At 43.2% G+C, this 57,671-nt stretch carries 49 protein-coding genes and 3 tRNA genes (1 of these 52 running past the window's edge); 33 read left to right on the top strand and 19 right to left on the bottom strand.

The features are described from left to right. From ABLA85_RS02365 to ABLA85_RS02380, 4 genes are all read right to left on the bottom strand, one after another. Window positions 1-3,886: PAAR domain-containing protein (locus ABLA85_RS02365; protein ID WP_367961020.1), on the bottom strand; the 3,886-nt coding region annotated here is incomplete at its 3' end. A 13-nt stretch (window positions 3,887-3,899) separates the two neighbouring features. Continuing rightward, window positions 3,900-4,319 (bottom strand): DUF1795 domain-containing protein, encoded by a 420-nt coding sequence (locus tag ABLA85_RS02370; RefSeq protein WP_340622090.1) that lies wholly within the window; start codon window positions 4,317-4,319, stop codon window positions 3,900-3,902. 72 nt (window positions 4,320-4,391) lie between these two features. Continuing rightward, window positions 4,392-6,296 carry a type VI secretion system tip protein VgrG gene (locus tag ABLA85_RS02375; RefSeq protein ID WP_367961022.1) on the bottom strand — a complete coding sequence of 635 codons (1,905 nt, stop codon included), beginning with the start codon at window positions 6,294-6,296 and terminating at the stop codon, window positions 4,392-4,394. Window positions 6,297-6,752: 456 nt separating this feature from the next. Next, window positions 6,753-7,238 carry a thioesterase family protein gene (locus tag ABLA85_RS02380; RefSeq protein ID WP_367961023.1) on the bottom strand — a complete coding sequence of 162 codons (486 nt, stop codon included), beginning with the start codon at window positions 7,236-7,238 and terminating at the stop codon, window positions 6,753-6,755. 404 nt (window positions 7,239-7,642) lie between these two features. On the opposite strand from ABLA85_RS02380, the gene recQ reads away from it, so the two are divergent. From recQ to ABLA85_RS02410, 6 genes are all read left to right on the top strand, one after another. Next, window positions 7,643-9,469, top strand: coding sequence for an ATP-dependent DNA helicase RecQ (recQ, locus tag ABLA85_RS02385; RefSeq protein WP_367961024.1), 1,827 nt, complete (start codon window positions 7,643-7,645; stop codon window positions 9,467-9,469). 62 nt (window positions 9,470-9,531) lie between these two features. After that, the gene (pldB, locus tag ABLA85_RS02390; RefSeq protein ID WP_367961025.1) at window positions 9,532-10,527 is read left to right on the top strand and encodes a lysophospholipase L2; all 996 of its coding nucleotides are present in this window, start codon (window positions 9,532-9,534) and stop codon (window positions 10,525-10,527) included. A gap of 54 nt (window positions 10,528-10,581) precedes the next feature. After that, window positions 10,582-11,382, top strand: a complete 801-nt coding sequence (yigL, locus tag ABLA85_RS02395) for a sugar/pyridoxal phosphate phosphatase YigL (protein WP_367961026.1) — start codon at window positions 10,582-10,584, stop codon at window positions 11,380-11,382. Between the two features lie 471 nt (window positions 11,383-11,853). Further along, window positions 11,854-12,480 carry an MFS transporter gene (locus tag ABLA85_RS02400; RefSeq protein WP_367961027.1) on the top strand — a complete coding sequence of 209 codons (627 nt, stop codon included), beginning with the start codon at window positions 11,854-11,856 and terminating at the stop codon, window positions 12,478-12,480. 69 nt (window positions 12,481-12,549) lie between these two features. Beyond that, window positions 12,550-13,560 (top strand): LacI family DNA-binding transcriptional regulator, encoded by a 1,011-nt coding sequence (locus ABLA85_RS02405; protein ID WP_367961029.1) that lies wholly within the window; start codon window positions 12,550-12,552, stop codon window positions 13,558-13,560. A gap of 579 nt (window positions 13,561-14,139) precedes the next feature. Then, window positions 14,140-14,496: a DUF805 domain-containing protein gene (locus tag ABLA85_RS02410; protein WP_367961031.1), complete on the top strand. Its 357-nt coding sequence runs from the start codon at window positions 14,140-14,142 to the stop codon at window positions 14,494-14,496. Window positions 14,497-14,599: 103 nt separating this feature from the next. Here ABLA85_RS02410 and ABLA85_RS02415 read toward each other — a convergent pair whose 3' ends face one another. The 6 genes from ABLA85_RS02415 to rsgA all read right to left on the bottom strand — a co-directional run bounded on the left by ABLA85_RS02415 (window position 14,600) and on the right by rsgA (window position 21,357). After that, window positions 14,600-15,454 carry an MFS transporter gene (locus tag ABLA85_RS02415; RefSeq protein WP_367961233.1) on the bottom strand — a complete coding sequence of 285 codons (855 nt, stop codon included), beginning with the start codon at window positions 15,452-15,454 and terminating at the stop codon, window positions 14,600-14,602. Continuing rightward, on the bottom strand, window positions 15,382-15,552 hold the full coding sequence (locus ABLA85_RS02420; RefSeq protein WP_367961033.1) for a hypothetical protein: 171 nt from the start codon (window positions 15,550-15,552) through the stop codon (window positions 15,382-15,384). Before ABLA85_RS02420 ends, ABLA85_RS02415 begins: the two co-directional genes overlap by 73 nt. Window positions 15,553-15,574: 22 nt before the next feature. Continuing rightward, window positions 15,575-15,784 carry a hypothetical protein gene (locus tag ABLA85_RS02425; protein ID WP_367961035.1) on the bottom strand — a complete coding sequence of 70 codons (210 nt, stop codon included), beginning with the start codon at window positions 15,782-15,784 and terminating at the stop codon, window positions 15,575-15,577. Between the two features lie 41 nt (window positions 15,785-15,825). Beyond that, complete coding sequence (mscM, locus tag ABLA85_RS02430) at window positions 15,826-19,200, bottom strand: miniconductance mechanosensitive channel MscM (protein WP_367961037.1); 3,375 nt, start codon at window positions 19,198-19,200, stop codon at window positions 15,826-15,828. A gap of 23 nt (window positions 19,201-19,223) precedes the next feature. Then, the gene (asd, locus tag ABLA85_RS02435) at window positions 19,224-20,144 is read right to left on the bottom strand and encodes an archaetidylserine decarboxylase (RefSeq protein ID WP_367961039.1); all 921 of its coding nucleotides are present in this window, start codon (window positions 20,142-20,144) and stop codon (window positions 19,224-19,226) included. Between the two features lie 142 nt (window positions 20,145-20,286). Next, on the bottom strand, window positions 20,287-21,357 hold the full coding sequence (gene rsgA, locus ABLA85_RS02440; RefSeq protein ID WP_367961041.1) for a small ribosomal subunit biogenesis GTPase RsgA: 1,071 nt from the start codon (window positions 21,355-21,357) through the stop codon (window positions 20,287-20,289). A gap of 110 nt (window positions 21,358-21,467) precedes the next feature. On the opposite strand from rsgA, the gene orn reads away from it, so the two are divergent. The 4 genes from orn to ABLA85_RS02460 all read left to right on the top strand — a co-directional run bounded on the left by orn (window position 21,468) and on the right by ABLA85_RS02460 (window position 24,471). Then, the gene (gene orn, locus ABLA85_RS02445) at window positions 21,468-22,013 is read left to right on the top strand and encodes an oligoribonuclease (RefSeq protein ID WP_367961043.1); all 546 of its coding nucleotides are present in this window, start codon (window positions 21,468-21,470) and stop codon (window positions 22,011-22,013) included. Window positions 22,014-22,214: 201 nt separating this feature from the next. After that, a tRNA-Gly gene (locus tag ABLA85_RS02450) sits at window positions 22,215-22,290 on the top strand. A gap of 362 nt (window positions 22,291-22,652) precedes the next feature. Beyond that, a tRNA-Gly gene (locus tag ABLA85_RS02455) sits at window positions 22,653-22,727 on the top strand. A gap of 310 nt (window positions 22,728-23,037) precedes the next feature. Beyond that, window positions 23,038-24,471, top strand: coding sequence for an NAD(P)/FAD-dependent oxidoreductase (locus ABLA85_RS02460; protein WP_367961045.1), 1,434 nt, complete (start codon window positions 23,038-23,040; stop codon window positions 24,469-24,471). 46 nt (window positions 24,472-24,517) lie between these two features. On the opposite strand, the gene ABLA85_RS02465 is transcribed toward ABLA85_RS02460, so the two are convergent. After that, on the bottom strand, window positions 24,518-27,910 hold the full coding sequence (locus ABLA85_RS02465) for an indolepyruvate ferredoxin oxidoreductase family protein (RefSeq protein ID WP_367961047.1): 3,393 nt from the start codon (window positions 27,908-27,910) through the stop codon (window positions 24,518-24,520). Window positions 27,911-28,169: 259 nt separating this feature from the next. Between ABLA85_RS02465 and ABLA85_RS02470 the strand changes: the two genes are divergently transcribed. After that, window positions 28,170-28,245: transfer RNA gene (locus ABLA85_RS02470), tRNA-Gly, on the top strand. Between the two features lie 46 nt (window positions 28,246-28,291). Here the strand turns inward: ABLA85_RS02470 and ABLA85_RS02475 are convergent. The 3 genes from ABLA85_RS02475 to ABLA85_RS02485 all read right to left on the bottom strand — a co-directional run bounded on the left by ABLA85_RS02475 (window position 28,292) and on the right by ABLA85_RS02485 (window position 31,468). Next, window positions 28,292-29,203, bottom strand: a complete 912-nt coding sequence (locus ABLA85_RS02475) for an AEC family transporter (protein ID WP_367961048.1) — start codon at window positions 29,201-29,203, stop codon at window positions 28,292-28,294. A gap of 42 nt (window positions 29,204-29,245) precedes the next feature. Then, complete coding sequence (locus tag ABLA85_RS02480; RefSeq protein ID WP_367961049.1) at window positions 29,246-30,154, bottom strand: DMT family transporter; 909 nt, start codon at window positions 30,152-30,154, stop codon at window positions 29,246-29,248. A gap of 498 nt (window positions 30,155-30,652) precedes the next feature. Then, window positions 30,653-31,468: a hypothetical protein gene (locus ABLA85_RS02485; RefSeq protein WP_367961051.1), complete on the bottom strand. Its 816-nt coding sequence runs from the start codon at window positions 31,466-31,468 to the stop codon at window positions 30,653-30,655. Between the two features lie 449 nt (window positions 31,469-31,917). Between ABLA85_RS02485 and ABLA85_RS02490 the strand changes: the two genes are divergently transcribed. Then, on the top strand, window positions 31,918-33,351 hold the full coding sequence (locus ABLA85_RS02490; RefSeq protein ID WP_367961053.1) for a 4-hydroxyphenylacetate 3-hydroxylase family protein: 1,434 nt from the start codon (window positions 31,918-31,920) through the stop codon (window positions 33,349-33,351). 617 nt (window positions 33,352-33,968) lie between these two features. On the opposite strand, the gene queG is transcribed toward ABLA85_RS02490, so the two are convergent. Beyond that, a complete protein-coding gene (gene queG, locus ABLA85_RS02495; protein WP_367961055.1) occupies window positions 33,969-35,126 on the bottom strand; it encodes a tRNA epoxyqueuosine(34) reductase QueG in 1,158 nt (385 codons plus the stop codon). Between the two features lie 266 nt (window positions 35,127-35,392). Here queG and tsaE point away from each other — a divergent pair, with 266 nt between their 5' ends. The 10 genes from tsaE to ABLA85_RS02545 all read left to right on the top strand — a co-directional run bounded on the left by tsaE (window position 35,393) and on the right by ABLA85_RS02545 (window position 46,170). Then, on the top strand, window positions 35,393-35,857 hold the full coding sequence (tsaE, locus tag ABLA85_RS02500; protein ID WP_367961056.1) for a tRNA (adenosine(37)-N6)-threonylcarbamoyltransferase complex ATPase subunit type 1 TsaE: 465 nt from the start codon (window positions 35,393-35,395) through the stop codon (window positions 35,855-35,857). Beyond that, entirely contained in the window at window positions 35,854-37,248 is a 1,395-nt protein-coding gene (gene amiB / locus ABLA85_RS02505) for an N-acetylmuramoyl-L-alanine amidase AmiB (RefSeq protein WP_367961057.1), read from the top strand. Before tsaE ends, amiB begins: the two co-directional genes overlap by 4 nt. 81 nt (window positions 37,249-37,329) lie before the next feature. Continuing rightward, complete coding sequence (gene mutL, locus ABLA85_RS02510) at window positions 37,330-39,330, top strand: DNA mismatch repair endonuclease MutL (protein ID WP_367961236.1); 2,001 nt, start codon at window positions 37,330-37,332, stop codon at window positions 39,328-39,330. Further along, window positions 39,323-40,264 (top strand): tRNA (adenosine(37)-N6)-dimethylallyltransferase MiaA, encoded by a 942-nt coding sequence (gene miaA, locus ABLA85_RS02515; RefSeq protein WP_367961058.1) that lies wholly within the window; start codon window positions 39,323-39,325, stop codon window positions 40,262-40,264. The genes mutL and miaA overlap by 8 nt, the downstream gene beginning before the upstream one ends. 108 nt (window positions 40,265-40,372) lie before the next feature. Beyond that, window positions 40,373-40,675, top strand: coding sequence for an RNA chaperone Hfq (gene hfq, locus ABLA85_RS02520; RefSeq protein ID WP_367961060.1), 303 nt, complete (start codon window positions 40,373-40,375; stop codon window positions 40,673-40,675). Window positions 40,676-40,770: 95 nt separating this feature from the next. After that, window positions 40,771-42,051: a ribosome rescue GTPase HflX gene (gene hflX, locus ABLA85_RS02525; protein WP_367961062.1), complete on the top strand. Its 1,281-nt coding sequence runs from the start codon at window positions 40,771-40,773 to the stop codon at window positions 42,049-42,051. 174 nt (window positions 42,052-42,225) lie between these two features. Beyond that, the gene (locus ABLA85_RS02530) at window positions 42,226-42,348 is read left to right on the top strand and encodes a hypothetical protein (RefSeq protein ID WP_367961064.1); all 123 of its coding nucleotides are present in this window, start codon (window positions 42,226-42,228) and stop codon (window positions 42,346-42,348) included. 23 nt (window positions 42,349-42,371) lie between these two features. Then, complete coding sequence (gene hflK, locus ABLA85_RS02535; RefSeq protein ID WP_367961065.1) at window positions 42,372-43,616, top strand: FtsH protease activity modulator HflK; 1,245 nt, start codon at window positions 42,372-42,374, stop codon at window positions 43,614-43,616. A 2-nt stretch (window positions 43,617-43,618) separates the two neighbouring features. Next, window positions 43,619-44,629, top strand: coding sequence for a protease modulator HflC (gene hflC, locus ABLA85_RS02540; protein WP_367961067.1), 1,011 nt, complete (start codon window positions 43,619-43,621; stop codon window positions 44,627-44,629). A 242-nt stretch (window positions 44,630-44,871) separates the two neighbouring features. After that, window positions 44,872-46,170: an adenylosuccinate synthase gene (locus tag ABLA85_RS02545; protein ID WP_367961068.1), complete on the top strand. Its 1,299-nt coding sequence runs from the start codon at window positions 44,872-44,874 to the stop codon at window positions 46,168-46,170. Between the two features lie 435 nt (window positions 46,171-46,605). Here the strand turns inward: ABLA85_RS02545 and ABLA85_RS02550 are convergent, their stop codons facing one another. Further along, a complete protein-coding gene (locus ABLA85_RS02550; protein ID WP_367961070.1) occupies window positions 46,606-46,731 on the bottom strand; it encodes a hypothetical protein in 126 nt (41 codons plus the stop codon). 321 nt (window positions 46,732-47,052) lie between these two features. On the opposite strand from ABLA85_RS02550, the gene nsrR reads away from it, so the two are divergent. From nsrR to cysQ, 9 genes are all read left to right on the top strand, one after another. Further along, window positions 47,053-47,472, top strand: a complete 420-nt coding sequence (gene nsrR, locus ABLA85_RS02555; RefSeq protein ID WP_367961072.1) for a nitric oxide-sensing transcriptional repressor NsrR — start codon at window positions 47,053-47,055, stop codon at window positions 47,470-47,472. A gap of 56 nt (window positions 47,473-47,528) precedes the next feature. Next, on the top strand, window positions 47,529-49,994 hold the full coding sequence (rnr, locus tag ABLA85_RS02560; RefSeq protein WP_367961238.1) for a ribonuclease R: 2,466 nt from the start codon (window positions 47,529-47,531) through the stop codon (window positions 49,992-49,994). A gap of 82 nt (window positions 49,995-50,076) precedes the next feature. Beyond that, a complete protein-coding gene (gene rlmB, locus ABLA85_RS02565; protein ID WP_367961074.1) occupies window positions 50,077-50,814 on the top strand; it encodes a 23S rRNA (guanosine(2251)-2'-O)-methyltransferase RlmB in 738 nt (245 codons plus the stop codon). Window positions 50,815-50,946: 132 nt separating this feature from the next. Further along, complete coding sequence (rpsF, locus tag ABLA85_RS02570) at window positions 50,947-51,345, top strand: 30S ribosomal protein S6 (RefSeq protein ID WP_038261402.1); 399 nt, start codon at window positions 50,947-50,949, stop codon at window positions 51,343-51,345. Window positions 51,346-51,350: 5 nt separating this feature from the next. Continuing rightward, window positions 51,351-51,668: a primosomal replication protein N gene (priB, locus tag ABLA85_RS02575; RefSeq protein WP_367961076.1), complete on the top strand. Its 318-nt coding sequence runs from the start codon at window positions 51,351-51,353 to the stop codon at window positions 51,666-51,668. Window positions 51,669-51,672: 4 nt separating this feature from the next. After that, window positions 51,673-51,900, top strand: coding sequence for a 30S ribosomal protein S18 (gene rpsR / locus ABLA85_RS02580; RefSeq protein WP_000135199.1), 228 nt, complete (start codon window positions 51,673-51,675; stop codon window positions 51,898-51,900). Between the two features lie 38 nt (window positions 51,901-51,938). Further along, a complete protein-coding gene (gene rplI / locus ABLA85_RS02585) occupies window positions 51,939-52,391 on the top strand; it encodes a 50S ribosomal protein L9 (protein WP_367961078.1) in 453 nt (150 codons plus the stop codon). A gap of 183 nt (window positions 52,392-52,574) precedes the next feature. Then, window positions 52,575-53,195 carry a peptidylprolyl isomerase gene (locus ABLA85_RS02590; RefSeq protein WP_367961080.1) on the top strand — a complete coding sequence of 207 codons (621 nt, stop codon included), beginning with the start codon at window positions 52,575-52,577 and terminating at the stop codon, window positions 53,193-53,195. Window positions 53,196-53,257: 62 nt separating this feature from the next. Next, a complete protein-coding gene (cysQ, locus tag ABLA85_RS02595) occupies window positions 53,258-53,998 on the top strand; it encodes a 3'(2'),5'-bisphosphate nucleotidase CysQ (protein WP_367961239.1) in 741 nt (246 codons plus the stop codon). A gap of 148 nt (window positions 53,999-54,146) precedes the next feature. On the opposite strand, the gene ABLA85_RS02600 is transcribed toward cysQ, so the two are convergent. After that, entirely contained in the window at window positions 54,147-54,704 is a 558-nt protein-coding gene (locus ABLA85_RS02600) for a YtfJ family protein (protein ID WP_367961082.1), read from the bottom strand. 314 nt (window positions 54,705-55,018) lie between these two features. On the opposite strand from ABLA85_RS02600, the gene ABLA85_RS02605 reads away from it, so the two are divergent. Then, window positions 55,019-55,225, top strand: coding sequence for a DUF1107 domain-containing protein (locus ABLA85_RS02605; RefSeq protein ID WP_367961084.1), 207 nt, complete (start codon window positions 55,019-55,021; stop codon window positions 55,223-55,225). 143 nt (window positions 55,226-55,368) lie between these two features. Here the strand turns inward: ABLA85_RS02605 and ABLA85_RS02610 are convergent, their stop codons facing one another. Together ABLA85_RS02610 and msrA are read right to left on the bottom strand one after the other, a co-directional pair. Beyond that, window positions 55,369-56,700, bottom strand: a complete 1,332-nt coding sequence (locus ABLA85_RS02610) for a hemolysin family protein (RefSeq protein ID WP_367961087.1) — start codon at window positions 56,698-56,700, stop codon at window positions 55,369-55,371. Between the two features lie 157 nt (window positions 56,701-56,857). Beyond that, on the bottom strand, window positions 56,858-57,505 hold the full coding sequence (gene msrA / locus ABLA85_RS02615; RefSeq protein ID WP_367961089.1) for a peptide-methionine (S)-S-oxide reductase MsrA: 648 nt from the start codon (window positions 57,503-57,505) through the stop codon (window positions 56,858-56,860). A 132-nt stretch (window positions 57,506-57,637) separates the two neighbouring features. Between msrA and ABLA85_RS02620 the strand changes: the two genes are divergently transcribed. Beyond that, a protein-coding gene (locus ABLA85_RS02620) for an autotransporter assembly complex family protein (RefSeq protein ID WP_367961091.1) crosses the window boundary here: on the top strand, window positions 57,638-57,671 show its 5' portion. It continues 1,709 nt past the right edge of the window; 34 of the gene's 1,743 nt are visible here — the first part of the coding sequence; its start codon is at window positions 57,638-57,640; its stop codon lies beyond the right edge, outside the window.

Here is a 57,671-nt window from a genome sequence, read left to right on the forward strand (position 1 = left end):
GCCACTGGCCGGCGAATTGTAGTCCTGGATCAAATTGTGAATTTTCTCCCGCTACTCCAAGACGCATTCCATACAGAGAATGCACAGGTTGGCGCCAGACTCGATGCCCTTGCGAATCAAACAACGCCAGTGGCTCCCCGGTCGGTGCACACACGGCGTACTGTGTCTGGATATTTCCGGGGAGCAGTTCGCGGCGGTTTTCCGGATTTGGGGTAAAAAACTGCACCTGCTGCGCCAGCAACTGCCAGCCATCAAACACCAGATGGCGGATGCAATGCAGGCGGTTGTGCCGGTACTCGCGGATTTCGGCCGGAACATCGCCGTCCCACAGGTAGGTGGTGCGCTCACCCGACTGTTCACACACTTTTTCGGTACGCCGACCGAAGGCGTCATAGCGATAGGCCCACTGCTGACCACCCGGTGTTAGTACGCCAATTAACTGATTTTGGCTGTTCCAGCGAAATTTGGTGAGCTGCGGGCGATGGCCTTCTTGCCATAACTGCATCGCCGTCATTCGACCCGCATCGTCATATTCAAATAGATGCTGACCCAAGTGTCTCAATCGATGTCCTTTTTGATAAAGCCGTTCTCCGTCAATGTCATTGAGGCCGTCGAAACGGCGGGATGGATAACCGCAGGAGTCATATTGATAATGTTCCCGCAGCCGATCACCATCACTGACTGAGGTCACTTGTCCATTACCATTAACTACATAGCGCAGCCACTGCCGCTCATCATTCGCCGCCACTAAATTAAGCGCATCGTCATAACGATATTCGCGATCCAGTCCTGCTAATGTCGGTTGCGGGATATCCGCCACTTCATGGGCGGCAAAAAACTCAGTGTTACGTCCGGCACGTTGGGAAGTGAGCAGCCCCATTAACGAGTGCTCCTGACGCAGGATAAAGCCCTTATCAGACTGGCGATGCCATTCGTTTCCATCCTTATCCCGCTCGAAGGACAGAGAATGATCACCATTGATTGCCAGTAAACTCAGTTCTCCAACTTTATTAACAGCGGTTTTTGCCTGCCAGAGTCGGCCATCGGGTGTATGAAGCTGCCTTACTGTTGTGGTGTTATCAGGATATTCGCGGCGAATTTCCCCGTGTGGTTGGGTTTCCCGGATAATACGGCCTTGTTCATCGTATTCGAATATTAAAGAAATGGTGTCTGGTGCGGTGATTTCCAGCAGACGTCCGGTGATGTCATAGCTGTAGTTGGTGGTTCCTTCCGGTGTATGTACGGCTGTCAGTCGTTGTGCGGCATCGTATTCGTAGCGAGTGATATTGCCTAGCGCATCACGCTTTTCAATGCAGTTTCCGTTAAGGTCATAAGCGTAATGCCATTGGGTATCCGCATAGTCGGTTTCAGTAATTACCTGCCCATCTGCATCCAGTGTATAGCGGTAGCTTTCCCCTTGTGGCGTGATCACTTCCAGCAATTGCAGACTGTCAGAGTCATAACGGTACTGCCAGCGGTTTCCTTCTCCATCCACACGTGCGAGAGGTAAATCAAATGGCCCGTATTCAATCTGCCATTTTACGCCATGAGCATCTGTCCATTCGGTCAGATTGCCGTGACGATCATGGCGGAAACGCTCAATACTGTTATTGGGTCGGTCACTTAAGGAAATGTGGTGATGACGATCATAATCCCAACGCCAAAGGGCACCACCGCCAGTCGTCATTCGGCGCAGACGATCCTGACTGTCATAACTCAGTTGCAGACTACGGTTTTCTTCATCAAACAACTTAGTCAGGCGTTGATGACGGTCATACTCCCAACTGCGCTTATTGCCATCACTGTCTTCTACGGCGGTGATCAAGCCAAACTCGTTACGGGTCAGAGTGGTCTTATGCCCATCTGGTGCGATAAAACATTCTGGATTACCTTTATTGTCGAATTGTTGCCACCAAACTCGTCCGAGTGGGTCTGTCATACTGATAAGGCGATCGGCATCATCATAGTGATAACGCCATGTTGCCCCGATGGCATTAGTAAAGGCGGTCACTAATCCGGTATCTGCGAGGTAATCAAGGGTAATAATTTCGCCTTTTGGTAAAATCTGGCGGCGCAAATTTCCCCATTCATCGTATTCATAGCGCGTGACACTACCGCATGGTGTTTCCACCTGCGTGACTTGTTGCTCATCATTGTAATGCCAGGTCGTCGTATGGCCTTGTGGCGTGGTTGAATGGGTGATGCCTGGTTCATAGGAGAGATGAACCGGATAGAAACCCCCAGATCCGACGCTATAGATACAGCGCCCCTGTTCATCATAAACGTAATCCACCGCAGTTTGATCATGATCAGACCACTGGCTTATTAAGCCTTGTTCGTTGTATTCATAAAACAGGTGATAGGTTTGTGTACTGTCTGCATCAGCCAGCCAGTCGTTATCGTGATAACCGTAACGCGCCAGCATTTCATTCAGGCCATTATCGGTACGACGGATCTCTTCCAGTAATCCATTTGCGCGGTATAGCAACACTAATTCTGGGCCATCGCTATGGGTAACCTTAACCAGTTGCTGCTGTTCACTGTAATGAAACTGGATGGTGTTATCGTTATTGTCGCGATATTCGGTCAGCCACAAACGTTGGGTGCTCTCTTTGTCTGGGTCAGCCTCCGTGGTTGTAGGGAAGACAGTTGTAGGAAAAACAGTCACGGGGAAGGTAAAATATTTACTGATTAAACTGTCGCGGTCACTCAGGATAAGGCCTTGCTTATACCGGCTCAGTCTGAAATTGGGGTGTTCAGGGTTAATGCTGTGGTCATAACTGGCTGGCAGGGCGAAAAAGAGTGAGGCGCCCTCGGTTGTCAGAATTTCTATTCGATCCCCTGTAACAAGGACACATTCGGAGAAGTTATCCAGCCAGTTTTCCCCTAGCAATCCGCGATGACCGGGTGACCAACTACGGATAAATTGCAGCGGTATCGTCTGCCCTAACTCGATATCGATACGCTGATCAAACAGAGCGCCGGTGGTCACGTCTATCGGGTCGCCCGTAAAGAATCTTTTGGCACTTTCCGTATAACGTTTCAGGCCTTTATTATGTTTGAAAGCGTGTTTGGCACAACTGATGGTTTTGAGTGTGACGATATCTTTGATTTTTCCGGGGACATTTTTGATTTTTTTAGCGGCTGTTTTTGCACCTACTTTGGCGCCTTGGATAGCCGCTTTCCGGCCTGCGTTAGTAAAGAGTTTGGCAAAGCCTTTTACGGCTCCTCGTGATGGAGGAACGAGAAACTCTACCGCAACGAGTAATGCCCGCTGCCAGAACGAAAATTCTTCTTGTATTTCAAGATAGGTTTCTTGACCTGAGCCGATAAAGACTTTGCTTGCACCACTATTGATGGTTGCTCCACACTCCAGCTTATCCTTGATCCGCGCGGCGGGCTTTTCGTTGATAAAGACGCTTTCACTGCCCTGAGCGATGCGTGGCGCGGGATGATTTTTGCAAGCTGCTGTGTCTAATTCCACCCGTGCGGCGGGCTTGCCTTCAATAAAGACATTAGGTGAACCCGTGGCGATCACACCGGCTGGCGGGTTACAGCTATCAATGGCGTCCGTAACCGCTGAGCTGGCTTTACTTATCACATCACCTAGCGCCATAGTCCACATCGTGCCGACAGCCATAATTGCAAATGTAGCCAGCCCCCCGGTTGCACCTATCAGAAGTGCAGCCGCGCCAAATACTGCTGCACCGAGCAACGCACCTACAACCGCCCCCGCAAGTGCCCCTAAAAAACTTTTATGCTGAATGGGGTCTCCTTTACGTGCCGCCGCCGGGCCTGGCTCTCGTGCTGCCGGTTGGGGCTGTTGGCTTGCATGAGTTGCGCCCACTCTTGCAGTACGAAGGACAATTTCATCCATTAATCCCATAACTGACCTCCTGTCAGGTCGCCTGAAAACTACTGACGATTGCCAGCAGAGCGTTACGCTGCCCTTCCTCAAACGGCTGTGGAGAAGTCAGGTTAAAAGCCAACAGCAAATTACCCCGTATTTGCAGCACAACAGTCTGGTGCATCTCACCTTCCGGGCTTTGCCATTGGTAGTCCAGCCGCCAGGCGGGTGCACCGCTCAGTTCTATCTCCAGCCTTTGGTGCTCTTTATAACCGGGGAGATGGGTTTCAAACTGAGTTAATGTTTGGGCGTAGTAGGCGGTGTGGTCGGAACCCATCGGTACGGGTGTACGGTTAATCACCAAATTAACGCCACTGTCATCCGGCAGGACAAATACCTGCATCGATTCATCACGCCAGTCAGATGGAATAGTTAAGGTTCCTTCATTCATTTGATAGGGTTGTTTATTCATGGGTGTCTTCCTTTATCACTCTTTTTTGGTCAATGTAGCTATCGTGTTCCACATGTGTTTTGGTTGGCTCGGCTAGTTCAGTTGAACCTGGTCCTTGCCGTTGATGATGATATTTTTGCCGGAAATATGGATATTGCCCTCCTTGTCCAGTGTGATACTGGCACCGCCTACGCTGATTTGGATGCCACCGTTGACAGACTGGATAGCAATGTCTTCTTTGGCGCTGAGCTTACTTTTTTTCTCTACTGTAACTTGTCGGTTACCGTGAATAGTACTGCTCTCCTCGCCGGTCACTTCTTTGATGCGATCTTTACGGACGGATATCACCTGATTGTTACCGATGTTTTCGGTGTGATCGTGCTTCACCTGTGTGGTACAGTCGTTGAGGATAGTGGTGTTCATATCATTCAGAACGGTGGTATTCATATCTTTCTGGGCATGAAGAGCGAGTTGTTCACTGCCTTTCGCATCCTCAAACAACATTTGGTTATAGCCCTCTCCCTTATGGGTTTTGGAGCGAAACGCCATTTGGGTTTTGCTGCCGGGCAGGCCGCCGGGAGGAATATTACTGGCGTGATAGGTTCTGCCGATAACGATGGGTTGATCTGGATCGCCATGTAAGAAATCAACTACAACCTCTTGGCCGACACGGGGAATAGCGAGCATTCCCCAGCCTTGTCCCGCCCACGGATGAGTAACCCGTATCCAGCAAGAGCTTTGATCGTCACTGCGGCCATAGCGATCCCACGGAAACTGAAGTCGAACACGACCATATTGGTCACAAAAAATTTCTTCTCCGGCTGGGCCGACGACTTTGGCAATTTGTGGCCCATCAACGATCGGTTTAGGCAATGGAGAAGGACGCCAGGTCTGGGTTTGGCGGATAAAACTAAACTGGCTGTTTAGTGTCGTACCGCTGCCACTGATTTCCTGTTCTAACGCTTGTGGTTGATAACCCGTATGGCTGGCGGAAATCACCTGCCACGGTTGATTCCACTCTTCACGCGGATGGTTGGTCAGGGTGAATAGCCGCCCCGGTTGAATGGCGATGGCATAACCGTTGCCATATCCTGTCAGCGCATCATTACGCAGTGCTTCGAGTCGGTAGCGGGTAAAAGCAGCACCATGTTGTTCATCTTTGAAACGTCCGGGGTAATCGTAATGCTCGTAATAGAGCTTTTGGAGATTGTCCTCTTTCATTTGCTGGCTGAATTCTGCTGCCCAGGCCGGATTCTTAAAAGTGTAATCCTTAAGTTGTACTTGTGCCGGCCGGACCTGCGCGCGGTTGGTGATATGACTAACAGAAACATCACCTGTAGGACTTTGTTCACTGGGTTGGTAAGGAAGTTCGATGCCCAATGGTACTGAGCCAGCATCATCGGCAAAGACCAGGGTATTACGCCCGTTGCCACACTCAAAAAAATAGAAAATGCCTTCTTCTGCGGTCAAACGCTGGATGAAAGTGAAGTCGCTTTCCTGATATTGCACACAAAATTCACGTTCTGGGTGTGGCTGGCGCAAACTAAATACCACATCACGAGTGCCGTGTTCCTTTAAAATAGTGGTGATAATGGTAACGATATCCCGCTGTTGGAAGATGCGTGAATTTTGGCGTAGTGTTGTACGCCACAAGTCAGGACGGATAGTCATCTGGTAGGTGGTTTGATGTAGCCCGGTATTCCCTTGTTCAAAGCTGGATACCATACCACTGATGCTTCGTTGTTCGGTTTCTCCCTGCAAAATCGTGAGTGTGGCAGTGTGATCGAGCACAGTAGAAAAATCGACAGAGGGATTAGCACTTGCCAACCCAATATCAATTTGAAAAGGCTGTGAAAAACCTTCTGTCAGTGCGAAATCAGTGACAACAAAAGTTTGGGGTGGCAGGCTGCCTGCTGTCAGAGTAAATAAAAGTCCGCCGGATGAATGACCGCCAGTTTTATGGCTCTTCTGAGAAATAATGTTCTTTTTCAGTGACATAATTTTTCGTCCTTATTTAATGTCGCTATTAGTGCGATATTTGGGTAGCTGTTATCCTTAATTTCTCTTTTAACCAACGATTCGCCGGGAATATTTAATGTGGGAATATTAAGGGCGATCAGGAACGGTATTGTTTAAGTTTTTTTCGCTTAGATAATAATCGACAAGATATAGTAGGTTTTTATTTAGTATAAAAAATAGTCATTGTAATGTGATTGTAATCACTCAATAATTTATATAAATCAAATGATTAAAAACAAAACATGGGGTTAAAAATCAAGATGCTTATCTGCGGGTAGTGAATGAAACGAGTATTTCTAAATAAAGTGGTAAATTGACAAGAAATTAGCAGGAATTAATATTTCAGGTTCAGTCATAATTTAATAATTGGCGGGTTTATCTTGCAAAAAAGGAATGTGTTCTTTATCACATCCCTTTTGTTAAAAATATTAAATATCATCCAACCAAATAAGTTCCTGTTGCACTGGCAATATGTACCTGTTTTTCATTGTGCAATTCTATTCTGGCGACCGATACTTTATTACCGGCACGAATGATATTACTGCTGGCGGTAAATACCTCGCCACGTCCGGGGCGCAGGTAATCAACACGCAGATCTATAGTACCTATAGTAGGCAGACGTTTTTGCATTTCCTCTATCGTGATGACTTTCATTGTGGTCAGTGCACTCCCGGTACAGACTAAACCACCAGCAACGTCAAGTATTGAAGCTATGGCGCCACCATGCAAGATTTTTTGGGCTATATTACCCACCAGCTTATCTTGATGGAAAAACTGAAGTTCTGCATAGTCTTTTTCAAAACGAACCAATTCAAGCCCCAACAGTTGGTTGAATGGCATATGATAAACAAACACCTCACCTATAAATTTACGCGCCTCTTCTTGTGTTAAAGGTTGGGTTGGTTGCTGTATCGTTTCCATATTGGATTTCCTGAAAATTAAAAAAATAAATTCACTGATATTAGATAGTTATTTTTGGTTAATAACTTGTTAAGTTTATGCTTTTATTTTCCAGCTTGCCAGTCTGAGAAGTGCTTCGAAAAAACAATTTTATGAAGAAAAAGTTGCTATAAAAAATGCTCGTTTCGTGTTTAGAATGTCTCAGCAATAAACAAGCAAGGGTTAGGTGGCAGGAGCAGGGTTGGTTCGAAGTCGAAGCGTGTTCGTGTTTATATACAAGTATTCGTGAACGTGGCGAGTCGATGATTGATTATAACTCCAGGCAGACTCGATTATGCTGAATAAGATATACTGTAATAGCTTCTATATGTAATTCGTTTAAATAAATAGCGTTGAATAAATCATTTCAATAATTGAGGAAAGGCGTGTCTACCGCAGAAGTCATCAGCACGGCATCGCTGGCTGAACAAATATTACGAAAAACATTCGGATATCAGCAATTTCGTCCCGGACAGCAGCAGGTAATAGACGCCGTTCTTGATGACCGTGATTGTCTGGTTATTATGCCGACAGGTGGCGGTAAATCATTGTGTTATCAGATCCCTGCGTTGGTCAAAAATGGGTTAACACTGGTCGTTTCTCCATTGATCTCATTGATGAAAGATCAGGTTGATCAATTGAGAACAAATGGCATAGAAGCGGAGTGCTTAAACTCAACTCAAAGTCGTGAGCAACAATTCGATATTATCCGGCGTTGTCGTCAGGGAAGTATCAAATTGCTTTATATTGCACCGGAACGGATGGTAACTGATAACTTTCTCGATCATTTACATGACTGGCATCCGGCTTTGCTGGCAGTTGATGAAGCGCATTGTATTTCTCAGTGGGGACATGATTTTCGTCCAGAATATCGTGCGCTTGGGCAACTGCGCAGACGCTTGCCTGATCTTCCTGTTATTGCACTGACAGCCACAGCAGATAAAACCACCCGACAAGATATTGTTCGCTTGTTGGAGCTGCGTGATCCCATTATTCATATCAGCAGTTTTGATCGTCCTAACATTCGCTATACATTGGTTGAAAAATATAAACCTCTTGATCAACTCTGGTCATTTGTTCGTAGCCAGCAAGGAAAGAGTGGGATTATTTACTGCAACAGCAGGAACAAAGTGGAAGAGACCGCAGAGCGATTGCAAAAACGGGGGTTGAGTGTCGCTCCTTATCATGCAGGGCTGGAGAATAATCAGCGTGCCTGGGTGCAAGATGCTTTCCAGCGGGATGATTTGCAGGTAGTTGTTGCGACAGTGGCGTTTGGTATGGGGATCAACAAACCCAACGTACGTTTTGTCGTGCATTTTGATATTCCCCGTAATATTGAATCTTACTATCAGGAAACGGGGCGTGCAGGGCGGGATGGTCTGCCTGCTGAAGCAGTATTGTTCTACGACCCGGCGGATATGGCGTGGCTACGCCGTTGTCTGGAAGAAAAACCCGCGGGTGAACAGCAGGATATTGAGCGGCATAAACTCAATGCTATGGGAGCGTTTGCGGAAGCGCAAACCTGCCGACGATTAGTATTGCTCAACTATTTTGGTGAAAGCCAGCAAACCGCTTGTGGTAACTGTGATATCTGCCTTGATCCACCGAAACGTTATGATGGTTTAGTCGATGCACAGAAAGCCTTATCCTGTATCTACCGCGTTGGACAACGGTTTGGTATCGGCTATATTGTAGAAGTGTTGCGCGGCGCTAATAATCAACGTATCAGAGAGTTAGGGCATGATAAGTTGCCCGTTTATGGTATTGGCAAAGAGCATAGTCAGGAACACTGGATGAGTATCCTGCGTCAACTGATCCATCTGGGGTTAATCAACCAAAATATTGCCAATTATTCTGCATTACAATTGATGGAAGCGGCGCGGCCTGTTTTGCGTGGCGAACTGCCTTTGCAGCTTGCCGTGCCTCGAATTCAAAGTTTGAAAAGCAGAAATCAACAAAACAAATCATACAGTGGAAACTATGATCGTAAATTGTTCGCTAAGTTGCGGAAATTGCGTAAATCCATTGCTGATGAGAACAATATTCCGCCTTTTGTCGTTTTCAATGACGTAACGCTGATTGAAATGGCAGAACAGTGCCCAATAACGCCCAATGAACTTCTGCTTATTAACGGGGTTGGGCAGCGTAAACTGGAACGTTTTGGTGATGCTTTTATGACACTGATCCGTGAGCATTTCGAAGGATTTGAATAACCGCAGTCAACCGTAGTCAACAAACAAATAACTGGAAAGACGACGGATATAGAGGATGATAAATGCCGCCTGAGATATTGAAAGCAAGCTGGTTAAACCGCGAACCTCAGTTCTCTGCGTTTACGAATGGATTATTACTGGATTTTTGGAATACCAGAAACGAACGGGAATTTATAGGCGTTGATAATATTCCTATTCGTTATGTCTCTTTCTGTTCGCCCCATCATGATAAGACATTGGTAATAGCTCCAGGTCGTAGTGAAAGCTATGTGAAATATTCGGAAGTGGCTTACGATTTTTACCATCTGGGCTACAACATCTTTATTATTGATCATCGTGGTCAGGGCCTTTCAGGCAGAATGCTGACAGATCCTCAAAAAGGACATGTTGAAGCGTTTGAACACTATGTGGATGATTTAGCAAAATTCATCGAATTAGAAATCGTTCCACTTCAATCGCATCGCTGTTATGCACTCGCTCACTCAATGGGCGGGGCTATACTGAGTTCTCTTCTATTACGCCAAGAATCAATATTCCGTGCTGTGGCACTGTGTGCTCCCATGTTTGGTATTAACTTACCAATGCCTCGTTGGTTGGCGAATTTTCTGGTTAACCAAGCAGAACCTCACCCTAAAAGACGTAACAGATATGCAATATCAACAGGGCATTGGCGGCCATTACCCTATTTTGTCAACCTGTTAACCCATAGCTATGCACGTTATCAGCGATATTTACGCTATTATGTTGATTATCCTGAATTACGCCTTGGAGGGCCGACTTACCGTTGGATGCGTGAAAGCATGCGAACGGGAGATAACTTAATTGAAAAGGCAGGAAAAATTCAGACACCACTTATTGTTTTAAAAGCGAGTGAAGATAAGGTAGTGAGTAATCGGGAGTTATTGGCTTTTTGCGAAGCGCGTCAAAAAGCCGGAGCGGGAAAAGAAGAATACAATCCTCTGGTTATCTACGGGGCACACCATGAAATCCTGTTCGAAAAAGATGTATTACGGGCACAGGCCCTTAATGCGATTTGTGATTTTTTTGATCAACACTGATTTATACCCAATAGATTTCAAGAAAGATGCGGGTATCGCTTAGGAATTTGAACCATGTACTATGTTGTTGCTTCAGACTTAGATGGCACACTGTTATCTCCCGATCACGTATTAACGCCGTATACTAAGAAAATTTTGAATCTTCTGACAGATAAAGGGATTCATTTTATTTTTGCGACAGGGCGTCATCACATTGATGTAGGGCAGATCCGCGATGGATTGGGTATTAATGCTTACATGATCACATCAAATGGGGCGAGAGTGCATAATGCACAGGGAGAACTGGTATTCAGCCATAATCTGGCACCGGAAATTGCCCGTGATTTATGTTTGCTGGAGTTTGATAATCCGAATGTTTTGACCAACTACTATAATAATGATGAGTGGTGGATTAATCGTGAAAGCTCGGAACAGACTGAATTTTTTAAGGTGTCAGATTTCCATTTTCAGCTTTTCCAACGTGAGGATTTTCCTGTTAATGGTGTGTGCAAGGTCTATTATACCAGTGAAGATCATGACTATTTGATTCAACTGGAAGAGAGGATTGAAGCGCGTTGGGGAGATAAAGTCAATGTGAGTTTCTCTCTAAGAAATTGTCTGGAAGTCATGTCAGGAGGCGTATCCAAAGGGGAAGCATTGGCACAGGTCTGTCAATCCATCGGGTATCAATTAAGTGACTGTATTGCTTTTGGTGATGGAATGAATGATTTGGAAATGCTGAGCGTCGCGGGTAAAGGCTGCATTATGCAGGGCGCCCATCAGCGCCTAAAAGACATTTTGCCGGACATGGAAGTGATAGGCTCTAATGCCGATGATGCGGTTTCGCGTTATTTGCAGAAAATGTATCAAGTTTGATGTTCATTTAAGTAATCAATTGAAAACAGCATCCTGATGGATGCTGTTTTTTTAATATAAAAAGTCAAATAAAAGGAAATAGTTTTTTATGTGAATATTTCTCTATATATTATCAAAAAACTATCATTTAATTTTCTTTTTCTATTATTATATTTATTGCTTGGTTTTTTTATTTTTTTTCAGATGGCCACGATGCTTTCTTGTTTTTTCAATCATATCAATGATTATAATCCCATTATATTAATAGCAATATAATTTTTGATAGCCTATTTTAAAATTTATTAATTACAACAGTTAAATTTTCTATGATAGTTTTGACTGCAACCTAATTGTTGACTTATTTTATTTTAACAGTCTACGCGAGTAGATATGTCTGTATATGAAAATAAATCATGAATAAAAATAATATTGTTATATTTGTTACGTTGGAATTAAAAACTTACTGTTCTGACACTCAGGGAATATATTGATATGCCGTATGAAAATACGGTGCCAGTTATAACACCGATACAGCATGCTTCTGAAACATGTTTGGCTACACCGGAAGGGCGAAAAGGGTTTTGGCGAGCCATTTTCTCCTGTTGGCTAGGTACGACAATGGAATATGCCGATTTCGCACTTTATGGTTTAGCCGCGGGGATCATTTTTACTGATGTTTTCTTTCCTGAAACAGCACCAATGATAGCTTTATTGGCAAGTTTCGCTACTTACTCTGTCGGATTTGTTGCTCGTCCCATTGGCGCACTTATGTTTGGTTGGTTAGGCGATCGCAAAGGACGCAAATTTGTCATGTTAATGACAGTAACGCTTATGGGTATATCAACCACACTTATCGGGCTTATTCCTGGCTACGCTCTTATTGGTATTTTGGCACCGATTTGTTTGGTGACGCTGCGATTTATACAGGGATTAGGGGCAGGAGCGGCGTTATCCGGTGGAACTGCGCCGTTGGTTGCCGCGGCTTTATTATCTTTCAGAGGGCATTGGTGGCCTATTGCCTGTTATTTTGCAGTGATGGCGGGTATCGGTTTTATTACAACATTTTTTGCACCTGAAACACGTGGCAGGGATCTGAATTTACTTGAGGACGCAATTTAGTGTCCTTCCATGTTTTGTATTCTTACCCATTGAATCTCTGTCTCAATTTGAGGGATTAACATAGGTATTATGAATTCTCGCTTAAAAAGAGTAACTCGTCTTGATGTTGCGAAAGAAGCTGGAACCTCGGTAGCCGTCGTCAGTTATGTCATCAACAATGGCCCACGACCTGTTGCAGAAGCTACTCGCCAGCGCGTATTAGCGGCGATAAAAAAAACAGGCTATCGGCCGAATAACATTGCGAAAGCATTAGCATCTGGTTCGACACACGCTTATGGTTTGATCCTGCCGGATATCTCCAATCCCTTTCTTTCTTCGGTAGCTTGTGCTTTGCAGCAGGAGGCTTTTAAACATGGACAAGTATTGTTACCGGGAGATTCAGGAGATAACCGATTACGGGAAAAGGAGCTTATCAACAACTTATTGAATCGTCAGATCGACGGTTTGCTGTATACCAGTGTGGATCGCCATCCTTATATTGATTTGATTCAGGCCAGTGGAACTCCCTGCGTTATGCTTGATTGGGTTAATGCTGATTCAAATGTTAGTGCAATTCGTGTGAATGAAAGGCTTGCAGCATTTAAAGTGACTCAACACCTGACAGAGCATGATTACCGCGATATTGCCATTATCTGTGGTCCTCTTAATATGCTGAATACTCAGGATCGTCTTTCTGGCTGGCGGGATGCTTTAAAACAAGCAGATTTGGTGGTACGGGAAGAATGGATTTTTTCCACGGACTATACTCGCCTGGGCGGTTATGAAGCAACGTTACGGATGCTGAAAGGGAAATTACCTCGTGCACTGTTTGCTACTAATGAATTACAGGCATTCGGTTGTTTGCGCGCGCTGGCTGAACATAAGATAGCAGTGCCTGCTGATGTTGCATTGGTTTGTTTCAATGCGACTCAGCAATCTCTGTTTAATGTGCCTTCCTTAACCGCGGTTCGCCAGCCGGTTGATCAAATGGCACAAACAGCTATCGAAATATTGCGATCATGGACTGGCAAAGCTCAGGAATGCGAATTTGAGTTTGAATTACAAGTTGGTGAATCTTGTGGGTGTCTGGTTGGGCGGTAACCTTACTCAAACTATGTGACAGTAATATAAGCTACCGCATTTATTTCAAAAGTAATAGATTAGGTACTATCGCAAAGGTGAATACGAATACAAGTACCATATTGCATTGTGGATAGCGTTTAGACATTTTTCCTATGATAAAATCAGACAGGATTGCACCATAGACATAGATAATATGATACTGGTCAGTGTTATCGCACTTTTTGATTATTTGTACGATGAAATAGTTAACAGATACCATTTTAAGAAGATTAATCTATTTTTAAATAACTTAGTTTAATTATAAGGTTGCTAAATAGAAGTTGTTTTTATTGGTGGTTAATAATGAATTAAAGGGATTTTTTTTCCTGATAGATTCATAGATAACTTTGATATGAAGTAGATGAATGTATATTTAACGCACTTTAAATTTTATCTTTGTAAGATTTTTTTACCTATTATCTAATAATTACATTATTAATTTCGTATTCTTTTTTTAAGAATAGAGAGTAGACTTTAAAAGATAAGTGAGTATAAAATTCGGCATCCTTTATAGTTTGTCTCCTTTTTTATATAATTTGCACTTAAAGAGAAAATATTATGAATTGGTATTTTCAAGTTTTTAAAAATTACGCTGATTTTTCAGGACGTGCGCGTCGTAAAGAATATTGGATGTTCTATCTTTTCAATATAATTATTTTTTTTGCCATCTGTATATTAGGTGCAATACTCAGTGATACTATTGGTTTTATCGTGATGATGCTCATTTATGCATTGGTTGCTTTTATTCCATCACTTGCAGTGACAGTACGCCGTCTTCACGATACTAATCGTTCTGGTTGGTGGTTTTTACTGACTTTTGTTCCAATTGCTGGTATTGCAGTATTTATATTCACTCTTTTAGAAGGCACTGAAGGCAGTAATGACTATGGTGCTGATCCGAAAGCTATGCGTTAATACTTTAATATCTCTTTGATTTTATTTCTTTAGTTTGCCATCATCTCAAAAACGTCGTCTATTATTTTATAGCGGCGTTTTTTTATAAATAAATATCTGAATATCAGTCACGAAGAAGCAAATAAATTAATAAACCTCCCAGAACCATTGCTGCCATAATTATCGGTGTTTGCAGAGCGATTCTGGATTCCAGAATCGCTCCGAAACAGACATATCCAAGAGGAACACTAAGAAAACGTGTGGAGGTAAATAGGGTCATTATCCGACCAAATAAATTTTCTGGCACTCGGCGCTGAATTAATGTGACTTCTACCGGCGCTGCAAAACCAATACCACAGCCGATGGCAAAAAGTTGGATAAATAGGACATACTGTTCACTGAGTAGAGACAACGATATGAGGCCTAATCCGAGCAGGCTGTAACCGGCCAAAATAATTTGGTAACCAGAAAAATGTTTGCCATAGATACTGTATAACAAAGAGGAAAGCGTTGTACCTATACCAAAACTTGTCATCGAAATACCAAGACTGACAACGGAATTAAATTCGGTTTTATTTATGTAAGGCAGATAAATGATCAAGAACGGAGTGATAACAAAATTGATTATTGAACTGAGAATTAGAACAGAAAACAACTCCTTTTCTGACTTGATATAGTTGAATGCCTCAAGGAAATAATGGTGTGGCAGAGAAGGGGAGTCAGTCACCTGGTCTATATCGGCAATAAAATGTTTTTTCAGAATGATGATCCCCAGTGCAACGACTAAGAAACTGACTGCATCAAAATATAAGGCATTTATTGTACCGAGCATTGCGATGATCAGTGAGCCAAAAACCGGGCCAATAAGATCACAGATATTTTCAATAGTACTGTTTATTCCGTTAATTAACTCATTCTCTCTTTTGCCAGCATGACATCTTTTGCCAGACGTCCTGGAGAATCGAGAATGGTTGAAAATATTAGCAGGATAGCCAATAGATAAAAGTGCAGGATATCTATTGCATAAAACACGGGGATGAATAATATACTTAGGAAATTAACTAAATCAGATAGCATTGAGATGCGAAACGCACCATATTTATCTACTAACTGCTAACTGCGCGCTAAAGAAAATAGAAAGTATCAATGGCACTATTTTGGCTGACATGACGGCGGCAACCAACAATGGGCTACCTGATATTTCCAGAATCAACCACGGAATGGCAATTTCTGTAATGGTGTTTCCCAGAATAGAAACACCATTTAATGCCAGTAAGCCACTTATTTGAAAAGGAATACGTCTTACCATATTTTGAATTTCTTTTTTCCTTAATTTCGTTCCTTAATACTTTACAGATCTCCCGGTTTACGGGGAGGATTACGACCTGATGTATTGGTAGTAGTACTGCGAATAGTAGTACTGGGAATAGTAGCACTGCCAATTTCCTGCCCAAAAATATCAACACGTGCCTGAAATGGTGGGAACGGCAGGGTAATATCATGTTTGCGGAATTCCTGCAAAATATACTGATGCACTTCATGGCGGGCAGGCATACGGTGCCCCATTTCTGCGGCATAAGCGCGCAGCTCATAGATCTGAATCCCTTGTTGCAGGTCAACCAGATAGACTTCGGGTATCGGGTTATCGAGAATTAACGGGCACCGTCTGGCGGCAGTCATTAATATTTCGGTTGCTTTCGCGGACTCTGTTTCCACGGGGACAGGAATAGTCAAGACAATACGGGTAATTGTATCTGACAATGACCAGTTGATAAATTGTTCAGTAATAAATGCTTTGTTAGGAACGATAATCTCTTTTCTGTCCCAATCGGATAAAGTGGTTGCCCGTGTGTTGATTTTCGTGATACTACCCGTCAAACCTCGAATAGTCACCGTATCGCCAATGCGGATTGGCTTTTCGAACAAGATCATCAGGCCAGAAATAATATTGGCAAAAATTTCCTGTAATCCAAAACCAAGCCCAACCCCCATTGCTGCAATCAGCCATTGCAGTTTCGACCATTCAATGCCTATTAGTGAGAAACCGACAATCCCACCGATCAGGGTAATACCATATTTGGTTAAAGTTGTGATGGCATAACCTGTGCCCGGTGTCAGTTCCAAATGCTGTAACAGTGCCAGCTCAAGTAGTGCAGGTAGGTTGCGGATAAGCTGTGCAGTGATCACAATAACCAGGATAGCAATCAGAACGGAACCCATTGTTATTGGCTGGACGGTATCAACACCGTTGATGGTTGTGGTGACATCCCATAGCCGGATATTTTCGAGGAAAGAGAAAGCAGAATGTAATTCTGACCACAACAGAATCAATGAAACCAGCGCGATCATGGTCAGAATAGAACGCATCAACCCCAGAGACTGAGCACTGATTGCATCTAAATCGATAACCGGTTCTTCTACTTCGATGGCGCCTTCAACGCTGCTGTTGATATTGGTGGAGTCTTCTTCATTTTTGGCACGTTGGGCAAGGATATCGGCACGACGCTGCTTCGCTCTTTCGAACGCAATTTTACGACGTTGGATTAACATCCATCGACGAGTAATGTGGTAGATGACCAACAGGAAGAACCAGATGGCAACCGAAGTTTCTAGCCGAGCCAACAATGCTTGTGATGTTTGCAGGTAGCCGAGCACGGATGCCAGTGCAGCCAGAATGGGGGCAGAGAGTAGTATCCACCATAACACAGAGTTTATGATGTTTTCACCCGAACCGTGTTTGTCCATGTACAGTGGAATACCTGCGCGTTTTAGTGTAATGGTAACCAAGCTCAGGGAAACACAAAGCATCAGGAAGCATAATCTGCCGAGTGTCGCGGCAAACTCACGCTCACTGTAATTGTTGAATGTGATAAGTGCCATCATGAGGGGGACAATCAGGAATATCGACAAACGATAAAACCGCATTGCCCGTTTTACCCGCTCTTCTGGCCAACGGAAATGGGCAATGAATAGGCCATTAGGATGGGCAAATGCCGCACTGAGCATGAAAATCCACAGGACAGGCGTTGTTTCACTGACTCCGTTGCCAATTGCTGTCGCCATTGGGTACTGCCACGCATTTTTCAGGCCGTAGCCAATCGCTGACCAAAGCATCGGCAGGGGGAGAGCCGCAACAACAGACCAGAATACTGTACGCAGAGTAAGGGTGAAGTGATCTTGTGTCACTTTGCCAATACGGTTGCTGGAGCGTTCAAGGAAAGCATGATATTGGCGATGTGAACTGATGCTGAAAATCACCAGCAATAATGTCCCTAGCAAATAGAGCAGCGTGTCCTGCGTGGTCAGCATAACGTGAATAGCAATGCCCAATTGGGAGAATGTATCCAGAGAGAGCAGGCGGGTCAGATCCTTTACTACCCGCAGTGGATAATCCAGGGAAATAGGGTCGACATCTGCAACCCAAAACAGATAACGGTGAGTTGCATCTTTAACTTCTTTCAAAGCATCATTTAATTGGCTGGTAGATACTTTGAGTTTTGTCAGCTCCAATATTTCGCTGTCATAGCCTGAAAGTAGAGAATTCAGTAACTCTTTTCTGGTGCGGATAAGGGAATCATAAACCTGTTTTTGTGCCGGGGTCAGATTATTATATGCAACGGGAGTTTGCCCGATTTCCCGTTGAGCGTTTTCCAGCATTTCTTCATATTTCAGCCTTTCGACCCGTAGCTCCACTATGCTTCGGTCAAGTTGTTGGGATTTCGGAACATCCGGGATGTGGGTTAATTGTGTTCTTAAAGCTGCCCCTAGTGCTGTTGAATCACCTAACCATTGCGCTTGTTCACGAATGGTATTGAGTGTCTGGCGTACCCGCAGAATATCATCGGCTGCTTTGCGTTGCTGTGAGCCAATGGAATCCATCCGTTGGGTTTGCTGGTTAAGCATTTGTGACAGATGGCGGTTCTGCTGAAGTTCATCCAATAAAAATTGTGGCAGTTTCCCTCCATTCTGTCCCGCCAGCATTTCAGTATGTTCAAGGGCTGACTCTGCTTTTTGTTGCCGCTGAGTATTTAATTGACTGCGCAATTGCTGGAGTTGGTAATCCAGCCGTTGATAGCGTTTTTTAAATAATTCTGCCCGTAAGCGGGCAATTTCCTGTCGATTATTGGCAGAAAGTTGTGCCATCTCCAGTTCATTAGTCACCGCTTTGCGGGCATTCACTTCTGCTTGTGCAAGGGTTAATTGGGCTTCACCCAACAGCGTGGGAAGGGGACTCAATGATTGAAGACGGGAAGTTGCCTCGGAGAGCAGTCGTCTTGCTTCAGCTTGTTGTTGAGGCAAGAGGTTGACTGAGTCACTGATTTCCCTGATTTTATCCTGTTCTTGTTGTAACTGCCTTTCTTGTTCCAGCAACTGGCTGCTGAGCTGGATAATTTGCTGCTCTAAGCTGCTGATTGGCTGATTAGCCGCAATAGTAGGAGGAGGCTCACTTGCAGCCAGAATTTTCTGGCGCAACTCTTTAATAATTTTAGGAAAATCATCAATGGCTTGTTGATATTTCTCAATTCTTTCCTTAGAGGACTTGGTATCATTAACCCAGTTGACAGCCCCTTGAAATGCTTGTGCAACCTCCGCATCCTGTGGATTTTTACTGCCTTCAACCTGTTTTAAATTTTGTTTCAGTTGATTTTCATCTAGCTGTATTGCGGAAGCAAAAGCCAGATTCGTAATTAACAGGCTAAGAAGTAAACTGATAATCAGGCGCACAATAAGGGGCTCCTTGGTAATAATTAACTAGCGTTATTTTGATTCATGGAAACATCAGCGTGCTCAGTTTGTTCTCCCTCTTTGGTGATAGTTTGTGCCAGTAAGCCACCCACTTGGGTCTGTGAACCACTGTATAAATTATTAGCAAACTGAATCTGATTAGGAGTAAACAAATTGATTACGGTTGAACCAAGTTTGAAACGACCCATTTCTTCTCCTTTTTTGAGGGAAACGGCACCTTCTCCTTCTGCCGGATAAGTCCAGCGTTTGATAATGCCTTCACGTGGAGGTGTTACACAGCCACTCCAGACAGTTTCTATGCTACCTACAATAGTTGCACCAACCAAAATTTGTACCATTGGACCGAAGGCAGTATCAAACAGGCAGATAACCCGCTCATTGCGTGCAAACAGATTAGGAACATTTGCAGCAGTCAATGGATTGACAGAAAACAGATCTCCCGGAACATAAATCATCTCTTTCAGTACGCCGTCACATGGCATATGGACACGGTGGTAATCTTTTGGTGACAAGTAAATCGTGACAAACTGACCATTGCGGAATTGCTCGGCAAGCTGGTATTGACCAGCCAACAATGCTTCTACAGTGTAGTAGTGGCCTTTTGCCTGAATAATTTGTTCTTCTCGGATAGCTCCTAACTGGCTGATAGTGCCGTCTGCGGGAAGAGCCAGTTGATGAGTTTCATTGACGATAGGGCGAATACCCTCTTTTAATGAGCGAACAAAAAACTCATTGAATGTTGAATAAGCTTTAAAAGAAGACTCTTGGGCTTCATTCATATTGACTTTATAAACTTTGGCAAAAACCTGAATGGCAAGTTGTGTTAACCAACCCGCCTTTTTATTCGCAAACCAACCTGCTAAGTGAGTAATACATTGCTTTGGCAGTAAATATTGTAGTCTGATTTTAATATTGTCTAGCACATTAACCTCTTGGATTTTTTATACCCGTCTTTCTAATTCGCAGTCTGAATCTATGGGGTATATAGGTAAATTGGGCAAAAGTCAGCTATTGTACCTGCCCTTATGTTGAATGTCAGGGCAACGTTTTGCTAATTATTGTGTCTCATTTTTGAGCATCAGTGAAATTTTTGCGTGGCTTTACCTGAACCATACTTTCCAGTATGCGGTGGTAATTTTCAAAACGCTCTTCCGCGATAGACCCTAGTTCCAGAGCTTCCCGTAAAGCGCAGCCGGGATCATCCCGATGCTTACAATCACGGAATTTACACCCACCAAGATAATCACGGAATTCAATGAAACCTTGTGCTACCTGTTCTGGTGTCAGGTGCCATAACCCGAATTCCCGGACTCCGGGGGAGTCGATGACATCTCCTCCCTGTGGAAAATGATAGAGGCGTGCTGTTGTTGTAGTATGTTGACCAAGGCCGGAATTATCCGAGACTTCATTGACCAGAATCTCTTTTTCGCTGTCCGGGAGCAGTGTGTTAAGCAGGCTGGATTTCCCGACCCCGGATTGACCAGCGAAGATACTGATTTTATCAGCCAGTAAGTTAATCAGCTCTGGTATACCTTCTTCTGTATAGCTGGAAACTTCCAGTACCCGATAGCCGATATGACGGTAAATATCCATGACACTGTTGACCCATTCCCGACTTTTTTCATCCAATAGATCAATTTTATTGAGCACAATCAAAGGTTCAATATTGAGTGTTTCACACGCAACCAGATAGCGATCGATAATATTCAGTGAGAGTTCAGGCAATATGGCAGAAACAATCACAATTTGGTTGATATTGGCTGCAATGGGTTTAATGCCATCGTAATAATCGGGGCGGGTGAGGACGGAAGAGCGTTCATGTACCGCTTCGACAATCCCATTGATCTTCACATCAGACTGGCGTTGTAATGCGGGTCGCCATACGACACGGTCACCGGTTACCAGTGAACGGATCGTCCTGCGGATATTACAGCGTTGTATGGAGCCGTCTGCGGCTTCAATGTCGGCATGTTGGCCGAATCGACTGATAACCAGCCCTTCTTGTGGCTCACCAAGCTGGCTGTCATCCAGTTCTGGTTTTTGGGAATTAGTCCTGTTGAGCGGCTGTTTCAGCCTGCGCTGGTGATTGACCTGCACACGGCGTTGCTGCCCTTTGGAGAGTTTACTTTTAGCCACCGAACCTCACTTATTTCATCTATCTTACTGATTATCGCTGTGGGTGATCAAAAACGTTATGATACACCTCTGATACAGATTACCTGTTTTGAAGGAACCTAGGATATATCATGTCAAAAAGTGAGAACAATCTTATCTGGATAGATTTAGAGATGACGGGCTTAGATCCAGAGCGTGATCGCATAATTGAAATTGCGACGATCGTTACCGATTCAGAGCTGAATATTCTCGCGGAGGGGCCAGTGATCGCAGTCCATCAGTCAGATGAACAACTGGCGCTGATGGATGACTGGAACGTTCGAACGCATACTGCCAGCGGATTAGTGGAACGTGTAAAGCAGAGTTCATTTGATGAGGTTGAAGCTGAAAAAGCAACGATTGCTTTTCTGGAGCAATGGGTGCCGGCAGGAAAATCACCTATCTGTGGTAACAGCATAGGTCAAGATCGCCGCTTCTTGTTCCGTTATATGCCTGAACTGGAAAAATATTTTCACTATCGTTATTTGGATGTGAGTACGCTTAAAGAGCTGGCGCGTCGTTGGAAACCTGAATTGCTGGCTGGATTAAGTAAGAAAAATTCCCATCAGGCATTGGATGATATCCGGGATTCAATTGCTGAACTGGTTTATTACCGCGAGCATTTTATCCAGAAGTAAAAGGCGAGCCGATACAAGGATTGATTGTACATAAATTTATCTCTGAGTTGATGGTTAAGCGGATAATTTGATGGTTTAACCATCAATCAGAGAAAAAATGCAAATTTTTATGTTTTGGGGGCTTGCCAGCAGAAGAATTCTTCGTATAATGCGCTCCCCGTACCGATGAAGAATTTCGCAAGTACGGCACATCAAAATTAAGCGGGAATAGCTCAGTTGGTAGAGCACAACCTTGCCAAGGTTGGGGTCGCGAGTTCGAGTCTCGTTTCCCGCTCCAAATCTTATAATTTCGATTCCACTTATATAAACCCCACAACGGCAGCTTTCTTCTCAAGCTAAAAAAATTTTCTGAAGAGTATTTCTCTTGTTGCTTTTGTTTAAGACGATGCGAGAACAAGAAGTTGATCAGCAGATGTAAGATTGAACGTTATCGCTCTTAAGGGGGATAATAATATCAACCGTGTCAGTTAGTGTGTATTTTGAGCATTTGATATCGTATTCTAGGTAAAATACTTGCCATCTTTACCAAACCAATCCATAATAGCGCCCATCTTAATGCCAGCTAACATAAAATCTTTTAACAATCAATTTGTTATAAGTTAGACATGTGATGTTAGGAAATCATAAGGCATTATTCATGCGGGAATAGCTCAGTTGGTAGAGCACAACCTTGCCAAGGTTGGGGTCGCGAGTTCGAGTCTCGTTTCCGCTCCAAATTTAGGACGGTGGATTTTATAATAGTCTGCAAGTCATGGAAAAGCGCCGAAAGGCGCTTTTTTTGTAATTTCAGCCTGGCCAATCCTTAAGGATTGATGTTGACCGATATTCGCTCCCTCTGCTAAGTTAAATCCAACTTGGTATAATCACCTATAGAAATAAATATTGCTAAAACTCTCCAAGCCGAGAATAAGCGTATTATTTTATAGAAATGTTTTCCATACACAGTTTTCTGCACAGCTTCTCCAACCTGTCCCTAGTCCTTTTTCAGGGATATTTATCCATAAAATTAAGAGGATAGTACAGAATGAACTATGATGTCATTGTTGTAGGATCTGGTGCTATTGCAGGCTCGCTTGCTTATGAACTTATCAGTCGCCGATTGAAAGTATGCAGGGTGGGAAGTCTTGTTCGTAGTAATGCTGCGTCAAGAGCTGCAGGAGCAATGAATGGTTGTTTTGGTGAGGTAACAAGTGGTCTTATTGCGAGTGACTATGGGAAATTGAAACTCAAAATGGATCGTGTCGCGAAAGATCGCTGGTCAACCTGGGCACAGCGTTTGGCTGCTTCTTCAGGGGATACTCGTCCTTTGTTTACAGCAAAAGGGACGCATGTCATTCTCAATACCGCAGGTATGGCCGAAGTTGATAGTGTTAACTATGATGCTATAGAGTGCACGCTTCGTGAGTACAACGAACCTTATGAAGTTGTTGATCCCGAATTGATTAAGGGAATGAAAGCGAACAACTTAATGAGATCACTTAAAGGGCTTTATATTTCAGAGGAACATGCCCTTAACTCCCATATATTGCTTGAAATGTTGGATTCTGCCTTTTTCAAGGAGGGTGGAGAGATCGTCGATAACAATGTTAAGCGTATTCTCACAGAAAACGGTGTTGTAACTGGTGTTGAAACGGTTGATGGCAGGCGTCTTACCGCAGACAAAGTGATTATCGCGGCAGGCGTACAGTCGCTTGATATATTATCAGACCAATCCTCTATCGTGCAGAAAATTCCCCCACTCTTTTCAGGCTATGGAGTGTCTGTTTTACTCAAACTTAAAAACGCTGATGCACTACCAACCTCGGTTATTCGTACTCCGAATCGTGCATTTGCTTGTGGTCTGCATTGTGTGCCGCGTGGTGATGGTATTCTTTATGTTGGTGCAACCAACCTTGTGAAAAACCAACCTCATATGTATGGGTCAATTGCCACTGTCCAGTTCCTTCTGGAGTGCGCTTACAATCAGATAAACGTTGATTTGTATGAGTCAGAGATAATTGCCATTCAGGTCGGTAATCGGCCTGTCTCCGCAGATGGTTTTCCATTGATTGGTGAGTGTGGCATTAACGGGGTATGGCTTGTGACTGGCACTTACCGGGACGGTCTGCACCAATCCCCGCTTTTGGCTGACTATGTTGCAAATGAGATAATGGGATTACCGAATCAGGAGATTGATTTAAAAGACTTTACCCCGATTCGGCCACCTTTAATTGGGTTTGAGCGGGATACGATTGTTTTGGAAGCGGCAAAACAAACGGTAGCGATGGGTTATGAAAATATGTGGAATATCAAACCAGGATGGGAACGCGCCATCAACGAAGGTTTACTCTGTGAGTATCGGGCACAGGCTGAATTGATCGATAAAACCTTTACACCCCCTCCTGAATTAATTGCATTCTCTTGCCATGAAGAGCAGATAACACGGCGATTACGTGCTTACTACAATTGTTGGAAATAATAAAACTGTTGGACATCACGGTTATTAGTGATGTCCATGTGTATCTTTATATTGTTTTTTCCAGCTCTTTTAGCAAAACTGCCTTGCGTGCCCGCATATTTTTTATCGCTTTTTGTTTCACATGGCCGAAACCTCGTACCTGATCAGGCAGAGTTGCAATTTGTTGACAAATTGCCAGGTTATTGCGATCCAATTTTTCCATCAGAAAATCGATGAGTTGCTCATATTCGAGTAGTAAACTTCTTTCCTGTTTGCGCTCTTCTTGATAGCCGAAAATATCAAAAATTGTACCGCGAAATAGTTTACATGCTGCAAGAAAGTGAAAAACAGGAATGATCCATGCGCCATACTCTTGTTTTCCTCGCTCACCTGTTCGGGGATCTTTGCGATTGAAAAAAGGAAGGCTCAGATGAAAGCGGATCTTACCTGCGTTATCAAATTGTGAATAAAGTTTATCAAAGAACCCTGTTTTGACGTAGAGACGGGCAACTTCATATTCATCTTTATACGCCATTAGTTTGAACAAATTTTCAGCAATAGACTTGGTCAGGTCTTCTGCATCAATTTGTTGAGTAATTTGTTGGACTTGTGCAACACGGCTCAAATAGCGGAGTGCATATTTTTCATTCTGGTAATCAACCAGAAGTCTATATCTATGCAAAATAAGATCATCCAACGTCTCGATAGTCTGTTTAGGTTTAACATGCAGAAAATTATTCAGAAGTTCGGGCTGTTCGGCAGCAATGCGGCCGAGATGGAAGGCTCGTTGTGCATTATTTGCAATGTTATCTGTTGGATGGGACATTTTCTGAATGGCGCTCTCTATAGAGGATAGTTTGATGGGGATCTGACCAAGTTGCCAGGCATAACCAATTAAGACGATATTAGTTTGATTTCTGTCACCAACCAAATCTGCGGCAATTTGCTCTGTGTCAACAGATCGCAGTGTCCGGCAATGTTGATGGAGAGTATCCAGCATTTTGGTATGATCCAATTTCAGCATGGGATTTCTCAGCATAGTGCCGATTTGCGTCTTGTGGGTATTAAGTATGCAGTTGGTTCCTGTTTTCGACATCACTTCCAATGAGTTTTGCCCCGTTGCAGCAACTAAATCAGCCGCAAGGACGAGATTGGCGCGTCCCCGATCAATTCTGACCTGATGCAGTTTATTGATATCCCGGCTGAATCGAATATGAGAGATTGCTTCTCCGCCTTTTTGGGCAAAACCAGTAAAATCAAGCAAGCTGACGGCGTAGTTTTCTATTTCGGCAGCGACACCAAGCAGGTGGCCGGCGGTGATAATACCAGTACCACCTACACCAACGAATAAGATTTCATAAGGAATGTCTGTGGAATTTAAGATTGGTTGAGGGAGTTTATTCACTAGCTTATCAAGCTCTTTCTGTGGCAATATCTTGCTGGTGTCTTGGCGAGGTTCTGCGTTTTCTATGGTGATAAAGCTAGGACAAAAACCTTTCAGACAGGATAGATCTGAATTACAAACATGCTGATCTATCGCGCGTCTAGTGCCCAGGGATGTCTCGGTTGGGACCACTGCAAGGCAATTGGATTGTATCTGGCAATCGCCACATCCTTCACAGACGAACTCGTTAATCACTGCTCGTCTTGTTGCTTTCGGTACTAATCCTCTTTTTCTCTTACGTCGTAATTCTGTTGCACAGGTTTGATCATAAATAATGACCGTCACCCCATCAGTGTCTCGAAAGCGTTTCTGTATATCTTCAAGATAATCCCGTTGATAAGCATTCACTTTGGCAGGAAGGCTATTTTTACCTTTATATTTATCAGGTTCATCAGTCACAATTGCGACATATTTCACACCTTCAGCCAGCATCAAAGACGCGATCTGCGGTATGGTAATATTTCCATCCAGTGGTTGCCCGCCTGTCATTGCTACTGCCTCATTAAACAGCAGTTTATAAGTAATGTGGCTTCCCGCAGCGACTGCCTGACGAATAGCTAAATGCCCGGAATGGAAGTAAGTACCATCCCCCAGATTTTGAAAGACATGAGAACGATTAATAAAGCGGGAATGGCCTACCCAATCGGCACCTTCGGCTCCCATTGGTGTTAGGCCATAACCTGTATCGCGATCCATCCATGCGGCCATGATATGACACCCAATGCCGATTTGAGCCTGGCTGCCTTCGGGTAAACGGGTCGAAGTGCTGTGAGGACAGCCCGCACAGAAATAGGGAGTACGTTTGGGAAGCGTAATATCGTGCAATGCAGTTTGGGTTGACCATTCCAAAGGAAGAGAGAGAAATAAATTGAATTTCTTCAGCCATCCTGCAAGCAGAGGAGCAAGTTGTGAAGGACGTAGCTCTGTGTCTGTGGGCACAAATTTTTGGCCAAGATGATTATGCTTACCTATCAGGTTGATATGTTGTGGCAAATTAATGAGATGCCGTGCGAGTAAGATTTCGACTACAGCGTTTTTTTCTTCAATGATAAAAATATCAGTAACCTGTGATGCGATCTCGCTGAGAAGTGGGGATAAAGGATAAACCAGACGTACATGAACAAAAGCAATACCGTGTTTTGCTAATTCAGAAGGAGGTAAGCCTCCGACACGCAGGGCTTCTAAAACATCCCGATGGGCTTTGCCGACAGTAACTAATAAAGCTCGTGGATGTGAACATGGAGCAATGAGTTGATCAATTGGATTAAGTTTGGCGAAGTCTTGAACTGCTTTAAGTTTATAAGCTAAACGCTGTTCTATTTGAGGGCTAGGGAGGTCAGGCCAACGCCAATGAAGCCCACCTGGGCCGGGATCAACTTGAGGTATTGCATATTCAGGAAAAGGTTTACGCTCCCTGATGGCACAACTTTCCACGACTTCACTGATTGCTTTAAAGCCAATCCAAGCCCCGCTTAACCGGGATGCAGCCCAACCCCATAATCCCACATCATGATAATCAGAAACGGAGGCCGGATGTAAGATTGGCATGCTCCATGCCATCAAAGCGAGATCAGATTGGTGAGACATGGAAGAAGACACACAACCATGGTCATCACCAAGGATAACCAGTACACCGCCATTGGGGGAAGAGCCATAGGCATTACCATGCCTGAGCGCATCTCCGGAACGGTCTACTCCCGGCCCTTTGCCGTACCACATGCCAAAAACGCCAGTGACATTGCGATCAGGGTCAGATTCAACTTTTTGAGTACCATAAATCGCAGCAGCCGCAAGATCTTCATTGATTGCGGGCTGAAAATGAATATTGGCTTGAGCCAGCTTTTTACTGTTCTGCCATAATGTCTGATCTAAACGGGCTAATGGTGAGCCCCGATATCCTGAAACAAATCCTGCTGTATTAAGATTACGACTTCTATCTAGCTCAGCCTGAGCCAGGAGAAGCTCGATAAGAGCATCGGTGCCAGTAACAAATTTAGGTGGATAATATTGAGTCATAGGTTCGGGCCTTACTGAAGGGCAATCACCGTGTAAGATACGACTAAAAAATGGTTCTAATCTATTTCCAGCAAATTATTCCGACAAGTACAAATCTTATTAGGGGGGTAGTTGTATATATAATGTTAAATTTTAAATCCCCCTTCCCTTATCAAATTGCCGCCTTGTTGGATGTCTTTTAAGCGTTCAGTCTTGATGTGCGAGTAAATAGCTTGCCATCTTTATTGAAGGCGTTCATAATGGCGTCCGTTCTTGAGATGCGGGAATAGCTCAGTTGGTAGAGCACAACCTTGCCAAGGTTGGGGTCGCGAGTTCGAGTCTCGTTTCCCGCTCCAAATCACATATCCTTTCTTTAGTCGTTCTCACTTAATTTTTTCTCACTTAGTTTAATTCTAAACTTAATATAATAGGCAACGTAATAACAGCAGTAATTGTTTGTAGCGTGATGATCGCTGACATCAATTGGCTGTCCCCATTTAGCTGACGGGTTAAGATATAGGCCGTTGGTGCTGTCGGTATTGCGAAAAACAGGATCAGTAAATTGAGTTCTAATATATTGAGATGAAAAAGAAAACCAATAATCCCGGCAATTAATGGCATTAATAATAATCTTGATAGGCTATTGATAATAATCGAATTTTTATCAGATCTTAGCGTTGATGGTTGTAAGGATGCACCGATACAAATCAATCCCAATGGAAGACTTGCACTTGCCAGAATTTTTAAAAATTGCCCTGAACCGTAAGGTAAGCCAATTTTGGTCAGGTTGAATGATATGCCGATGAAACAAGCTATGATCAAGGGATTTTTAATGATAACCATCACGAATTGTTTAATAGATAAAGCTTTTTTGTTTGGTGTTAATGCTAAAATAGAAATTGCATTGCAAAGGGGCACTAAGATGGTGAGTATCAGTGAAGCAACAGCAATCCCATGCGTACCAAATATATCTATTGTGATAGCTAATCCGAGATAAGTGTTGAAACGTAATATCCCTTGCACATAAACACCAAAACGTTGGGTTGGCCATTGGAATAAATATCTTAAAAAAATTAATATAACATAGCCAATACTAATTACAGTGAGAATTGCCCAAACTAACCGTGATAATTGTGGGTTATCCAAAGAAGCGGTAGCCAGACTATTTATTAATAATGCAGGAAAGAGTAAGAAGTAATTGAGTTTTTCTGCTCCCTGCCAAAACAAAGTACTAAACATTGCATTACGTTTTAGAATAAATCCTAATAATATCAGGGCAAATAATGGACAGAGAATGATGAAGATCTGATTCATATATTTTATTATCTTAAATAATAGATTATTCTGCCATAGGGATTATTTTTTTATCTCTTTATTGGTCATCACAATACCTGTGATAATAAAAATACCACCAATAAATATAGATATAGTGAACTTTTCTTGTAAAAATAACACGCCGCCTAATATCGCAGTTAAGGGATTTAATGCGATAAATACCCCCGCTCTTGTGGCACCAATTTTACCAATGCCATCATAATATAAAACATAAGCGATAGCTGAGCCTATGACTCCCAAATAAATCAGGCTGATTAAATCATTCATTGATAAAGAAACGAAAGCTGATGGCGTCATATCATTTGTAACTAAAGCTGTTATTGTCAACATCACGGCTCCGGCAATGACTGAGTAAGCGACAGTATGTAATGCTCCAATTTCATTGACTGTTTTCTTATCAAAAATACTGTAAATTACCCAACTAATTACACATCCTAATATAGAAATATCACCGATTAGATTTCCTTTCGTATTCAATAAAGTTGATAAATTATTTACAATAATAACAATGCCTGCACCAAATAAACAACATGCAATGCCAATGATTTTTATGGCAGACATTTTTTCTCTAAATAGGAAATAAGAGACAGTGGCTATCACTGCCGGATTTATTGCAACAATAAGAGACGCTCTTGACGCATCAATATACTTCAATCCATAAAAAAAACAGATGTTATAAACAAAAATACCAAAGAAGCCTAGCATCGCTATATTTGCCATTTGTGCTTTATTGACTCTGATAAACCCTTTTTTAGAAAAAGCAATAATTATTATTAACACGAATGCTGCAAGAATAAACCTAACAGTGGCTAATAATAACGAACTGGTATCAGATGAAATAAACCTTCCGGCAATAAATGTTCCACCCCATATAACTGAAACAATAATGAGCTTAATGTAGCTTGAGTAATCATTCGATTTTTTGTTCATTTTTATTATCGCCTTGTAATATTTTCCAGTTCCAACATTTTAGTAAGGAAATGGTAATAACATACTGTTTTTACTATTTTTATTAGCTACATCATGGTATCTTAGTCGATGAGTTCAGCTTTTCTTTATACTAGCAATGCCATCATAAAATACAAAGCAAGAAAGTTGTATTGATCTCAGAAATTTCTTGAGGCGGCTGTAAAATTAATGAGAAGCGACTTTTACTATTAGTTTTAAATTAATGTAATTACTTATCTCAGCCATATAGTTAACTATATGGCTGAGATGAAGAAAGTCCTCGCTATGAAGTGATACGAAACTTATTGGGTATATATTTCTGGCGTTGTCAGATCATTTGGTATTTTGTTTTTATTTTTCTCAGATAGCCCTAACTTAGATTTAGAATCAGATAGTATTTCATTGATAATACTTCGTTGAATACGGCTTCCGCCCATAAATTGATAGTTAATTGGCCCATTTAAAATTAAAACGACTTTATCATAATTTTCTTGGCTGTAATTTTTTATTGATACCGAATACTAAAGCTGCATGGAAATCATTGAAAAAATAAAAACCAAGTTCTCCCTTATTGTTCCATGATTCGAAAAGTAAATTTGAGTGTCTTTGTATGTGCTGATCATTTTTCCCATATATGAATTTCATCTTGAATAATAAAGAAGTCGCGTCTAAATCTTCAAGCCCATTGTTATCATTTTTATGACGAATCAGATGGTATATATTCACTGCCTGATCGATTTCATTCATCTCCATAAGAAACATAGCGTAATGCCAGAATAGATGAATTCTCATGCCGTAATTATCTTGCCATTTATCTTTCAGGGTGTCCATCCAGTATTTTCCTTCATTAAAGTGTTTTTTGTCATAAAAATAATGGCAAATGGCATGAATGGCATAAATATCAAGATTGTTTATTTTTAATGAGATAGATGCACTTTCATAAGATTCATCATGGTATTTGTTTTCGTTTAGAATGAATGCTTTAATACCCTGGAAATAGCTGTAAAATTCATCGTTAATATCCCAGTGTTTATTAACCAGATTGAGCGTTTCAAGCATAGTTTCGGTCATGCCATTATTGAACTCAATCATATGACATATGTAAAAACTGAATATATCTTTAGGTTTTTTTAGTAAACATTTATAAAAATAATTTCTGGCCTGATAATAATTATTCTTAATTAAAGAAATTATTCCTGAGTTGATGAGTTCAGCACGTTCATCTGATTCTTTTTCACTTATCAGTATTAATGTATCAAGAAGTGCTTTAGCTTGCTCATATTTGCTTTTTTTCATTGAAAATGAGTTATCTCACAATAAGATATTCGTAATGAGCTAGAGTAATATTTTATATTCTTGAATAATAAATATGATGGAGGGTGAATTTATATAATAAATAAAACCGTGTTATAAGATTATAATACCCATTGATTAAGATAATTTGCTTGTTATTCATTATTATGATGACATCGTAATTTGATATCGCTTTTCTGGTTAATCCACATGAATATATTTCATTGCCTTGAAAAGTATATTCTTTTTTTGTGCTGGAAAGGGTAATCACGACCAGTATCGGTGCGGCTAATAGGCTGTTGTTTTCTGCGATATTTTAATGAGATGTATCGTAGTCATATTATTCCCAATTGAGGACAATTATCCTTGTATATTGGATCTCCAGTGCTGAATAAAAAGATTTCTTTTCTTGACCTTTAAAAATCGTCGTTATCGATAGGAGCATAGAAAAGATGGTAAGAACCGGAAAGCAATATATGGAGGATTTACGTGATGGACGCACTATTTTTATCAATGGCGAAAAGATCACAGATCATGTGGATCATCCGGCGTTCAGGAATGCGATTAAGTCTGTAGCAAATTTGTATGATTATAAAATTCAGCATGCGGATAAGATGACTTTCACAACAGAAGCTGGCGAGCAGATGAGTTTATACTGGCAATTGCCTTCTACCCCTGAACAGCTAATTGCGCGCGGTTATGCAGCATATGAATGGGCTAAGCAGACGGTAGGTTGGCTTGGCAGAAGCCCCGATTACACGTCATCGGCACTAGCCGGAATGCTGACACATATTGAGTTATTCGAATCTTACTCTCAAGAACGCGCTGATGCTTTGCGAAATTATTTTGCCTATGCGAGTAAGAATGATCTTTATCTGGCTTATGCCCTGATTAACCCGCAGGGTGACCGTTCAAAGACACCCAGTGGACATGATAAGAATATCTATCATGCCCTTGGTGTAGTGGAAAAGAATGCCGAGGGCATTATTGTCCGAGGTACTAAAATGCTTGCTACGGGCGCTGTATTGGCTGATGAAGTATTGGTCGGTACTGTTAAGCCGCCGAAAAAAGATGTTGATGAACGCTATGCGCTCTCTTTTGCTATGCCACTCAATACGAAAGGCATAAAAATTATATCCAGGCGCTCCTACGAGTTTGGTACTCATCCCACAGATTATCCATTGTCATCCCGGTTTGATGAAAATGATTCAATGCTCTATTTCGATGATGTTCTGGTGCCTTGGGAAAGAGTGTTTATCTTTGAAGATATTGAGATGTGCACTCAGCAGATAGAGTCAACGGCTACGGAAATCTTGATGGATATCCAAAGCCTGGCCCGTTATGCAGTAAAATTGCACTTTTTAGCGGGATTAGCGCAGGCAATGGCTGAAACCAATGATGTCTGCGAATATCCTGCTGTGAAGGAATCACTCGCACAGCTCGCCTGCTATGCCATGAATATTGAAGGGTTGTTTAAGAGTGTGCTTCATTGCCCAAAAATTCATAATGGATTCTGCTTGCCTGATAAGACCATGCTTTATACGTATCGGGTGATCTCGCAGTCAATGTATCCAAATGTATTGGAGACAATCAGAAAACTGGCGGGGGGAAGCGTTTTGATGTTGCCATCAAGTGCGGCTGATTTAGAGGATGATGAAATTTTAAGTGTTATTGAAAAAACACAGTATTCATCTATTGCTTCACCTATCGAAAAGGTCAGGTTGATGAAGTTGGTGTGGGATGCGGTAGGTTCAGAGTGTGCTTCAAGACACCATCAGTATGAACTGTTTTATGCCGGAGCGCCTTATCAAACGTTGGGGCGTCTTTACAGTCAATACGACTGGGAGTCATCAAGGGAACTGGTTGAAAGGATAAAAACGCTTTAATTTTTACCTTGCTGTGATGTTCATCCTGTCGTCACGTTAAATTTGCCGGATAATAATGAGTGGTAATAGTTGATAATGAAATAGTCGGTAAGAAAAAAGTGCTAGCATTGGGTGTTGGCACTTCTTATTCCGTATCAATTAACTTGTCAGAGTCCGGCCAAAAATAATTTATTGATAAAGCGCTTGCCATCCTGCTTCAACAAGTCCATAATGCCGCCTCATTTTTGGGTAGGCAGAGGAAAATTTCTCCAGTAGCGTCTAGAATGAGAGAGTGGATTCCGTCTTTAACTGCCAATACCTAATACTTTTCTAACGAAGTGCAATCTCTATTTTTTATCCACAGTATTTAACGTAACTACCCTATTGAGTTGCTCGGTATTGCTTTGACTGTTACACAGAGTTATCCACAGGCAATACGATTACATTTAAGCTTTGTAGCCCATTATTTAAAATAATATCTATTGATTAACTAATTGATAAATTAGAATAATTAGCTATTATTCAAAATTATTGAATTAATATTTATCCTTTCTTTGCGCCTTGATCAACAAAGAGTTTTTATTTTATTCACAAGGAAACAGACGGGTTTTTTAATAAGAAATTAAGCTGATTGTATATTAAGCATCTCTGGGTAACCCTTTGGTAATTGCCCGTATTAATCGTTTCTGTTGTGATGTTTGGACTTCAATTGCATTAGCACTCCGACGAGATATCTGTTGAGCAATGGCCCAGTGAATATGTTCATCTAATACATCACTCAAGCCGATTCGTTTTTGCAGAGTTAGTACAATTTCGTCCCGATAGGGTGCGTTACCTAACGCAACTGAAATATTGCGCAGCCAACGTAGATAACCGATTCGTCGTATGGCTGAGCCTTCCGTTATGCGCAGAAACTTTTCTTCGCTCCAACTGAATAGATCGAGTAATTTAGGCGTATGCAGTGCGGCACGAGGGCTGAAATCATCTTCATCCGTTAATTGTGAGAAACGATTCCAGGGGCAAATAAGTTGGCAATCGTCACAACCATAAATCCGGTTTCCCATCAATGGACGAAATTCTTCTGGGATAGATCCGTCGAGTTCAATCGTCAGGTACGAAATACAGCGGCGGGCATCAATCGTATAGGGTTCTACAATTGCCCCTGTCGGACAGGTGGTCATACAGGCGACACAACGTCCGCATTGTTCTTCTTGAGGGGTATCGATAGGTAAGGGAAGGTTAATCAGTAACTCCCCCAGAAAGAACCAAGAACCCGATTCCCTGTTTAATATAAGTGAGTGTTTACCAACCCAACCAAGTCCGGCTTTTGCTGCCAATGGGCGTTCCATAATGGGAGCCGAATCGACGAAGGGACGAAAATTCAGAGTCCCTTGGTATTCATGGGCGCTGCAATAGTCCTGTATTTGTTCACCTAGCTTCTTAAGCCGTTGACGTAGCAGCTTATGGTAATCTCTGCCCAGTGAATAACGGCTAACATAACCCAGTTCAGGGTCATTCAATGTACCGGCAAAAGCCGCTTTGGCGGGCAGGTAATTCATGCGTACACTAATAACCCGCAAAGTGCCGGGCAGTAATTCATGGGGACGTGCTCGCATCATGCCGTGACGTACCATCCAGGCCATTTCACCGTGATATTGCTTATCGAGCCATTCCTGTAATCCCGGCTCTTCTGTGGATAAATCGGTATCACAGATGCCAACTTGCTGGAAACCAAGGGAAAGCCCCCATTGCTTGATGTTTGTTGCCAGAAGACTTAGATCGAGAGGGGTTGCCATGAAATATTAATTTACTGCTGTAAAAGAAGCGTAGAGTAACACAGGATAGATTGAAGACAAAAAATGGGGTATCTGGCTTGGTGTTAGCACAGAAGATGCTAAATGATAATAGCTAAGTTATGTTATGGTTATTGGTTAAACTAATACTATTTGGCTGATATGCCCTTTATCCCTTGATATACCTTATGGATTTCAAGTCGTGACTTGAAAGAGGATGTGTATATTTCAATATCCTTCAATTTAATAAATACAATAGATAATTTTCGATGAAAGAACTCGTTTTATCACTTCCAGATGAAAACGCTACGGTTGCGCTAGGCAATGCAGTGGCGGCAGCTTGCGAACGCGGCTATGTTATTTATTTATATGGTGATCTTGGTGCAGGAAAAACGACATTCAGTCGTGGTTTCCTGCAAGCTCTCGGTCATCAGGGACATGTAAAAAGCCCTACTTATACGTTGGTGGAACCTTATACTCTGCAACCACGCTCTGTTTATCATTTTGATTTATACCGTCTGGCTGATCCGGAAGAATTGGAATTTATGGGGATTCGGGATTATTTTCATCAGGATGCCATTTGTTTGGTGGAATGGCCGCAGCAGGGGGCAGGTTTTTTGCCTGAAGCTGATATTGAGTTGCATTTGACCTATGACAATGAAGGTCGACAAGCACATTTTGTGGCGTTATCTGAATATGGTGAAAATTTACTGGATAATCTGAAATCCTTATGAAGGAAGCCCTGACCATGATGAATGCCTTCTCCGTGAAGACGATACAAAAATGGCAACCCCATTGGCTGATGGTTTGTATGTTGTTTGTGATATTAAGCCAATTGGTTATGACAACAGCAATGGCATCTACGCTGCCAAATGTGCATGTGAACAATAGCCCATCTGAAGCGACTGTGACGTTGGGGTTCACAGGCGGGCATCCTGAGTATCGTTTTTTCCCTCTGCATAACCCTGAAAGACTCGTGGTGGATATTCGTCAATCTGCTAATTTCACAGGGTTGCCAATGCATTTATCAGGCCAGGGTCAGGCAAAACAGAATTTGGTAAAAGTAGTCCGAACCAGTCAGCCATCTGATTTACTTCATAAGCGAATTGTGCTGGAGTTGGCACAGAAGGCAACAGCAACTTCCGTTGTGAAACAATCAGGTCATCAGTACAAAATTATCTTTACTCTTAAAGCAGAGGGTACTGCGAGTCGTTCCTCAACATTATTGAAAGAAAAATCGGCATTCAGAGAAAATCCAGTATCAAATGAAGGTAAGCAATTACTAACAAATAAGCCAACTTCTGGTACAATGCCGACAAGACAGGCTGCTAAAACTACATCTGCTCATGGTGAACAATTTGTTCAAGGTGAACAAGTAGTGAAAAAACAGCTAACTAAGGTAGCTAAAGGAAAATATCCAGTTGTTATTGCCATTGATGCCGGGCATGGAGGGCAAGATCCGGGGGCAATCGGGCAGCGAGGATTGCGGGAAAAAAATGTTACCATCAGTGTCGCGCGTAAACTGGAAGTACTTCTGCGCAATGATCCCATGTTCAAACCTGTTCTGACACGGAATGGTGATTATTTTATTTCGGTAGCAGGACGATCGGAAGTCGCCCGTAAACACAAAGCCAATATGCTGGTTTCCATTCATGCGGATGCTGCACCCAATCGTAGTGCCAGAGGGGCTTCTGTTTGGGTATTGTCCAATCGTCGTGCGAACAGTGAATTGGGGAATTGGCTGGAGCAGCATGAGAAACAATCTGAATTGTTAGGTGGTGCGGGAGATGCTCTTGCCAATGGCAGCGATCCTTTTTTGAGTCAGGCTGTGTTGGATCTGCAATTTGGGCATTCACAGCGGGTCGGTTATGACGTTGCTGTTCAGGTTTTGCATCAGTTAACTCAGGTTGGTTCTTTGCATAAACGTACACCAGAACATGCCAGTTTGGGAGTTCTGCGTTCACCGGATATTCCTTCTATCTTGGTAGAAACGGGTTTTATCAGTAACTCGTCAGAAGAAGGGTTGCTGAGTTCCGATCAGTATCAAGAAAAATTGGCGCAAGCCATCCATCTGGGGTTACGTCACTATTTTCAGACTAATCCGTTGCAAACAGCACCAAAGTAATTTTAAACCGTGAGCAAGAAACTATACGTAGAATTAACACGTAAGAATTAATACGTAAGAAACAGTGAATAAGGTCGAATGATGGCTATCAGGATATTACCCCCACAATTGGCAAATCAGATTGCTGCTGGTGAAGTGGTTGAACGCCCTGCATCGGTAGTGAAGGAGTTAGTGGAAAATAGCCTTGATGCTGGCGCTACCCGCATTGACATTGATATTGAGCGTGGTGGCATAAAATTGATCCGTATTCGTGATAACGGCTGTGGTATTAGCAGGCAAGACCTTACGTTGGCATTGGCTCGGCATGCTACCAGTAAAATAGCTTCTCTTGATGATCTAGAAGCCATTGTCAGTATGGGATTCCGAGGGGAGGCGCTGGCCAGTATCAGTTCCGTTTCACGGCTGACGCTAACATCTCGCCCTGAAAATCAGGCCGAAGCATGGCAGTCTTATGCTGAAGGCCGTGATATGGAAGTAACGGTAAAACCTGCCGCGCACCCTGTTGGAACGACGGTTGAGGTTTTAGACCTGTTTTATAACACGCCTGCCCGTCGAAAATTTCTGAGAACGGAAAAAACGGAGTTCAGCCATATTGATGAAGTCGTGCGTAGGATCGCACTTGCCCGACTGGATGTAGCGATCAGTCTGAATCACAACGGAAAATTGGTTCGTCAGTATCGCTCGGCCAAAGAAGAATCTCAGCATGAACGTCGATTAGCGGCAATTTGTGGCACGGCATTTGTGCAGCAGTCACTTGCACTATCATGGCAGCACGATTTTCTATCTATCAAAGGTTGGGTGGTTGATCCGATGAATACCGCTGTGGCTGGTGATATTCAGTATTGCTATGTTAATGGACGTATGATGCGGGATCGGCTGATTAATCATGCTATTCGTCAGGCCTACCAAGATCTGCTGCAAGGAGAACAGCAACCAGCTTATGTTTTGTACCTGGAGATCGACCCGCATCAGGTTGATGTCAATGTGCATCCGGCCAAACATGAAGTACGTTTTCATCAGGCGCGTTTGGTGCACGATTTTATTTATCAGGGCGTAGCCGCAGTATTGAAACAGCGGGGCAATGGCGCTGAACCGGGACTTAATTGTCAGGAGAATACCGCCAATTGGATACCGGAAAATCGGCCTTCTGCGGGAGGAAATCATTTTCATCGACAAACAAAGGCGTTATCGGGAGAGTCGCCTTCAAATACACCATCCTCTTCTCGCTCTGTATCTTCATCTTCGTCCGGGCAGCATGATAAGCAAAGACAAGAACCACTCAAAAATCCATCTTCAGGCCAGTGTTCAGAACAGAGTTCTCACCGGCAGCCTTATCATGGGGAAAATTATCAGAAAAAACAGGGGGAGTTGTATCAGAAATTGATGCAGTTTGCGTCAGAGGAAAAACAACCACTATTTCCTGAAAAGACAGCACCTGAGAAACGAGGTTCTGGAAAACCAACGCCTGACACGGAAAAAACAACATTAACACCAACTCATTTAACTGCCGTACAAGGGAAAAATAGTAGTTATAGTTTCGGCAAGGTATTAAGTATCTATGCCTCTCACTATGCTTTGTTTGAGTCGGCGTCAGGCATTGGATTGTTGTCTTTACCTGTTGCGGAGCGTTGGCTGAGGCAGGCACAGTTAACTCCGGGAGAACAAGGGCTAAAATCACAACCACTGCTTATCCCATTGAAACTGTCTCTCGATCCGGCAGAAATGAGTGTCTTAAAGCAGAATAATGAACTATTAAAGACTTTTGGTATTGAATCTACTGTCGCGCATGGAAAAGTAACCATTCATGCGGTATCGTTGCCTCTACGCCAACAGAACCTGCCAAAACTTTTTCCGGCATTGTTGGGTTATCTGATAGGGCAGCCATCGGCCTCTGTAGAACAGGTGGCGATCTGGCTTTCCCGTCATTTGGGGAGCGAACGCGAAACGTGGAATGTTGCACAGGCTGTTCAGCTTTTAGCTGATGTCGAACGTCTTTGCCCTCAGTTGGTGGAATCTCCGCCTGAGGGATTATTACAATTTATTGATTTACAAGCAGTGGTGGCACTTTTTAATCATGAGTGATTTAAAAACTCAACAATTGCCCACAGCCATTTTTATCATGGGGCCAACTGCCTCAGGAAAAACGGCATTATCAATCGCTTTACGTCATCATCTTCCGGTTGAACTGATTAGCGTTGATTCTGCATTGATTTATCGTGGCATGGATATTGGTACAGCGAAACCTTCCACAGAAGAACAGATACAGGCACCTCATCGTTTGATTGATGTTTTGGATCCTGCCGAAGTTTATTCTGCTGCTGATTTTCGTCGTGATGCGTTGAAACACATGGCAGAAATTACGGCTACCGGGAGAATTCCACTCTTGGTTGGCGGAACCATGCTATATTTCAAAGCATTACTAGAAGGATTATCGCCATTGCCTTCTGCAAGTCCTGAAGTGCGGGCACAGATTGAGCAGCAAGCAGCGGAAGAGGGGTGGGACGCATTACATCGGCAGTTGCAGGAGATCGATCCGGTCGCTGCCGCAAGAATTCACCCAAATGATCCACAACGTCTTACTCGTGCACTGGAAGTTTTTCGGATTTCGGGTAAAACTCTAACTACATTGACTGAAACGTCTGGAGAAGTATTGCCTTATCGTGTTCATCAATTTGCGATTGCGCCTGCAAGCCGTGAAGTTCTGCATCAGCGCATTGCTGCCCGTTTTGAACAAATGATCAAATCAGGGTTTGAAGATGAAGTTAAAGCGCTTTATGCTCGTAACGATTTGCATACAGATTTACCTTCCATTCGTTGTGTTGGTTATCGTCAGATGTGGTCTTATCTCGCAGGCGAAATCTCTCATGATGAGATGGTTTATCGTGGTATCTGTGCGACTCGCCAGCTAGCGAAGCGTCAGATCACATGGCTCAGGAGTTGGGACAATGTGACTTGGTTGGACAGTGATCAACCTGAACAAGCACTAAATACAGTCATGCAGGTTATTAGTACATAAATTTATTGATTGTGTACAATTGATCAGTACAAAGTGTCATTTTTGAGTAGTTAATTTTTCGAACCAATGGGTTCTTAGTTAAAAACAACAAAATAAGGAAAATATAGAATGGCTAAGGGGCAATCTTTGCAAGATCCATTCCTGAACGCATTACGACGTGAAAGGGTCCCGGTTTCTATTTATTTAGTCAACGGCATCAAATTGCAGGGTCAAATTGAATCTTTTGACCAATTTGTCATTTTGCTGAAAAACACAGTCAGTCAGATGGTTTATAAACACGCCATCTCTACTGTTGTACCTTCCCGCCCAGTGTCTCATCATGGTAGCAATGTAAATGTGGGAGCCAGTGTAGGAAATTATCAGGCTAATACTAGCTCGGCGGCACAGCAGGAAAATGATATCGCTGAATAAATCAGTGGTAGTGCCTGATGTAAATAAAAACATAGGTAGGGAGACTTTACCTATGTTTTTCCTATGGATTTTACTCAGCCTGAGGGGTTGCGCCGTTGTTTGATCGTTATGAAGGCGGAGAACTAGCTGTTCTGGTGCATGTTTTTTTCTCACAGGAAAAAGATACGGAAAATCTCGGTGAATTCGAATCATTGGTGACTTCCGCAGGTGTTTCTCCTGTGCAGATAGTGACAGGAAGCCGTAAAGCTCCGCATCCGAAATATTTTGTCGGGGAAGGCAAAGCAGAAGAAATTGCTGAAGCAGTCAAAAACAGTGGCGCAGATGTGGTGCTGTTTAATCATGCACTCAGTCCTGCTCAGGAACGTAATCTTGAACGCCTGTGCCAATGCCGTGTTGTTGATCGCACGGGAGTGATCCTGGATATTTTTGCCCAGCGGGCAAGAACGCATGAAGGTAAGTTGCAGGTAGAACTTGCACAATTGCGTCATTTATCCACCCGTTTAGTGCGGGGTTGGACTCACCTTGAACGCCAGAAAGGGGGGATTGGATTACGTGGTCCGGGAGAAACACAGTTGGAATCAGACCGCCGTATGCTGCGTGACAAGATCAAGCAGATTCTGGGGCGTCTCAATAAAGTAGAAAAGCAACGCGAACAGGGGCGTCAGGCACGTAATAAAGCAGATATTCCTACTGTTTCCCTCGTCGGTTACACCAACGCAGGAAAATCAAGTTTATTCAATAGAATAACCTCGGCTGAGGTATATGCTGCTGATCAGCTTTTTGCTACTCTCGACCCTACATTGCGTCGGATCAATGTGAATGATGTTGGTCCGGTTGTCTTGGCTGATACCGTTGGTTTCATTCGTCATTTGCCTCATGATTTGGTTGCAGCGTTTAAGGCTACTTTGCAAGAAACCCGGCAGGCAAGATTGCTGCTTCATGTTGTTGATGCGTCAGATAATCGTTTGGATGAAAATATCCTTGCTGTTGATAGCGTCCTGGAAGAGATTGAAGCGCATGAGATCCCTTCTCTATTGGTGATGAACAAAATCGATATGTTGGCTGATTTTGTTCCCCGTATTGACCGTGATGAGGAAAATCGTCCGGTGAGAGTCTGGCTTTCTGCTCAGACTGGAGAAGGCATCCCTCTGTTATTACAGGCGCTGACTGAGTGTCTTTCAGGGGAAATTGCGCATTATGAATTGCATCTTCCACCAGAAGCAGGGCGCTTGCGTAGTCGTTTTTACCAGCTTCAGGCGATTGAGCGTGAGTGGATGGAAGAAGATGGTCAGTTGGGGCTTGAAGTCAGGATGCCGATAGTGGATTGGCATCGTCTGTGCAAACAAGAGCCAAATTTACCAGACTATGTTGTCTGATTGATTGGCGCAGGACAACAAACAAGGTATCATTTTGTCTGCCATTTCAAGGTGCTTAAAGTCATGGAATAGCGGTGATGGAATGGTGGTGATGAAATGACTGTGCCAGAATTGCAGTGACCGAATCAGCACTGTCAAAAGTATCACCCAAAAATATTGGTTGCTTGCGAAACGATGAAAGTTATCGTTTCTGCCCATGGAGGCCGCTGTCAGACCTGTCAGGGACAGGCAACGGCCTGTGAAGTGGGAAGCCTCACCCATCTGGGTGGAGAGCAGTCACCTCTGAAAAACCAGTGAAAAACTAAAAGTGGAGCTAAAACATGGCGTGGAATCAGCCCGGTAATAACGGACAGGACCGCGACCCGTGGGGAAGCAGCAATAATAATGGCGGCAACTCCGGCGGCAACAATAAAGGTGGTCGAAACCGTGGAGCAACTGATCTCGACGATCTGTTCCGTAAACTGAGTGAAAAACTCGGTGGTCTCGGTGGAAACAAAGGTGGAAATGGTTCTGGACAGAACCTTAAATTTGGTGGGCGTCTTATTGGTCTCGCCGTTGCTGCTGCAGTTGCTGTTTGGGTTGTAAGTGGTTTCTATACCATTAAAGAAACAGAACGTGGTGTTGTTACCCGATTGGGTAAATTTAGCCATATCGTGCAGCCTGGCTTGAACTGGAAGATGACATTTATCGACCGGGTTCGTGCTGTTAACGTTGAATCTGTTCGTGAATTGGCAACATCGGGTGTTATGTTGACATCGGATGAAAACGTAGTACGTGCTGAAATGAACGTTCAGTATCGTGTTACTGACCCTGCCGCCTATCTTTTCAATGTCACTAATCCTGATAACAGCCTGCATCAAGCGACCGACAGTGCTGTGCGCGGGGTTGTCGGCAAATACACAATGGAAAAAATTCTGACTGCGGATCGTACTATTGTGCGTAACGATACCCAAAAGGTACTGGAAGAAACCATTCGTCCGTACAATATGGGGATCACTTTGTTGGATGTTAACTTCCAGACTGCGCGTCCACCTGAAGAGGTGAAAGCGGCGTTTGATGACGTTATCGCAGCCCGCGAAGAAGAGCAGAAAACGATTCGTGAAGCAGAAGCCTATAAAAACTCTGTCTTACCGATTGCCAAGGGTGACGCTCAACGTATTATCGAAGAAGCTAAAGCCTATAAAGTCAGTGTCGTATTGAATGCACAGGGTGAAGTGGCAAGTTTCGCTAAAATCCTGCCAGAATATAAAGCTGCACCGGAAATTACCCGTGAGCGCCTTTATATTGAGACGATGGAACGTATTCTGAGTAATACCCGTAAAGTGATTGCAAATGAAAAGAGCAACAATATGCTGGTATTGCCACTGGATCAGGTTCTGCGTAGTCAAGCTGAAGCCGCAAAGGTTAAGCCATCAGAAGTGAAGGTAACATCGGAGCAACGCAGCGCGACACATTCTACACCAACACACGGGCCATCTAGTTATAGCAACTCTGGTTATGGCAGTTCTGGTTATGATGATTCAAACAACCTGCGTGGTGATACGACAAGACAAGGGAGACCATAATCATGCGTAAGTCGTTCGTCTTTGCTATTGCCGCCGTATTGGTTGTGCTGTATTCATCAATATTTATCGTATATGAAGGTCAGCGTGGTATCATGCTGCGCTTTGGCAAAGTGGTGCGTGATGCTGAAAATAAGCCAATGGTTTATCAGCCCGGCCTGCATTTTAAAATTCCATTTATTGAAACTGTCAAAACACTTGATGCCCGTATCCAGACGATGGATATCAAGGCTGATCGCTTTCTGACAAGTGAAAATAAAGACCTGATTGTTGACTCTTATCTGAAATGGCGGATTAAAGATTTCAGTAGCTATTATTTGGCAACGGGAAATGGTGCAATTTCTCAAGCTGAAGTGCTGTTAAAACGTAAATTCAGTGACCGCCTGCGTTCTGAAATTGGTCGACTGGATGTCCGTGGTATTGTAACAGATTCCCGTGGTCGTTTGACGACGGATGTGCGTAATGCCCTGAACCTGGGAACAAGTGATGAGGATTCTTCCGCAGACAGTGCAATCGCCTCTGCTGCTGCCCGTGTGAAGAAAGAAACTAAAGGTAAACAACCCGCTTTCAACCCGAACAGTATGGCTGCGTTAGGAATTGAAGTTGTGGATGTCCGTATCAAGCAAATCAACTTGCCTGATGAAGTTTCTGGTGCAATCTATCAGCGTATGCGTGCAGAACGTGAAGCGGTAGCACGTCGCCATCGTTCACAGGGTATGGAAGAGGCTGAGAAGGTCCGTGCTGCGGCTGACAAATCAGCTACTGAGATTAAAGCAGCGGCATATAGTCAGGCACTGGTTTTACGTGGTGAAGGCGATGCAGAAGCCACTAAACTGTTTGCTGATGCTTTCAATAAAGATCCTGATTTCTACGCTTTCATCCGTAGCTTGCGTGCTTATGAAAAAAGTTTCAAGAATGAGGGGAATATCATGGTTCTCAGCCCGGATACTGATTTCTTCCGTTATATGAAAGAGCCGACTAAACAGCGTGATCATGTTAACCGTGTTAATAACTAATGAGTTCTGATAGGTGAATTGTTTTATATTCGCCTGAATTGAAAAAAGAAATCTCATTTGAGCCACTGTAAGTTTTCTTACAGTGGCTTTTTCATGCTAGTTTTTTGTCTGCCATCATTACCAATGTTTACTTAGCAGCCCATTAATATGACGAAACGAAATAACAGAAGTGAGAAAAAATACTGAAAGGTGCTAAATGAGATGTTAGAATCCATTTTTAAGCAACCGAGTGAACTTTTGAAATGGGTAAGAACGTTGTCGTATTGGGCACCCAATGGGGTGACGAGGGCAAGGGTAAAATCGTCGACTTGCTGACTGAACGGGCTAAATATGTGGTTCGTTATCAGGGCGGCCATAATGCAGGCCATACACTAGTCATCAACGGTGAAAAAACCGTTCTCCACTTAATCCCATCTGGGATCTTACGTGAAAATGTCATTAGCATTATCGCAAATGGGGTCGTTTTAGCACCAGATGCTTTGATGAAAGAGATGAAGGAGCTTGAATCGCGTGGGGTTCCTGTACGTGAACGCTTGCTTATTTCTGAAGCTTGTCCGTTGATCCTGCCTTATCATGTTGCATTGGATAATGCCCGCGAAAAGGCGCGCGGTGCTAAGGCGATCGGTACAACTGGTCGTGGTATCGGGCCTGCATACGAAGATAAAGTGGCTCGTCGTGGCCTGCGTGTGGGCGATCTGTTCGATAAAGAAACTTTCGCAGTTAAACTGAAAGAAATCATTGATTACCATAACTTCCAGTTGGTTAACTATTACAACGAACCTGCTGTTGATTATCAGAAAACGCTGGATGATATTCTGGCAGTTGCGGATATTCTGACCGGCATGGTAGTTGACGTTTCTGACCTGCTCTACAAAGCAACTCAGAAAGGTGAGCTGGTAATGTTCGAAGGTGCGCAGGGTACATTGCTGGATATCGATCACGGTACTTATCCTTATGTAACCTCTTCTAATACTACCGCGGGTGGTGTTGCAACTGGTTCAGGTCTGGGACCACGTTATGTTGATTACGTATTAGGTATCATTAAAGCTTACTCTACCCGTGTTGGCGCTGGTCCATTCCCAACTGAATTGTTTGATGAAACTGGTGAATATTTGCGTCAGAAAGGTCAGGAATTTGGTGCAACCACAGGGCGTAGCCGTCGTACTGGCTGGTTGGATATCGTTGCTATTCGTCGCGCGATCCAAATCAATTCTCTGTCCGGTTTCTGTATGACTAAACTGGACGTACTGGATGGCTTGAAAGAAGTGAAAATCTGCGTTGGCTATCGTAAGCCTGATGGTACTGTCATTGAGACTACGCCATTGGCTGCAGAAAACTGGGAAGGTTTGGAAGCGGTATATGAAACTCTGCCAGGTTGGGATGAAAGTACTTTCGGTGTTAAAGAACACAGCCAGTTGCCAGCAGCAGCATTGAATTATATCAAACGTGTTGAAGAGCTAACTGGCGTTCCTGTTGATATTATTTCTACTGGCCCGGATCGTTCTGAAACCATGATCCTGCGGGATCCATTTGATGCTTAATTGATGATTTTAAATCTTTAAAGTATCTACAACCGGGCTTTATGCCCGGTTTAAGTTACTGGCAAGCCCACAATACCTACCTACTTATCCCTGTCGCCTTGTTCTTCTCCAAGTTATAGCTGCGCGAAAAAATAGATATAAGTTTGTATTACTGGACTGGGTTTTGACTGGTCCCAATTTATACCTTCCGTTTTTTGAGATGTCTCTTTGTTGACTGTCCTCACTCACCCCGGTCACAGGGTTTTAGTGGATTAGGGACTGGCTACAGTCAATATAGCCTGACGCAACCAGCGATGTGCTGCGTCTCTTTCTCGTCTAATATGCCAAGTTTGCTGATATGCAAATTCGGGAAGAACAAAAGGCGACTTGAATTGTCGTAATGCTTTGTACCGATGCATTGGTTCTAAGATTCGGCTGGCAACAGTCAATATGAGGTCAGTGCCAGGTAGGAATTCCACCGCCGCACTCCAGTGGCAGAGCTAAGGCAATATGACGCTTTAGCCCTAGTAATGATAAGGTTTTTTCGATTTCGTCATTCGCATCGGGTCGTAAGGCCAACATCACATGGGGTCGCTGTAGCCATTCCTCTAGTGATCATTCTCCTTTGGTTGGTAGCACCGCTTTATCCTCCAGGCTGACGAACTTTTCAGGAAAAATCTCTTGAACCTGAATATATTCTGGTGCGTCAGGAAAGAGTCCTAAGCTAGCCTGACTATTGACTGTCTGATTTTGTGTTTTAAGGAGATAGAAGGAAAGGCGGCAGCTCGTTTTGCTTAATTTTTAAAATACCCACATAATGTGACCAGCTAATGATAAACCAATAATATCTGTTTGTTGGGTTATCAATAACCCCCCGTTATATTCAGCCACCCAGAGGTAAGTGTGCAGTTAACCAGTTTTACCGATTATGGCTTGCGTGCCCTGATTTATATGGCTTCTTTACCAGAAGGCCAGATGACAAACATTACTGAAGTAACAGAAGCTTACGGTGTCTCACGTAATCATATGGTAAAAATAATTAATCAACTGAGTAACCTGGGGCTAGTTAATGCTGTTAGGGGGAAAAATGGCGGCATTAGTCTGGGTAAGGCCGCTAACGAGATTAAAATCGGTGATGTGGTTCGTGCATTAGAACCACTTGGGTTAGTTAACTGTAGTAGTTGCCATATTACACCTGCTTGTCGTTTAAAATCAGTATTGAATCAAGCAGTAGAAAATTTTTTGGCAGAATTGAATCAATATACTTTGGCCGATATGGTCGAAAACAATCGTCCCCTTTATAAATTGTTGCTGACAAAATGAAGCAAGAAATGAAATATGGGGATAAACAGCTTACTGATGACAACAGAGGAATTGCGATGTCAAAAGATCCTTTTCAGGAACGAGAGGCTGAAAAATACGAATCTCCTATCCCAAGTCGGGAATATATCTTGGATATCCTTTCTAAACACACCACTCCGGTAAATCGTCAGGAACTAGCACAAGAACTTCAGTTAACCAGCGCCGATGCACAGGAAGCATTGCGCCGTCGTTTGCGGGCAATGGAACGTGATGGGCAATTAGTTTTCACTCGCCGCCAGTGTTATGCGTTACCAGAAAGGTTGGACTTATTGAAAGGGACAGTCATTGGTCATCGTGATGGCTACGGTTTTCTGCGAGTGGAAGGCCACAAAGAAGATTTTTATTTGTCGGCAGAGCAGATGAAAATGGCGATCCATGGCGATGTAGTACTGGCACAGCCTTTGCGTCCGGATCGTAAAGGTCGGGTTGAAGTTCGAATTGTAAGAGTGTTGGTGCCAAAGAACAGCCAAATTGTTGGACGGTATTTTATTGATGCCGGTATGGGGTTTGTTGTACCTGATGATAGCCGTCTGTGTTTCGATATCTTGATCCCTAAAGAGGAGATCTGTGGGGCAAGAATGGGTAATGTCGTCGTTGTGGAATTGACGAATCGCCCGACTCGCCGTACTAAAGCGATTGGTAAAATTGTTGAGGTACTCGGTGAAACGATGGGAACAAGCATGGCAGTTGATATTGCTCTTCGAACCCATGAAATCCCCTATCATTGGTCGCCAATGGTGGAAAAACAGATCGCTGATCTGGATGAAAATGTACCGGAATCGGCTAAACAAGGGCGAGTTGATTTACGAGAATTACCATTAGTTACTATTGATGGTGAAGATGCCCGTGATTTCGATGATGCGGTTTATTGCGAAAGAAAACGGGGCGGTGGCTGGCGGTTATGGGTAGCGATTGCAGACGTCAGTTATTATGTGCGCCCACAAACGCCTTTGGATACGGAAGCACGCAGCCGTGGTAACTCAGTTTATTTTCCATCGCAAGTTGTGCCGATGTTGCCGGAAGTTCTGTCGAATGGATTGTGTTCACTTAACCCGGAAGTTGATCGCCTGTGTATGGTATGCGAAATGACGGTTTCCGCCCAAGGGAGACTCTCTTCATACAAGTTTTACGAAGCTGTAATGAATTCTCATGCTCGTTTAACTTACACCAAAGTATGGAAAATCTTGCAGGGCGATCAAGAGCTGCGTGAGCATTACAAGCCCTTGATAAAGCATATTGAGCACTTACATGAACTTTATCAGGCATTGGATAAGTCGCGTGATGAACGTGGTGCGATTTCGTTTGAATCTGAAGAAGCAAAATTTATCTTCAATGCAGAACGTCGTATTGAACGGATTGAGCCAGTAGTACGTAACGATGCTCACAAACTCATTGAAGAGTGCATGATCCTGGCAAATATTGCGGCAGCCCGTTTTGTTGAAAAGCAGCGTGAACCTGTTTTGTATCGTATTCATGACCGACCGAAAGAAGAAAGTATTCTGAATTTACGCTCAGTCTTTAATGAATTGGGACTGAGTCTATTGGGAGGCATGACACCAGAGCCAAAAGACTATGCTCAATTGATGAAAATAGTTGCTGAAAGACCTGATCATGAACTGTTGCAGACAATGTTATTGCGTTCTATGAAACAGGCCATCTACGATCCGGAAAATCGTGGGCATTTTGGTCTTGCTCTGCGTTCTTATGCGCATTTTACATCGCCAATCCGCCGTTATCCTGATTTGGCATTGCATCGTGCGATCAAATACCTGCTGGCACAAGAGAATGGCACTGTTGAGCAACATTGGACACCAACGGGTGGCTGGCACAATGATATGGATCAGATGCTACAATTGGGTGACCACTGTTCAATGACTGAACGTCGTGCCGATGAAGCGACAAGAGATGTGGCAGATTGGCTGAAATGTGATTTCATGCAAGATCAGGTAGGTAATATTTTTACTGGTCTGATTACCAGTGTAACTGGTTTTGGTTTCTTCGTCAGACTGCATGATCTTTTCATTGATGGTTTGGTGCATGTTTCAACATTGGATAATGACTATTACCGATATGATAATGTCGGCCAGCGTCTGATAGGTGAATCTTCCGGGCAGACTTACCGGCTCGGTGATGAAGTGGAAATTCGTGTAGAAGCGGTGCATATGGATGAGCGCAAGATTGACTTTATTCTGCTTTCTACTACCCGCAAAGCTCGTAATAAAGGTAAGACTGTAAGAGATAAAGCAAAAAAAGGTGCTTCTGAACGTAAAAATGCCAAAAAAGGGCGAGATTATAAAAAATCAGCCAATTTCGAGTCAGATCGTGTTTTCCGTCAAGACAGTGAGTTCCGTCAGAAGAAAAAAACGGAGCAAGATAAATCAAACAATAAATCAGGCAAGAAGAAAAAAGTTTCAGACAAAACCAAAAAGATAACCGCAAAATTGAAAGCAAAACGCGCGAAAAAAACGCGCGAAAATAACTGACAGACAAATAGCTAACAACTACAAATTACAGATAATCAGGGGCGGTTTCTGCCGCCTTCAATTTTTTAGGTATTATCCAGTCATGAGTGAAATTATCTACGGTATTCATGCCGTTAAAGCCTTATTGGAACGTGATCCACAGCGTTTTATGGAAGTGTATGTATTGAAAGGGCGCGAAGATCGCCGTTTAACTCCGCTGTTACAGGAATTGGAAAATATCGGTGTTTCAGTTCAACTGGCTAACCGTCAATGGTTGGATGTGCAGACAGAAAACGCGGTACACCAGGGTATTATTGCTAAAGTTAAGCCTGGACGACAATATCAGGAGAATGACTTACCTGATCTGTTAGCTCAATGGGAGCGTCCTTTCTTGTTGGTTCTGGATGGTGTCACCGATCCGCATAATTTGGGAGCTTGCTTGCGAACTGCCGATGCGGCAGGAGTTGATGCAGTTATTGTCCCTCGTGATCGTTCCGCTCAATTGAACGCAACCGCGAAAAAAGTTGCCTGCGGTGCGGCAGAAAGTGTTCCGCTGATCCGTGTCACGAACCTTGCCCGTACTCTGCGATTACTACAAGAAAATAATGTTTGGATTGTCGGAACTGCGGGGGAAGCCACGCATTCTTTATATCAGAGCAAACTGACAGGTCCGATGGCTCTGATTATGGGGGCTGAAGGTGAAGGGATGCGTCGGTTGACCCGTGAACATTGCGATGAACTGATTAGTATTCCAATGGCGGGTTCAGTCTCTTCCCTGAATGTATCAGTAGCAACAGGAATCTGCCTGTTTGAAATTGTGCGCCAAAGAAGCGCCCAATAGTTGCTTGAGTTTTTTTTATTGTGCGGGTATAGTGACGCGTCAATTTTTCAGCCGTACTCAACACGTTCCTTGCCTCCATGGGCCACGGCTGACCCTGACAGGAGGCTGAATAATCCGTAAGGAGCAATGATAATGCGTCATTACGAAATCGTTTTTATGGTCCATCCTGACCAAAGCGAACAGGTTCCGGGCATGATCGAGCGTTACAGTGCGACTATCACTAACGCGCAAGGTCAGATTCACCGTCTGGAAGACTGGGGCCGTCGTCAACTGGCTTATCCAATCAACAAACTGCACAAGGCTCACTACGTTCTGATGAACGTTGAAGCGCCACAAGAAGCAATTGATGAGCTGGAAACTAATTTCCGCTTCAACGATGCCGTTATCCGCAGCATGGTTATGCGCGTTAAGCACGCAATAACTGAACCATCACCAATGGTTAAGGCTAAAGACGAACGTCGCAGCCGTGACCTGGTCTTGGAAGAAGACCTGGTTGATGATGTTGATGAAGCTGGGGATTCTGAAGAGTAATCATCGTGACAACCAATCGTTTGGTGCTTTCCGGCACAGTGTGCAAAGCACCGATACGAAGAGTCAGTCCATCCGGTATTCCGCATTGTCAGTTTGTGCTTGAACATCGTTCACAGCAACAGGAAGCCGGATTAAACAGGCAATCATGGTGCAGAATGCCCGTTATTGCCAGTGGACAGTTGTTACAGGAATATACTCACAGTATAACGGTCGGTAGTCGAATAACCGTTTCAGGATTCATTAACTCCCACCATGGGCGTAATGGTCTTAACAAACTGGTTCTTCATGCCGAGCAGATTGAATTGATAGATTCTGGAGACTAGCCAAATGGCACGTTATTTCCGTCGTCGCAAGTTCTGCCGTTTCACAGCGGAAGGCGTACAAGAGATTGATTATAAAGACATTGCTACGCTGAAAAACTACATTACCGAAAGTGGTAAAATTGTACCTAGCCGTATCACCGGCACTCGTGCAAAATATCAGCGCCAGCTCGCTCGTGCTATCAAGCGTGCGCGCTACCTGTCTTTGTTGCCTTACACTGATCGTCATCAGTAATAGGCACAGTCCATTCACGACTTTGAGAGGATAAGGTAATGCAAGTTATTCTGCTTGATAAAGTAGCAAACCTGGGTAGCTTGGGTGACCAAGTTAGCGTTAAAGCGGGTTATGCCCGTAATTTCTTAGTTCCACAGGGCAAAGCTGTTCCTGCAACTAAGAAAAACATCGAATTCTTCGAAGCGCGCCGTGCTGAACTGGAAGCTAAACTGGCTGACATTCTGGCAGCAGCACAAGCTCGTGCAGAGCAAATCAACGCACTGGGTTCTGTCACCATCGCTTCTAAAGCGGGTGACGAAGGTAAATTGTTCGGTTCTATCGGTACTCGTGACATCGCTAACGCAATTACTGCGGCTGGTGTTGCTGTATCTAAGAGCGAAGTTCGCCTGCCTAACGGCGTTCTGCGTACTGTTGGTGAGCACGAAGTTCACTTTCAGGTACACAGCGATGTATTCGCACAGTTGAACGTTAACGTCGTTCCAGAAGCTTAATCTCTGATTAGCGACAGAACATGTGAACACAAAAAACGCTGGCAATGCTGGCGTTTTTTGTTGGTTATAATTCAAAAAATGTTTTGCAAGAGCAAAACTTCCTTTTAAATCCCTTCACGCGTTTACCCATCCAGACAGGGCTGTTATGCTTGAACCTTTATCCATTTAATAACAGGTAATTTCATGACAAAACCTTCTTTTGAATCTATTGAGGCGCGAGCAAGCTACGGTATTGGTTTGCAGGTTGGGCAACAGTTGCAGGAATCTGGTTTGCAGGGACTGGAGCCAGAAGCTCTGCTGGCAGGTTTGTGTGATGCATTGGAAGACCGTGCTCCGGCACTTCCTGTGGAAGAACTGCATCGTGCTCTGCGTGAAGTACATGAACGTGCTGATAGCGTTCGTCGTGAACGCCAGCAGGCGATGGCAGAAGAAGGCAAAAAGTTCCTGGCAGAAAATGCACAGCGTGAAGGTATAAACAGCACAGAATCTGGTTTGCAGTTCTCTGTTCTGACTCAGGGTGATGGCACAATCCCTGCCCGCAGTGATCGTGTCCGTGTTCACTATACTGGCCGTCTGATTGATGGCACTGTGTTTGATAGCTCTGTACAACGTGGAACACCAGCAGAATTCCCTGTCAGTGGTGTGATCCCAGGTTGGATTGAAGCGTTGACTCTGATGCCTGTTGGTTCCAAGTGGGAGCTCTATATTCCGCATAATCTGGCTTATGGTGAGCGTGGTGCCGGTGCTTCTATTCCTCCTTACAGTACATTGATCTTTGAAGTCGAATTACTTGAGATTCTGTAATTCTGATCAATAAAATAGCCGGCTAGCCGGCTATTTTATTTTAGAAAATGCAGAGGTGTATGATGTTACAACAGATCTGCCAATTGGCACGGGAAGCAGGAACAGCAATCATGGCGGTTTATCATGATGAGCAACCGTTACAAGTAAAACATAAAACGGATGATTCACCTGTTACTGCGGCGGATTTTGCCGCCCATAAGATCATTAAAGCGGGTTTGACGCGTATTTCGCCTGATATTCCGTTACTGTCAGAAGAAGATCCACCAACATGGGATGAACGGAAAAACTGGCAGCGTTATTGGCTGGTGGATCCGCTGGATGGAACAAAAGAGTTTATTAACCGAAATGGTGAATTCACCGTTAATATTGCACTGATTGAGGATGGTATACCCGTGATGGGGGTGGTTTATGTTCCCGCACATGATGTGCTTTATTCAGGGCAGGAACGTCAGGCGTGGAAAGAAACGAATGGGCAGAAATTTCCCATTAAAGTTGTTGCTGCAATACCACCCACTGTTGTAGTTAGTCGTTCACACATGGATGATGAACTGAAAGATTATCTTACTCAATTAGGTACGCATCAGACGTTATCAGTCGGATCTTCACTTAAATTTTGTATGGTTGCTGAAGGGAAAGCACAGCTTTATCCCCGCTTCGGGCCAACAAATATTTGGGATACTGCCGCGGGTCACGCTGTTGCAATCGCCGCGGGTGCACATGTAACAGATTGGGCAGGTAAAACACTAAGTTATGTACCGCGTGAATCTTTTTTGAATCCGGGGTTCAGAGTGACGATTTTTTAATGAGTGATACGAATCATAGCTCAATTTTTATGTTACCGTTTTAACACCATCGTCTTAACACCAATTGTCTTTATCATAATAGCTAAAGTGATAATGGTTCCTGCTACGAAACCATTATCACCAATGTGACAGAGAAATAAGAAGATAATTAATTTTTCAGTTCTTCTTTGATCAAAGCAAGAACGTGTGTGATCTCTTCAGGACTTAATTTGCCATCTTTGACAAATTTCACTTTACCGTGCTTATCCAGCACAATGATTGCTGAACTTTTGGGTTCCAGCCCCCATTCTTTTTTTACAACACCATGACTATCAACAATAAATTGTGACCACGGAAACTCTTTTTTACTGTCTTCAAGACTGCTGCGGACGAAAGCACTGGTGCCAAAAATAGCATCATCGGTATTTACAATACTGGTGGTTTGATATTGATCTTTCGGGAGGTCAGCCGCTTTCAAAGCCTGAATAAGGGGATCATTCATCTCTTTGGCTGAGCTGCGCCCGGCAATATGCTGTATAGTCCTTACTTTCCCTGGAAGTTCTGCACTGTTCCATTTCTGATAGCTAAACTTGTTGTCATTGAGAAGTAGTTCACCTTTATCTGTTACGATGACAACAGGAACGGGTTTTTCGACAGTAATATTGTGGGCAAACGCAGATATTGAAGCTAAGCCCAATATTAAAGGTAATATTATGTTTTTTAGCATGTTTATTCCTTATTTGGCATGATATGGCATGTTATCAAGGTGCATCATATTCAGCATAGCGCTTGTTGGCGGGCCTGTCTTTACAAAATACAACAATTTGTTAACATTCAAAATAAAATATAAGGTAATCTTCAGACAATATAACATAATGCTCTCTTTTTTCATCATGTTACGTAAAAGTAGTGATTGAATCTTAAATGTTGGGGAACAAATTGTCGGATACAGAGTCTATACATCGTACACAGCAGTGATGTGTCTGATCACGCCATGCAGTAAAAGATAGTATCGTAAGAAGCACGGAGGAATAAAAAGAGATGAAAATCTTTCGCCACTATAATCCACTAAAAATTGCTCTCTACGTAAAAACCCTATTCCGTGGGCGGTTGTATATTAAGGACATGGGTGCTTTTGAATTTAATTATGGGAAAATTTTACCTCCAAGGATAAAAGATAAACGTCATTTCCATGTAATGAGTGAAGTTAACCAGCAAGTGTTGCTCTTACAGGCTGAAATAGGATAGTTTTCTGTAACAGCTAATTTAATAATTTTATATGATTATATATCATGATTGATGCAACATAATCGGCAGAATAAACGGCCTTTCCTTTCGGCCGTTTTTTTGTAAAAGAGAGTTTTTCTAATGACAGCTTTTCTTTGAGTTTATTACTCAGATACCGCCTGCTCAACAGGACCTGAACTAGAAGGAGATGGCGTATCCACAATTTTAGTTACCAGTAATTGATCAATTTTGTAGTTATCAATATCTACTACTTCAAATTTGTAACCTCCAAATTTCACATAATCTGTGCGTTTTGGGATTTTCCGCAAACGGAACATCATAAACCCGGCAATCGTTTCATAATTGTTGGAATCCGGGAAATCATCAATATCCAGAACTCGCAGCACATCCTCAATAGGTGTGCCACCTTCTACTAACCATGAATTTTCATCGCGGACAACAATCTGTTCTTCCTGACCCTGACCAATCAGATCTCCCATTAAAGTCGTCATCACATCATTCAAAGTTATCACACCCATCACCAGTGCGTATTCATTGAGAATGATGGCAAAATCCTCACCGGCAGTTTTGAAACTTTCCAGGGTGTCAGACAACGAGAGGGTATCAGGGATCATCAGAGCATTGCGGATTTGAACACCATTTTTTAAGCTGAGATTTTGCCCATTCAGAACGCGGTTCAGTAAATCTTTGGAGTCTACATAACCAAGGACATGATCAATATCACCATCGCAGACGAGGAACTTTGAGTGTGGATGGGTAGAGATCTTTTCTTTGATACTGCTTTCGTCTTCATTTTTGTCAAAATAAACCACGCTTTCACGGGACGTCATGGCAGAAGGAACAGTACGGGACTCCAGCTCGAAAACATTCTCGATCAACTCATGTTCTTGTTTACGTAATACTCCAGCGACGGCCCCTGCTTCAACCACAGCATAGATATCATCAGAGGTGATATCTTCATTGCGTGCCATCGGGATTTTGAAGATTTTGAATATGCAGTCGGCGAGTCCATTGAATAACCAGACTAATGGACGACATACTGCCAAACAAAAACGCATTGGATTTACAATCCTGATTGCAACAGCTTCGGGTTTAATCATTCCAAGGCGTTTAGGGGTCAAGTCAGCAAGTAAAATAAAGAAGCTGGTTACAATAGTGAAAGAACAGATGAAGCCAAGTTGTTCTGCCCATTCATAAGGCATAAATTTGAGCAGTAATGATTTAATGGCAGGAGAAAAGGCAGATTCTCCAACAACACCGGCAAGGATGGCTACTGCATTCAGGCCAATCTGTACGACAGTAAAAAACATGCCCGGTGTTTCTTGTAATTTGAGAACATGAGCTGCATTGATATTTCCCTCATTAGCCATCAGTTTTAATTTGATTCTTCTTGACGCGGCGAGAGAGATTTCAGATAACGAAAAAAATGCGCTAATCGCACAAAGCAAAAGTATGACTAATAAACTGTTTAACATAAAGTATCCGTGTCTTATCTCCAGTGGCAGGGTAGGTTTTTTATTTGAATAACACTGAAAGAAGATATGAAAAATTACACAAATAATGCCTTACGGCACATTACCGTAAGACAGATGAATTTAGTCCAATGATTATAACTTGGGTTTATTAAATCGGCTAGTTTCTGGACGGAGGTGGAAAACAGATGCCTGTGCCACCTAATCCACAATATCCTTCAGGATTTTTCATCAGATATTGCTGATGATAATCTTCTGCAAAATAGAATGGTCCGGCTTCACAGATCTCTGTGGTAATTGTGCGTTTATCGTCATTATCATCCATTGCTTGCTGGTATTGCTCGCGACTGGAAAGTGCCTGGGCATGTTGTTCAGGAGAAACCGTGTAAAGGGCTGAGCGATATTGTGTACCGATATCACCTTGTTGACGCATACCTTGTGCAGGATCGTGGTTTTCCCAGAACAACTTCAATAATTGCCCATAGGTGATTTTGGTCGGGTCAAATACAATTCTGACGATTTCGGTATGTCCGGTTAACCCTGAACAGACTTCCTCATAAGTCGGATTTGGAGTAGTGCCTCCACTGTAACCAACAGATGTGGTATACACGCCTTCCTGCTGCCAGAAAAGACGTTCGACACCCCAGAAGCATCCCATGCCTACATACGCGATTTCCATATTATCAGGTATGTTATTTATCGCATGCTGTGTAACGTAGTGATAGGGTGATACAGTTAATGGTATTTCTCGGCCTGGTAATGCATTCTGTTCAGAAACATGTTGGCTTTCGTTGACTGAATTTGGCAAGATTCTCTCCCGTTTGTCATCTATTTTATGGTTATGAGTTTTGTATATCTTTCAAACTTTACCAGAATTAATTCATGGCAGTATTCTTTTATGCTGCTGAATCTTACCCCTAAATAAATATTAGGAGTTCGCGTGTCACGATACCCTTTCATATTTATTTTTTGTG

Source organism: Xenorhabdus sp. SGI246 (assembly GCF_040838225.1).
Classification (GTDB): domain Bacteria; phylum Pseudomonadota; class Gammaproteobacteria; order Enterobacterales; family Enterobacteriaceae; genus Xenorhabdus; species Xenorhabdus indica.

Bases quoted from the DNA above. Each gene is read 5' to 3' on its own strand.
- amiB (WP_367961057.1), top strand. From the start codon at position 35,854: ATGAAGGAAGCCCTGACCATGATGAATGCCTTCTCCGTGAAGACGATA.
- ABLA85_RS02530 (WP_367961064.1), top strand. From the start codon at position 42,226: ATGAAAGTTATCGTTTCTGCCCATGGAGGCCGCTGTCAGACCTGTCAG.
- ABLA85_RS02380 (WP_367961023.1), bottom strand. From the start codon at position 7,238: ATGGAAACGATACAGCAACCAACCCAACCTTTAACACAAGAAGAGGCG.
- ABLA85_RS02420 (WP_367961033.1), bottom strand. From the start codon at position 15,552: ATGCTATCTGATTTAGTTAATTTCCTAAGTATATTATTCATCCCCGTG.
- yigL (WP_367961026.1), top strand. From the start codon at position 10,582: ATGTACTATGTTGTTGCTTCAGACTTAGATGGCACACTGTTATCTCCC.
- rlmB (WP_367961074.1), top strand. From the start codon at position 50,077: ATGAGTGAAATTATCTACGGTATTCATGCCGTTAAAGCCTTATTGGAA.
- queG (WP_367961055.1), bottom strand. From the start codon at position 35,126: ATGGCAACCCCTCTCGATCTAAGTCTTCTGGCAACAAACATCAAGCAA.
- ABLA85_RS02460 (WP_367961045.1), top strand. From the start codon at position 23,038: ATGAACTATGATGTCATTGTTGTAGGATCTGGTGCTATTGCAGGCTCG.
- ABLA85_RS02490 (WP_367961053.1), top strand. From the start codon at position 31,918: ATGGTAAGAACCGGAAAGCAATATATGGAGGATTTACGTGATGGACGC.
- ABLA85_RS02545 (WP_367961068.1), top strand. From the start codon at position 44,872: ATGGGTAAGAACGTTGTCGTATTGGGCACCCAATGGGGTGACGAGGGC.
- miaA (WP_367961058.1), top strand. From the start codon at position 39,323: ATGAGTGATTTAAAAACTCAACAATTGCCCACAGCCATTTTTATCATG.
- ABLA85_RS02605 (WP_367961084.1), top strand. From the start codon at position 55,019: ATGAAAATCTTTCGCCACTATAATCCACTAAAAATTGCTCTCTACGTA.
- rpsF (WP_038261402.1), top strand. From the start codon at position 50,947: ATGCGTCATTACGAAATCGTTTTTATGGTCCATCCTGACCAAAGCGAA.
- ABLA85_RS02550 (WP_367961070.1), bottom strand. From the start codon at position 46,731: ATGTTGGCCTTACGACCCGATGCGAATGACGAAATCGAAAAAACCTTA.
- ABLA85_RS02475 (WP_367961048.1), bottom strand. From the start codon at position 29,203: ATGAATCAGATCTTCATCATTCTCTGTCCATTATTTGCCCTGATATTA.
- ABLA85_RS02600 (WP_367961082.1), bottom strand. From the start codon at position 54,704: ATGCTAAAAAACATAATATTACCTTTAATATTGGGCTTAGCTTCAATA.
- ABLA85_RS02370 (WP_340622090.1), bottom strand. From the start codon at position 4,319: ATGAATAAACAACCCTATCAAATGAATGAAGGAACCTTAACTATTCCA.
- hflC (WP_367961067.1), top strand. From the start codon at position 43,619: ATGCGTAAGTCGTTCGTCTTTGCTATTGCCGCCGTATTGGTTGTGCTG.
- ABLA85_RS02590 (WP_367961080.1), top strand. From the start codon at position 52,575: ATGACAAAACCTTCTTTTGAATCTATTGAGGCGCGAGCAAGCTACGGT.
- rplI (WP_367961078.1), top strand. From the start codon at position 51,939: ATGCAAGTTATTCTGCTTGATAAAGTAGCAAACCTGGGTAGCTTGGGT.
- hflK (WP_367961065.1), top strand. From the start codon at position 42,372: ATGGCGTGGAATCAGCCCGGTAATAACGGACAGGACCGCGACCCGTGG.
- ABLA85_RS02375 (WP_367961022.1), bottom strand. From the start codon at position 6,296: ATGTCACTGAAAAAGAACATTATTTCTCAGAAGAGCCATAAAACTGGC.
- mutL (WP_367961236.1), top strand. From the start codon at position 37,330: ATGGCTATCAGGATATTACCCCCACAATTGGCAAATCAGATTGCTGCT.
- orn (WP_367961043.1), top strand. From the start codon at position 21,468: ATGTCAAAAAGTGAGAACAATCTTATCTGGATAGATTTAGAGATGACG.
- pldB (WP_367961025.1), top strand. From the start codon at position 9,532: ATGCCGCCTGAGATATTGAAAGCAAGCTGGTTAAACCGCGAACCTCAG.
- ABLA85_RS02485 (WP_367961051.1), bottom strand. From the start codon at position 31,468: ATGAAAAAAAGCAAATATGAGCAAGCTAAAGCACTTCTTGATACATTA.
- cysQ (WP_367961239.1), top strand. From the start codon at position 53,258: ATGTTACAACAGATCTGCCAATTGGCACGGGAAGCAGGAACAGCAATC.
- tsaE (WP_367961056.1), top strand. From the start codon at position 35,393: ATGAAAGAACTCGTTTTATCACTTCCAGATGAAAACGCTACGGTTGCG.
- rpsR (WP_000135199.1), top strand. From the start codon at position 51,673: ATGGCACGTTATTTCCGTCGTCGCAAGTTCTGCCGTTTCACAGCGGAA.
- ABLA85_RS02400 (WP_367961027.1), top strand. From the start codon at position 11,854: ATGCCGTATGAAAATACGGTGCCAGTTATAACACCGATACAGCATGCT.
- rnr (WP_367961238.1), top strand. From the start codon at position 47,529: ATGTCAAAAGATCCTTTTCAGGAACGAGAGGCTGAAAAATACGAATCT.
- ABLA85_RS02610 (WP_367961087.1), bottom strand. From the start codon at position 56,700: ATGTTAAACAGTTTATTAGTCATACTTTTGCTTTGTGCGATTAGCGCA.
- ABLA85_RS02480 (WP_367961049.1), bottom strand. From the start codon at position 30,154: ATGAACAAAAAATCGAATGATTACTCAAGCTACATTAAGCTCATTATT.
- ABLA85_RS02465 (WP_367961047.1), bottom strand. From the start codon at position 27,910: ATGACTCAATATTATCCACCTAAATTTGTTACTGGCACCGATGCTCTT.
- ABLA85_RS02405 (WP_367961029.1), top strand. From the start codon at position 12,550: ATGAATTCTCGCTTAAAAAGAGTAACTCGTCTTGATGTTGCGAAAGAA.
- ABLA85_RS02410 (WP_367961031.1), top strand. From the start codon at position 14,140: ATGAATTGGTATTTTCAAGTTTTTAAAAATTACGCTGATTTTTCAGGA.
- hfq (WP_367961060.1), top strand. From the start codon at position 40,373: ATGGCTAAGGGGCAATCTTTGCAAGATCCATTCCTGAACGCATTACGA.
- ABLA85_RS02425 (WP_367961035.1), bottom strand. From the start codon at position 15,784: ATGGTAAGACGTATTCCTTTTCAAATAAGTGGCTTACTGGCATTAAAT.